Annotated in this window: 48 protein-coding genes, 1 tRNA gene and 2 riboswitches (1 of these 51 running past the window's edge); of the genes, 37 read left to right on the top strand and 12 right to left on the bottom strand. The window is 63.7% G+C overall.

Annotated elements, in window-relative coordinates; genetic code table 11:
• The 10 genes from atpB to NCT32_RS13560 form a co-directional block, all read left to right on the top strand.
• A protein-coding gene (gene atpB / locus NCT32_RS13605; protein ID WP_061116590.1) for a F0F1 ATP synthase subunit A crosses the window boundary here: on the top strand, positions 1-358 show its 3' portion. The gene continues 494 nt to the left of window position 1, outside the view; 358 of the gene's 852 nt are visible here — the last part of the coding sequence; its start codon lies beyond the left edge, outside the window; it ends in the stop codon at positions 356-358.
• A gap of 89 nt (positions 359-447) precedes the next feature.
• Positions 448-717 carry a F0F1 ATP synthase subunit C gene (atpE, locus tag NCT32_RS13600; protein WP_007180033.1) on the top strand — a complete coding sequence of 90 codons (270 nt, stop codon included), beginning with the start codon at positions 448-450 and terminating at the stop codon, positions 715-717.
• 133 nt (positions 718-850) lie between these two features.
• Positions 851-1321 (top strand): F0F1 ATP synthase subunit B, encoded by a 471-nt coding sequence (locus NCT32_RS13595; RefSeq protein ID WP_061116589.1) that lies wholly within the window; start codon positions 851-853, stop codon positions 1319-1321.
• 2 nt (positions 1322-1323) lie between these two features.
• Positions 1324-1866 carry a F0F1 ATP synthase subunit delta gene (locus tag NCT32_RS13590; RefSeq protein WP_061116588.1) on the top strand — a complete coding sequence of 181 codons (543 nt, stop codon included), beginning with the start codon at positions 1324-1326 and terminating at the stop codon, positions 1864-1866.
• A gap of 58 nt (positions 1867-1924) precedes the next feature.
• Positions 1925-3466, top strand: coding sequence for a F0F1 ATP synthase subunit alpha (atpA, locus tag NCT32_RS13585; RefSeq protein WP_250490404.1), 1542 nt, complete (start codon positions 1925-1927; stop codon positions 3464-3466).
• Between the two features lie 64 nt (positions 3467-3530).
• On the top strand, positions 3531-4415 hold the full coding sequence (gene atpG / locus NCT32_RS13580; RefSeq protein WP_061116586.1) for a F0F1 ATP synthase subunit gamma: 885 nt from the start codon (positions 3531-3533) through the stop codon (positions 4413-4415).
• A 44-nt stretch (positions 4416-4459) separates the two neighbouring features.
• Positions 4460-5854 carry a F0F1 ATP synthase subunit beta gene (atpD, locus tag NCT32_RS13575; RefSeq protein WP_061116585.1) on the top strand — a complete coding sequence of 465 codons (1395 nt, stop codon included), beginning with the start codon at positions 4460-4462 and terminating at the stop codon, positions 5852-5854.
• Between the two features lie 75 nt (positions 5855-5929).
• On the top strand, positions 5930-6355 hold the full coding sequence (locus NCT32_RS13570; protein WP_061116584.1) for a F0F1 ATP synthase subunit epsilon: 426 nt from the start codon (positions 5930-5932) through the stop codon (positions 6353-6355).
• A 276-nt stretch (positions 6356-6631) separates the two neighbouring features.
• Positions 6632-8362 (top strand): AMP-binding protein, encoded by a 1731-nt coding sequence (locus tag NCT32_RS13565; protein ID WP_250477227.1) that lies wholly within the window; start codon positions 6632-6634, stop codon positions 8360-8362.
• Positions 8363-8980: 618 nt separating this feature from the next.
• The gene (locus NCT32_RS13560) at positions 8981-9928 is read left to right on the top strand and encodes an alpha/beta hydrolase (protein WP_250477226.1); all 948 of its coding nucleotides are present in this window, start codon (positions 8981-8983) and stop codon (positions 9926-9928) included.
• A 3-nt stretch (positions 9929-9931) separates the two neighbouring features.
• Here the strand turns inward: NCT32_RS13560 and NCT32_RS13555 are convergent, their stop codons facing one another.
• Positions 9932-10771 (bottom strand): transporter substrate-binding domain-containing protein, encoded by an 840-nt coding sequence (locus tag NCT32_RS13555; protein ID WP_061116582.1) that lies wholly within the window; start codon positions 10769-10771, stop codon positions 9932-9934.
• Between the two features lie 179 nt (positions 10772-10950).
• Between NCT32_RS13555 and hemE the strand changes: the two genes are divergently transcribed.
• The 4 genes from hemE to NCT32_RS13535 all read left to right on the top strand — a co-directional run bounded on the left by hemE (position 10951) and on the right by NCT32_RS13535 (position 20436).
• On the top strand, positions 10951-12045 hold the full coding sequence (gene hemE, locus NCT32_RS13550) for a uroporphyrinogen decarboxylase (RefSeq protein ID WP_250477225.1): 1095 nt from the start codon (positions 10951-10953) through the stop codon (positions 12043-12045).
• A gap of 463 nt (positions 12046-12508) precedes the next feature.
• Positions 12509-14755, top strand: coding sequence for a primosomal protein N' (locus NCT32_RS13545; protein WP_250490403.1), 2247 nt, complete (start codon positions 12509-12511; stop codon positions 14753-14755).
• Between the two features lie 490 nt (positions 14756-15245).
• On the top strand, positions 15246-19187 hold the full coding sequence (gene putA, locus NCT32_RS13540; RefSeq protein WP_061116579.1) for a trifunctional transcriptional regulator/proline dehydrogenase/L-glutamate gamma-semialdehyde dehydrogenase: 3942 nt from the start codon (positions 15246-15248) through the stop codon (positions 19185-19187).
• Between the two features lie 100 nt (positions 19188-19287).
• Entirely contained in the window at positions 19288-20436 is a 1149-nt protein-coding gene (locus NCT32_RS13535; protein ID WP_061116578.1) for a branched-chain amino acid ABC transporter substrate-binding protein, read from the top strand.
• Between the two features lie 40 nt (positions 20437-20476).
• Here NCT32_RS13535 and NCT32_RS13530 read toward each other — a convergent pair whose 3' ends face one another.
• From NCT32_RS13530 to NCT32_RS13520, 3 genes are all read right to left on the bottom strand, one after another.
• The gene (locus tag NCT32_RS13530; RefSeq protein WP_061116577.1) at positions 20477-21013 is read right to left on the bottom strand and encodes a cytochrome b/b6 domain-containing protein; all 537 of its coding nucleotides are present in this window, start codon (positions 21011-21013) and stop codon (positions 20477-20479) included.
• Between the two features lie 5 nt (positions 21014-21018).
• Positions 21019-21282: a PepSY domain-containing protein gene (locus tag NCT32_RS13525; RefSeq protein ID WP_044041758.1), complete on the bottom strand. Its 264-nt coding sequence runs from the start codon at positions 21280-21282 to the stop codon at positions 21019-21021.
• Between the two features lie 78 nt (positions 21283-21360).
• Positions 21361-23067 carry a thiamine pyrophosphate-binding protein gene (locus NCT32_RS13520; RefSeq protein ID WP_250490402.1) on the bottom strand — a complete coding sequence of 569 codons (1707 nt, stop codon included), beginning with the start codon at positions 23065-23067 and terminating at the stop codon, positions 21361-21363.
• Positions 23068-23378: 311 nt separating this feature from the next.
• Between NCT32_RS13520 and flhF the strand changes: the two genes are divergently transcribed.
• The 3 genes from flhF to NCT32_RS13505 are packed head-to-tail and all read left to right on the top strand — an operon-like array spanning position 23379 to position 26847.
• Positions 23379-25187 (top strand): flagellar biosynthesis protein FlhF, encoded by a 1809-nt coding sequence (gene flhF, locus NCT32_RS13515; protein WP_250490401.1) that lies wholly within the window; start codon positions 23379-23381, stop codon positions 25185-25187.
• Positions 25180-26097, top strand: coding sequence for a hypothetical protein (locus tag NCT32_RS13510; protein WP_061116574.1), 918 nt, complete (start codon positions 25180-25182; stop codon positions 26095-26097). The genes flhF and NCT32_RS13510 overlap by 8 nt, the downstream gene beginning before the upstream one ends.
• Positions 26098-26115: 18 nt before the next feature.
• On the top strand, positions 26116-26847 hold the full coding sequence (locus NCT32_RS13505) for an RNA polymerase sigma factor FliA (protein ID WP_061116573.1): 732 nt from the start codon (positions 26116-26118) through the stop codon (positions 26845-26847).
• A 45-nt stretch (positions 26848-26892) separates the two neighbouring features.
• Here the strand turns inward: NCT32_RS13505 and NCT32_RS13500 are convergent, their stop codons facing one another.
• Positions 26893-27987, bottom strand: coding sequence for a GGDEF domain-containing protein (locus tag NCT32_RS13500; protein ID WP_250477222.1), 1095 nt, complete (start codon positions 27985-27987; stop codon positions 26893-26895).
• Positions 27988-28178: 191 nt separating this feature from the next.
• Here NCT32_RS13500 and NCT32_RS13495 point away from each other — a divergent pair, with 191 nt between their 5' ends.
• On the top strand, positions 28179-29198 hold the full coding sequence (locus tag NCT32_RS13495) for an aromatic ring-hydroxylating dioxygenase subunit alpha (protein ID WP_250477221.1): 1020 nt from the start codon (positions 28179-28181) through the stop codon (positions 29196-29198).
• Positions 29199-29268: 70 nt separating this feature from the next.
• Here the strand turns inward: NCT32_RS13495 and NCT32_RS13490 are convergent.
• Positions 29269-29344: transfer RNA gene (locus tag NCT32_RS13490), tRNA-Arg, on the bottom strand.
• 304 nt (positions 29345-29648) lie between these two features.
• Between NCT32_RS13490 and NCT32_RS13485 the strand changes: the two genes are divergently transcribed.
• On the top strand, positions 29649-30563 hold the full coding sequence (locus tag NCT32_RS13485; protein WP_250477220.1) for a cytochrome c5 family protein: 915 nt from the start codon (positions 29649-29651) through the stop codon (positions 30561-30563).
• A gap of 73 nt (positions 30564-30636) precedes the next feature.
• Here the strand turns inward: NCT32_RS13485 and NCT32_RS13480 are convergent, their stop codons facing one another.
• Positions 30637-32724, bottom strand: coding sequence for a UvrD-helicase domain-containing protein (locus tag NCT32_RS13480; RefSeq protein ID WP_250477219.1), 2088 nt, complete (start codon positions 32722-32724; stop codon positions 30637-30639).
• 145 nt (positions 32725-32869) lie between these two features.
• Between NCT32_RS13480 and NCT32_RS13475 the strand changes: the two genes are divergently transcribed.
• From NCT32_RS13475 to NCT32_RS13440, 8 genes are all read left to right on the top strand, one after another.
• Positions 32870-33916, top strand: a complete 1047-nt coding sequence (locus tag NCT32_RS13475) for an oxidoreductase (RefSeq protein WP_250477218.1) — start codon at positions 32870-32872, stop codon at positions 33914-33916.
• A gap of 82 nt (positions 33917-33998) precedes the next feature.
• Positions 33999-34101, top strand: a riboswitch (glycine riboswitch).
• Positions 34102-34111: 10 nt separating this feature from the next.
• Positions 34112-34243: riboswitch (glycine riboswitch) on the top strand.
• A 116-nt stretch (positions 34244-34359) separates the two neighbouring features.
• Positions 34360-35484, top strand: a complete 1125-nt coding sequence (gcvT, locus tag NCT32_RS13470; protein WP_250477217.1) for a glycine cleavage system aminomethyltransferase GcvT — start codon at positions 34360-34362, stop codon at positions 35482-35484.
• Positions 35485-35545: 61 nt separating this feature from the next.
• The gene (gene gcvH, locus NCT32_RS13465; RefSeq protein WP_061116567.1) at positions 35546-35926 is read left to right on the top strand and encodes a glycine cleavage system protein GcvH; all 381 of its coding nucleotides are present in this window, start codon (positions 35546-35548) and stop codon (positions 35924-35926) included.
• Positions 35927-35979: 53 nt separating this feature from the next.
• Positions 35980-38910 carry an aminomethyl-transferring glycine dehydrogenase gene (gcvP, locus tag NCT32_RS13460; protein WP_250477216.1) on the top strand — a complete coding sequence of 977 codons (2931 nt, stop codon included), beginning with the start codon at positions 35980-35982 and terminating at the stop codon, positions 38908-38910.
• A 124-nt stretch (positions 38911-39034) separates the two neighbouring features.
• On the top strand, positions 39035-40138 hold the full coding sequence (locus tag NCT32_RS13455) for an alginate lyase family protein (protein WP_061116565.1): 1104 nt from the start codon (positions 39035-39037) through the stop codon (positions 40136-40138).
• Between the two features lie 21 nt (positions 40139-40159).
• A complete protein-coding gene (locus tag NCT32_RS13450) occupies positions 40160-41548 on the top strand; it encodes an L-serine ammonia-lyase (protein ID WP_061116564.1) in 1389 nt (462 codons plus the stop codon).
• Positions 41549-41733: 185 nt separating this feature from the next.
• A complete protein-coding gene (locus tag NCT32_RS13445) occupies positions 41734-42231 on the top strand; it encodes a hypothetical protein (RefSeq protein WP_250477215.1) in 498 nt (165 codons plus the stop codon).
• The gene (locus NCT32_RS13440) at positions 42222-42977 is read left to right on the top strand and encodes a hypothetical protein (protein ID WP_250490400.1); all 756 of its coding nucleotides are present in this window, start codon (positions 42222-42224) and stop codon (positions 42975-42977) included. The genes NCT32_RS13445 and NCT32_RS13440 overlap by 10 nt, the downstream gene beginning before the upstream one ends.
• Before the next feature lie 9 nt (positions 42978-42986).
• Here NCT32_RS13440 and flhA read toward each other — a convergent pair whose 3' ends face one another.
• From flhA to flgA, 5 genes are all read right to left on the bottom strand, one after another.
• Positions 42987-45095, bottom strand: coding sequence for a flagellar biosynthesis protein FlhA (gene flhA / locus NCT32_RS13435; RefSeq protein ID WP_061116563.1), 2109 nt, complete (start codon positions 45093-45095; stop codon positions 42987-42989).
• Positions 45092-46300, bottom strand: a complete 1209-nt coding sequence (flhB, locus tag NCT32_RS13430) for a flagellar biosynthesis protein FlhB (protein WP_061116562.1) — start codon at positions 46298-46300, stop codon at positions 45092-45094. The genes flhA and flhB overlap by 4 nt, the downstream gene beginning before the upstream one ends.
• A gap of 213 nt (positions 46301-46513) precedes the next feature.
• Entirely contained in the window at positions 46514-46948 is a 435-nt protein-coding gene (locus NCT32_RS13425) for a flagella synthesis protein FlgN (protein WP_061116561.1), read from the bottom strand.
• Between the two features lie 98 nt (positions 46949-47046).
• On the bottom strand, positions 47047-47373 hold the full coding sequence (flgM, locus tag NCT32_RS13420) for a flagellar biosynthesis anti-sigma factor FlgM (RefSeq protein ID WP_061116909.1): 327 nt from the start codon (positions 47371-47373) through the stop codon (positions 47047-47049).
• 179 nt (positions 47374-47552) lie between these two features.
• Positions 47553-48842 (bottom strand): flagellar basal body P-ring formation chaperone FlgA, encoded by a 1290-nt coding sequence (gene flgA / locus NCT32_RS13415; protein ID WP_250477213.1) that lies wholly within the window; start codon positions 48840-48842, stop codon positions 47553-47555.
• 202 nt (positions 48843-49044) lie between these two features.
• On the opposite strand from flgA, the gene flgB reads away from it, so the two are divergent.
• The 10 genes from flgB (at position 49045) to NCT32_RS13365 (ending at position 57597) form a co-directional block, all read left to right on the top strand.
• Positions 49045-49524, top strand: coding sequence for a flagellar basal body rod protein FlgB (gene flgB, locus NCT32_RS13410; RefSeq protein ID WP_061116559.1), 480 nt, complete (start codon positions 49045-49047; stop codon positions 49522-49524).
• Between the two features lie 75 nt (positions 49525-49599).
• Entirely contained in the window at positions 49600-50025 is a 426-nt protein-coding gene (gene flgC / locus NCT32_RS13405) for a flagellar basal body rod protein FlgC (protein ID WP_035499295.1), read from the top strand.
• Between the two features lie 88 nt (positions 50026-50113).
• Complete coding sequence (locus tag NCT32_RS13400) at positions 50114-50776, top strand: flagellar hook assembly protein FlgD (protein ID WP_284508527.1); 663 nt, start codon at positions 50114-50116, stop codon at positions 50774-50776.
• Positions 50777-50825: 49 nt separating this feature from the next.
• A complete protein-coding gene (gene flgE, locus NCT32_RS13395) occupies positions 50826-52043 on the top strand; it encodes a flagellar hook protein FlgE (RefSeq protein ID WP_061116557.1) in 1218 nt (405 codons plus the stop codon).
• Between the two features lie 47 nt (positions 52044-52090).
• Entirely contained in the window at positions 52091-52843 is a 753-nt protein-coding gene (gene flgF, locus NCT32_RS13390) for a flagellar basal-body rod protein FlgF (RefSeq protein WP_061116556.1), read from the top strand.
• A 34-nt stretch (positions 52844-52877) separates the two neighbouring features.
• Positions 52878-53666 (top strand): flagellar basal-body rod protein FlgG, encoded by a 789-nt coding sequence (flgG, locus tag NCT32_RS13385; protein ID WP_250477211.1) that lies wholly within the window; start codon positions 52878-52880, stop codon positions 53664-53666.
• A 21-nt stretch (positions 53667-53687) separates the two neighbouring features.
• Entirely contained in the window at positions 53688-54371 is a 684-nt protein-coding gene (locus tag NCT32_RS13380; RefSeq protein ID WP_096031949.1) for a flagellar basal body L-ring protein FlgH, read from the top strand.
• A gap of 2 nt (positions 54372-54373) precedes the next feature.
• Positions 54374-55501 (top strand): flagellar basal body P-ring protein FlgI, encoded by a 1128-nt coding sequence (locus NCT32_RS13375; protein ID WP_061116553.1) that lies wholly within the window; start codon positions 54374-54376, stop codon positions 55499-55501.
• Positions 55502-55514: 13 nt separating this feature from the next.
• Positions 55515-56561 carry a flagellar assembly peptidoglycan hydrolase FlgJ gene (flgJ, locus tag NCT32_RS13370; RefSeq protein ID WP_250477210.1) on the top strand — a complete coding sequence of 349 codons (1047 nt, stop codon included), beginning with the start codon at positions 55515-55517 and terminating at the stop codon, positions 56559-56561.
• 283 nt (positions 56562-56844) lie between these two features.
• Positions 56845-57597: a flagellar brake protein gene (locus NCT32_RS13365; RefSeq protein ID WP_061116907.1), complete on the top strand. Its 753-nt coding sequence runs from the start codon at positions 56845-56847 to the stop codon at positions 57595-57597.
• The last annotated feature ends 74 nt before the right edge of the window (positions 57598-57671 follow it).

The raw sequence follows: 57671 nt of genomic DNA, 5'->3' as shown, positions 1-57671 counted from the left end.
CAAGATCAAGGGCGCCGGCGGCTTCGTGCATGAACTGCTGTCCGCTCCGTTCGGCGCGCATCCGCTCTTGTGGATTCCGAACCTCGCGCTGAACATCATCGAGTTCGTCGCCAAGACGGTTTCGCTCGGCATGCGGCTTTTCGGCAACATGTACGCCGGCGAACTGCTGTTCCTGCTGATCGCCCTTCTGGGCAGCATGTGGACGTTCGGTGCGGACGCTTCTGTGCTCGGCTTTATCGGCCACGTGGTCGCGGGCACGGTTTGGGCGATCTTCCACATTCTGATCGTGCTGTTGCAGGCGTTCATTTTCATGATGCTGACGCTGGTGTACATCGGCCAGGCGCATGACTCACACTGACGCGTTGCGGCACGTTCCGGAATCGTTCAGGTTTTAGGTTTTCGTTTTTTATAAATCCAGTTCCAAAGTCTTTAATCAAAGGAGTGATCATGCAAGCTTTCATCGCCAACATCCAGGGTCTGACCGCCATCGGTATCGGCATCATCATCGGCCTGGGTGCAATCGGCGCCTGTATCGGTATCGGTCTGATGGGCGGCAAGTACATTGAAGCGTGCGCCCGCCAGCCGGAACTGATGAACCCGCTGCAGACCAAGATGTTCCTGCTGGCTGGTCTGATCGACGCGGCGTTCCTGATCGGCGTTGGTGTGGCAATGCTGTTTGCGTTCGCGAACCCGCTGCTCTCGAAGCTCGCAGGCTGAGGTTCCTCGGAACTGTGCGTCTGACTTTTAAAGACGCCTGAACGGAACGGGTGAGGCGCTGATCGAGCTCAACAAGCCGATGAGCGCCTTTTAACCGTTTCACCTCCGATCAAGCAACGTTTAAGGAAACACCGTGAATCTCAACGCAACCCTGTTTGCGCAAATGGTCGTGTTTCTGATCCTCGCGTGGTTCACGATGAAGTTCGTGTGGCCGCCGTTGATCAACGCCCTCGACGAGCGCTCGAAGAAGATTGCCGACGGCCTCGCCGCCGCCGACAAGGGCAAAGCGGAACTCGAAGCAGCGCACAAGCGCGTCGACCAGGAACTCGCGCAAGCGCGCACCGATGGCCAGCAACGCATTGCCGACGCCGAAAAGCGCGCAGCCGCAGTCGCAGAAGAAATCAAGGCCAACGCTCAAGCCGAAGCCGCGCGCATCGTCGCGCAGGCCAAGGCGGACGCGGACCAGCAAGTCGTGAAGGCGCGTGAAACGCTGCGTGCCGAAGTCGCGGCGCTGGCCGTCAAGGGCGCCGAGCAAATTCTGAAACGCGAAGTCGATCAGAAAGCTCACGCCGATCTGCTGAATCAACTCAAAACCGAGCTCTGATCATGGCCGAACTTGCAACCATCGCTCGTCCTTACGCAGAAGCGCTGTTCCGCGTGGCCGAAACCGGCGATCTCGCGGGCTGGTCCACCTTCGTCGAGGAGCTGGCACAGGTTGCGCGTCTGCCCGAAGTGGAATCGGTCGCTTCGAGCCCGAAGGTGAGCCGACAGCAGATCGTCGATCTCCTGCTCGCCGCAGTGAACTCGCCGCTGGCTCTCGGCAACGCTCAGGCGAAGAATTTCGTCGGCATGCTGGTCGAGAACCATCGTCTGTCGCTGCTGCCGGAAATCGCCGTCCAGTTCGACGAACTGAAGAACGCCCGTGAAGGTGCTGCCGATGCTCACATCGTGAGCGCGTTCCCCCTCGAAGGCGAACAGTTGAACGACCTCGTTGCAAGCCTCGAACGCAAGTTCCAGCGCAAGCTGAAGCCGATCGTCGAAATCGACCAGTCGCTGATCGGCGGCGTTCGCGTGACGGTTGGCGACGAAGTGCTCGATACCTCGGTCCGCGCGCGCCTCGCCAGCATGCAGACGGCTCTGACCGCTTAAGCGATCAACCCGTGTCTCATGGCTGGCACGCAACAGAATTGACTATCAGGAGCGAATAATGCAACTCAATCCCTCTGAGATCAGCGAGCTGATCAAGAGCCGGATCCAGGGCCTTGAAGCGAGCGCGGATGTTCGCAACCAGGGCACCGTGATCTCCGTGACCGACGGTATCGTACGCATCCACGGCCTGTCGGACGTGATGCAGGGCGAAATGCTCGAATTTCCGGGCAACACCTTCGGCCTCGCGCTGAACCTCGAACGTGACTCGGTCGGCGCCGTTATTCTCGGTGAATACGAGCACATCTCGGAAGGCGATATCGTCAAGACGACGGGCCGCATTCTCGAAGTGCCGGTGGGTCCGGAACTCATCGGCCGCGTGGTCGACGCGCTCGGCAACCCGATCGACGGCAAGGGCTCGATCAACGCGAAGGCAACGGACGCAATCGAAAAGATCGCTCCGGGCGTAATCTGGCGTAAGTCGGTGTCGCAGCCGGTGCAAACGGGTCTGAAGTCGATCGACTCGATGGTGCCGATCGGCCGTGGCCAGCGCGAGCTGATCATCGGCGACCGTCAGTGCGGCAAGACCGCGGTGGCTGTCGACGCGATCATCAACCAGAAGGGCAAGGACCTCATCTGTATCTACGTCGCGATCGGCCAGAAGGCTTCGTCGATCATGAACGTGGTGCGCAAGCTCGAAGAAACCGGCGCGATGGCGTACACCATCGTCGTTGCGGCTTCGGCTTCGGAATCGGCCGCGATGCAATACCTCGCGCCGTACGCCGGCTGCACGATGGGCGAATACTTCCGCGATCGCGGCCAGGACGCGCTGATCGTTTACGACGACTTGACCAAGCAAGCGTGGGCATATCGCCAGATCTCGCTGCTGCTGCGTCGTCCGCCGGGCCGCGAAGCCTATCCGGGTGATGTGTTCTATCTGCACTCGCGTCTGCTCGAGCGCGCTGCGCGCGTCTCGGAAGAGTACGTCGAGAAGTTCACCAACGGCGAAGTCAAGGGCAAGAGCGGCTCGCTGACGGCATTGCCCGTCATCGAAACGCAAGCCGGCGACGTGACCGCGTTCGTTCCGACGAACGTGATCTCGATTACCGACGGTCAGATCTTCCTCGAAACCGACCTGTTCAACGCCGGTATCCGCCCCGCAATCAACGCGGGCGTGTCGGTGTCGCGCGTCGGTGGTGCGGCTCAGACCAAGGTCATCAAGAAGCTGTCGGGCGGTATCCGTACCGACCTCGCGCAGTATCGTGAACTGGCTGCGTTCGCGCAGTTCGCATCGGATCTCGACGAAGCCACCCGCAAGCAGCTCGAGCGCGGCCGCCGCGTGACGGAACTGTTGAAGCAGCCGCAGTATCAGCCGCTGCAGGTGTGGGAACTGGCTGTCGCGCTGTTCGCAGCCAACAACGGCTATCTGGACGATCTCGAAGTCTCGCAAGTTCTGCCGTTCGAAAAGGGCATGCGCGAATTCCTGAAGACCAGCCACGGCGATCTGATTAAGCGCATCGAAGACAATAAAGACTTGTCGAAGGACGACGAAGGCGCACTGCATGCCGCGCTGAAGGACTTCAAGAAGTCGGGCGCTTATTGATCGGGACTGAGGAGCAACGCGCGATGTCTTCGAACATCGCGCGGCTTCGATCAAGGAGTAAGCAATGGCTGGAATGAAGGAAATTCGCGGCAAGATCAAGAGCGTGCAAAACACGCGCAAGATCACGAAAGCGATGGAAATGGTCGCCGCATCCAAGATGCGCCGCGCCCAGGAGCGTATGCGTTCCGCCCGTCCGTATGCCGACAAGGTCCGCGCGATCGCATCGCACATGAGCAAGGCGAACCCGGAGTATCGCCATCCGTTCATGGTCGAGAACAAGGGCGCGAAGACGGCCGGCCTGATCCTCGTCACGACTGACAAGGGTCTGTGCGGCGGCATGAACACGAACATCCTGCGTGCGTCGCTGAACAAGATCAAGGAACTCGATCAGGGCGGTGTCAAGATCGAAGCTTCGGCGATCGGCGGCAAGGGTCTCGGGTTCCTGAATCGCCTGAAGGCCAATGTCGTGTCGCAAGTCACGCAACTGGGCGATACGCCGCATCTGGAAAAGCTGATCGGCGCGGTCAAGGTGCAGCTCGACCTGTATTCGGAAGGCAAGATCAACGCCGTGTACCTGGCGTACACGCGCTTCATCAACACGATGAAGCAGGAAGCGGTGATCGAGCAACTGCTGCCGTTGTCCGTGGATGATCTCGACGCGAAGGGCGAAGACGGCGACACGCCGAAGACCTCGTGGGACTACATCTACGAGCCGGACGCGCAAACCGTGGTGGACGAGTTGCTCGTGCGCTACGTCGAGGCGCTCGTGTATCAGGCGGTCGCGGAAAACATGGCGTCGGAGCAGTCGGCACGCATGGTCGCGATGAAAGCCGCGTCGGACAACGCGAAGACCGTGATCAACGAACTGCAGCTCGTCTACAACAAGAGCCGCCAGGCCGCGATTACGAAAGAATTGTCGGAAATCGTCGGCGGCGCCGCAGCGGTCTGATTTTGCTGACCGCTTGAAAGAACACAGTATCTAAAGGAAATGCGATGAGTACTACTGCTTTGGTAGAAGGCAAGATCGTACAGTGCATCGGCGCCGTTATCGACGTGGAATTCCCGCGTGCGCAAATGCCGAAGATCTACGACGCGCTCATTCTGGAAGGCACCGAACTGACGCTCGAAGTCCAGCAGCAACTGGGCGACGGCGTGGTGCGCACCATCTGTCTGGGTGCATCCGACGGTCTGCGCCGCGGCACGACGGTCAAGAACACGGGCAAGCCCATCAGCGTGCCGGTCGGCAAGCCGACTCTCGGCCGCATCATGGACGTGCTCGGCCGTCCGATCGACGAAGCGGGTCCGATCGACTCGACCACGCTGCGCTCGATTCACCAGCATGCACCGGCGTTCGACGAGCTGTCGCCGTCGACCGAACTGCTCGAAACCGGCATCAAGGTTATCGACCTGATCTGCCCGTTCGCAAAGGGCGGCAAGGTCGGTCTGTTCGGCGGTGCAGGCGTGGGCAAGACCGTGAACATGATGGAACTCATCAACAACATCGCGAAGGAGCACGGCGGTTACTCCGTGTTCGCGGGTGTGGGTGAGCGTACCCGTGAAGGGAACGACTTCTATCACGAAATGAAGGACTCGAACGTTCTCGACAAGGTCGCGCTGGTGTACGGCCAGATGAACGAGCCGCCGGGCAACCGTCTGCGCGTTGCGCTGACCGGTCTGACGATGGCCGAGCACTTCCGTGACGAAGGCCTCGACGTTCTCTTCTTCGTCGACAACATCTATCGTTTCACGCTGGCGGGTACGGAAGTGTCCGCTCTGCTCGGCCGTATGCCTTCGGCAGTGGGCTATCAGCCGACGCTCGCTGAAGAAATGGGCAAGCTGCAAGAGCGCATCACGTCCACCAAGACCGGCTCGATCACGTCGGTTCAGGCCGTGTACGTTCCTGCCGATGACTTGACCGACCCGTCGCCGGCTACGACCTTCGGCCACCTGGACGCAACGGTCGTGTTGTCGCGTGACATCGCATCGCTCGGTATTTATCCGGCAGTTGACCCGCTCGATTCGACCTCGCGTCAGATCGACCCGAACGTGATCGGCGAAGAGCACTATTCGATCACGCGCGGTGTGCAGCAAACGCTGCAGCGCTACAAGGAACTGCGCGACATCATCGCGATTCTGGGCATGGACGAACTGTCGCCGGAAGACAAGCTGTCGGTCGCGCGCGCGCGTAAGATTCAGCGCTTCCTGTCGCAGCCGTTCCACGTTGCAGAAGTGTTCACGGGCTCGCCGGGCAAGTACGTGCCGCTGAAGGAAACCATCCGCGGCTTCAAGATGATCGTCGAAGGTGAATGCGATCATCTGCCGGAGCAGGCGTTCTACATGGTCGGCACGATCGACGAAGCCTTCGAAAAGGCCAAGAAGATCCAGTAAAGGTCGGGTGTATCGATGCGGACGTCGGCCGGCAAGCCGACGTTCACCCATACACTGCCTCAGGAGTCGACATAAATGGCAACCATCAAGGTAGACGTCGTCAGCGCGGAAGAGCAGATCTTCTCGGGCCAGGCGAAGTTCGTCGCGCTGCCGGGCGAAGCGGGTGAGTTGGGCATTCTGCCCGGCCACACGCCGCTCATCACGCGCATTCGTCCGGGCGCGGTGCGCATCGAGGCGGAAGACGGCTCGGAAGAGTTCGTGTTCGTTGCAGGCGGGATTCTCGAAATCCAGCCGGGCCTCGTGACCGTACTCGCCGATACGGCGATCCGCGGCGCCGATCTCGACGAAGCGAAGGCCGAGCAGGCGAGGAAGCGTGCCGAGGAAGCGATTCAGAACAACACCTCGGAACTTGAATATGCGACCGCGCAAGCGGAACTCGCATATGCGACGGCTCAGCTCGCGGCGATCCAGCGTCTGCGCAAGGCGCACGCGAAGCATTAAGCGTGACGCGCCAAGCGGCGTTCAGCAGTTCAAGGAAAGCAGCCTTCGGGCTGCTTTTTTTATGCTCCAAATCGGCAAATCGCGCAGGCATAAGTGCATATCGGTTATGTGTCCTGCCGCAGGTTCTTCATAACTCGTTGATTCGGCTGAGCTTTGATTGACCTTCTCAGTGCGGCGTTGCGGGGAAACACTCAATGCCCGCGCGCGTCTTTGCGATGCACAATAGCCTCCAATTAGCCTTCATCGGGCGGCGACTCAAATTGGCGGAGACCATCGATGGCAACTGAACCGACGCAGGCCGGCGCGCAGATCGAACCGCGCGACGGCATTTCTTATGTTCACGGCGCGACCGACATTCCCCTGAGCGACGCGACCGTCGCGCGCTTTCTCCTCGAAACCGCGGGCCGCTTTCCTGATCGGCTTGCGGTGGTCTTTCGCGAGCAAAACATCCGCTGGACGTGGCGCGAGTTCGCAAACGAGGTCGATGTCCTTGCGAGCGGGCTGCTCGCGCTGGGCATTCAGGCGGGCGATCGCGTTGGCATCTGGTCGCCGAATCGCGTCGAATGGCTGCTCACGCAATTCGCCACCGCGCGCATGGGCGCGGTGCTGGTCAACATCAATCCGGCGTACCGACTGGCCGAGCTCGAATACGCGCTGCACAAGGTCGGCTGCAAGGCGATCATCGCGGCGGAACAGTTCAAGTCATCGAAATATCTGGAGATGCTGCAGGCGCTCGCGCCCGAACTCGCGGACGCTGCGCCGAATGCGCTCGACGCCGCAAAGCTGCCGGCACTGCGTGCTGTTATCCGCATGGGCGACAACAAAACGCCCGGCATGCTCAACTTCGACGATGTGATGCGTACGGGCCGCGACCAACTCGACACGTCGAAGCTCGACGCGCTCGAAGCGAAGCTGGGTCCGGACGACGCGATCAACATCCAGTTCACGAGCGGCACGACCGGCAACCCGAAGGGCGCGACGCTCACGCATCGGAACATCGTCAACAACGCGCGCTATATCGCGATGGCGATGCGGCTTACCGAGCAGGATTCGCTGTGTATCCCGGTGCCGCTCTATCACTGCTTCGGCATGGTACTGGCGGTGCTCGCGTGCGTGTCGACCGGCTGCACGATGGTCTTCCCAGGCGAGGCGTTCGATCCCGGCGCCACCCTCACCGCCGTCCACGAGGAAAAATGCACCGCGCTGCACGGTGTACCGACGATGTTCATCGCCGAACTCGATCACCCTGACTTCACGAAGTACGACCTGAGCCGCCTGCGCACCGGCATCATGGCAGGCTCGCCGTGCCCGATCGAAACGATGAAGCGGGTCGTTTCGAAGATGCATTTGAGCGAGATCACGATCGCCTATGGCATGACCGAGACGAGCCCGGTGTCGTTCCAGAGCTCCACGACTGATCCGCTCGACAAACGCACGACGACCGTCGGACGCATCCAGCCGCATCTCGAGGTGAAGATCGTCGATGCGCTGGGCAACATCGTGCCCGTGGGCGAGACTGGCGAGCTCTGCACGCGCGGTTACTCGGTGATGAAAGGCTACTGGGACGACGATGCCAAGACGCGCGAGGCAATCGTCGACGGCTGGATGCATACTGGCGACCTCGCGACGCTCGACGAAGAAGGCTACTGCAACATCGTCGGCCGTCTCAAGGACATGCTGATTCGCGGCGGCGAGAATATCTATCCGCGCGAGATCGAGGAATTCCTGTTCCGCCATCCGAAGGTCCAATCGGTGCAGGTGTTCGGCGTGCCGGATCAGAAGTACGGCGAGGAAGTGTGCGCGTGGATCGTGGTGCGCCCCGGCGAGCAGGCAAGCGAGGAGGAGATCCGCGACTTCTGCAAGGGGCAGATTGCGCATTACAAGATTCCGCGCTATATCCGCTTCGTCGACGAATTGCCGATGACTGTCACGGGCAAAGCGCAGAAGTTCGTGATGCGCGCACGGATGATCGACGAACTGAAGCTCGCTGAGGCCAAAACGGCCTGAAGCGCGCCGCAATCGAAATCACCACAACGACGAAGGGAGCGCCGCAGCGCTCCCTTCTGTCATTGGATCAAACGTTCGAGCTCTGAGGTTCTCGAAGAACGCAAACGTTTGTCCGGGCGAAAAAAAAGCGGGCCTGGAGCCCGCTAAAAACCACACGCTACGGGGTTAGCGCGAGGAGACCACACTTGGGATTATTTCGAATGGATTACATTCGAATAACGATCCCAACACCGATGCCCCAATTTGAGAGCTGGCCCACAGCCACCTATCAGACCGCCCGGCTTTCGCACAGCGCAGCCCAATACATCCGTGTTGAAACCGTTTGAACAGATTGTGGGCGAATTGATTAGGCGTCGCCGTAACAAAGTGTTTCAGGTTGTAACCCCCGTCGGATAAGGCGCGCAGGAAATTTTCGCGCGCGATTCTCCTGATTTTCAAGGATATATTGTCTGTTATTCGGATCGTTTATCCGATCGGCCCGATCTTGCCGATAAATGCCGATTTTAGGACCAGCGCAATATTTTGCGTTTTCCGCGAAAATCGAACGTGCGGCCGCATGAAATCGATGCGCATGCGCCCGTAAACCATCATCGAACAAGAGATCCCATGGAGACGCGCATGACGATCGACGCAGCCTTGCTCCGCTACTACCGCGCTGTGGACGAGGCATTTCCGCCTTTGACGCCCGGTGCGGACGCGCAGGCGGTACGAGACCGCTTCAGCAATATTGCCAAAGCTTACGCCCGAGAACGCGACAACGACGTGACTGCGGAAGATATCGAAATCGCTCTCGAAGGGCGCCTGCTCGTCGCGCGGGTCTACAAGCCGAAGGCCGTGCGCGGTCCGCTGCCGCTCATCGTGTACTTTCACGGCGGCGGCTGGGTGGTCGGCGACCTCGACACCCACGATGGGCTCGTCGCACGGCTCGCGCTGGATTCGCAATGCGCAGTGGCGAGCGTCGACTACCGGCTCGCGCCGGAGCACCCGTTTCCCGCGCCGTGCGAGGACGCGCTCGACGCGCTGATCTGGCTGGCGGAGCATCGCTCTCGGCTCGGTTTCGCGACCGACCGGCTGGCCGTCGGCGGTGACAGTGCAGGTGCGCATCTGGCGGTCGTCGCGGCGCGCGGCGCGAACGAACGCGTGGCCGGCCTCGTCGGCCTGCAGTTGCTGCTCTATCCAGTGATGCGGCGTCAGTTCGAAAGTCCCAGTTGCATTGCCAATGCGAACGGTCCCGGCCTCACGAACGATGAAATGAAGTGGTACTGGACTCAATTTCTCTCGGGCGAGGCGCCAGAAGAGCACGACGTGCGCGCGTTCCCGCTCTCCGAGCCGTTCGAGCGCACGCCAGCGCCCGCGCTGATTGTCGCGGCGGCCTACGATCCGCTCTACGACGACGCCTTTGAACTCAAGCGCTTCCTGGAAGCCAACGGAGGCCGCGTCGAGATGATCGACGCGCGCGACATGACGCACGGATTCGCGCGCATGCATGCCCAGTCGGAAGCGGCGCTCGGCTGGCTGGGCAAGATCGGCGCGCGCACGGGCGAACTCGTGCGCGCCGAGCGTTGAGCGTTACTTCAACCATTTGTCATACACGGCCTGAAACTCGCCCGACGAACGGGCGAGATGCAGCCACTGATCGACATATTGCTGAAATGGCACGTCGCCGCGCGGCAGCAGATACGCCTTTTCGCCGAACTGGAACGGCTTGTCCGGATGCACCGAGCACAGACCGGGATTGAGCTTCTGCTGGAGCAGCGTTTCAGATGCGTCCGTGACCATCACGTCGGCTTTGCCTTCGAGGATCTGCTTGAAGATCGTCACGTTGTCCGGGTACTCGATCAACTGCGAGTGGGGAAAGAACTGCTTCGCGAAGCGCTCGTTCGTGCCGCCCGGATTGACGATCGTGCGCACGTTCGGCTGATCGATCTGCGCGACGGTCTGGTACTTGTCGACATCGTCGCAACGGACAATCGGCGTTTTTCCGTCTTCCATGTACGGCGCCGTGAAGAACGCGCGCTTCTGCCGCTCGAGCGTGGTCGAGACGCCCCCTACGGCGATATCGCACTTGGCGACGAAATCGTTCATCAGATTCGACCAGGACGTTTTCACGTACTCGGCCTTCGCGCCGAGCGACTTCGAGAGGCTCTCCGCCAGATCGATGTCGATCCCCTCGAATTGCCCGTCCGGGCGCAGGAAAGAGTACGGCTTGTAGTCGCCCGTCGTGCAGACGCGCAGCGTGTGACGCGCCAGGATTTCGTCGAGCCGGGAGGCCGCCGTGACGGGGGCGGGCGCGGCGGGCTTCGCGCCCGCCACGGTGCCGGCCTGAATGGTTTGAGCGTGCGCGACGCTCGTGAGCGCGACCGACAGTGCGAGTGCAGAGGCGGCAAGACTGACAGACGTGCGTTGCATCGATTCTCCTGGTTCTAGTTGTATGGTCCGTCGATGATACCGATGCCTTCGGTCTCCGGACACTCGTCCGAAAGGCATAGGCCGCGCTGCATGAGACATTCCGAATTGCCGGTCTCAGTCGGAGAACGCCTGGCCGGTCCGGTAGAATGAACGATTCTTTGCCTTCAGCATCGAGCGACGTGGCACACACTCTTCTGAACGACACCTTCCTGCGCGCGCTCCTGCGCCAGCCGACCGACTACACGCCGATCTGGCTGATGCGCCAGGCGGGGCGTTATCTGCCGGAGTACAACGCGACGCGCGCCCGCGCGGGCAGTTTTCTCGGCCTCGCGAAGAATCCCGATTACGCGACCGAAGTGACGCTTCAGCCGCTCGAACGCTTTCCGCTCGACGCCGCAATTCTCTTCTCCGACATTCTCACCGTCCCCGACGCGATGGGCCTCGGCCTGGACTTCGTGCAGGGCGAAGGTCCGCGTTTCGAGCGCACGGTGCGCACCGAGGACGACGTGAAGCGCCTCGCCGTGCCGGACATCGGCGGGACGCTGTCCTACGTCACCGATGCCGTGAGCCAGATCCGCCGCGCGCTCACCGATGCGCAAGGCCGCCAAAAGGTGCCGCTGATCGGCTTCTCCGGCAGCCCGTGGACGCTCGCTTGCTACATGGTCGAAGGTGGCGGATCGGACGATCATCGCACGGTCAAATCGATGGCTTATGCGCGTCCAGACTTGATGCACCGCATCCTCGATGTGAACGCACAAGCCGTGACGGCGTACCTGAACGCGCAGATCGAAGCGGGCGCGCAGGCCGTGATGATCTTCGACACCTGGGGCGGTGCGCTCGCGGATGGCGCGTATCAGCGCTTCTCGCTCGACTACATCGCGAAGGTGGTCGCCGGTCTGAAGCGCGAGCAAGAAGGCGTGCGCGTGCCCGTCATCACGTTCACGAAGGGCGGTGGATTGTGGATCGAAGAAATCGCCGCGACGGGTGTCGATGCCGTCGGGCTCGACTGGACCATGAATCTCGGCAAGGCGCGGGAAAAAGTCGGAACGCGCGTGGCGCTGCAAGGGAACATCGATCCGAACGTGCTCTTCGCGCCGCCTGCGGCCATCCGCACCGAAGCGCGTGCCGTGCTCGAGAGCTTCGGAAACTTTCCGGGCCACGTTTTCAATTTGGGCCACGGAATCTCGCAATTCACGCCGCCGGAGAACGTCGCGGAGCTCGTCGACGAGGTGCATCGTCACAGCCGCGCGATGCGCACGCGACAGACACCGTAATAAAAGGGCGTAGCAAAACCGGCGCCGCGACTTATGCTGCGGCGCAGCGTCCATGTGTCGGGGTAAGTAATCAGGGGCTGGAGCATCTCGCTCGGATCGCCCACCTCGGGCGGCGTTCCCCGATGTCAAGACTGACTTATGCACATTTTGTTCGCTGCGGCGCGCCATCAGACGTATGGCCCCCGGCAGCCAATAACATGTCTCTATGTATGCTTTAAGCTCATGATTTTTAAGGAATTCGGAGAGCTTTGCCCGAAATGTGGGCTAACGCACATAAGGCTTTCGTGACATTGTTTGCGGCGCCATCGAATGCACTTCTCAACAAAGTTATCCACAGGCCTGTGGAAAGCATCGGAAATCCAAAAATAATCGACGGTTTACAGGCGATTCTGATGTTTCACTTTAACTTCTCCCCGCTGGCGCACGTTGCAGTGTCAAACCGCCGTAGGCGGGGTCGCGCACGGTGACTGGCCTGTTCGTGCGCGTCGCGGTCGATCAGCCTATGCCCGGGCTGTTCGACTACCGCTATGCGCTGCCGGATGCGCCTGTCGTCGGCATGCTGGTGCAGGTGCCATTCGGGCGACGCGAGGTCGTCGGGCTGATCTGCGAAATCGCCGATTCGAGTGACGTGCCTGTCGTGAAACTGCGCGCCGTTACCGCAATCTGTGACGGTTGCGCGCCGCTTTCCGACGCGTGGATCGCGCTCGCCAGCTTCGCCGCCGATTACTATCAGCGCGGTCTGGGCGAAGTCGCGCTGCCGGCGCTGCCTCAGGCGTTGCGGGATGCCTCGCGCTGGAACCGACTTTTCGCCGCGGAGCCGCGCTATCGGCTTTTGCCGGAGGGGTGCGCGCAACTTCCCGACGCGCTGCCCGCGCGCGCCAGCGCCCTGCGCCGTCTGGCCGATGCGCTCGCCGAACAGCCATCGCTGGGCCTGTCCGACGCCCGCGCGCTGCATCCGAAAGCAAGCGTGACTTTCGACGATTGGCTCGCGCGCGGCTGGATCGAGACGGCGACGGCGCAGACCGATGACACCGTCGACGATGCGCAAGCGCTCCCGACCGGCGCCGCGCCGCTGCCGGTTCTGACCGACGAGCAACGCGATGCCGTCGATGCGATCTCCGGCGCACGAAGCTTCGCGCCCTTCTTGCTCCACGGCGTGACGGGCAGCGGCAAGACCGAGGTCTACCTGCACGCGCTCGCCGTATTACTCGCGGCGCGGCCGGACGCGCAAGCGCTCGTCCTCGTCCCGGAAATCAACCTGACGCCGCAGTTCGAAGCCGCGTTCCGCGCGCGGTTCGCGGCGCTCGCGGACGGTTCGATCGTCACGATGCACAGCGGCCTTGCAGAAGGCGAGCGTGCGCGCAACTGGCTGGCGGCGCACACGGGCAGCGCGCGCATCGTGCTCGGCACGCGCCTCGCGATTCTCGCGTCGATGCCGAAGCTCGCGTTCATCGTCGTCGACGAAGAGCACGATCCCGCTTACAAGCAGCAGGAAGGCTTGCGCTACTCGGCGCGCGATCTGGCGATCTATCGCGCGAAGCAGCTCGACATCCCCGTCGTGCTCGGCTCGGCGACGCCGTCGCTCGAAACCTGGTGGCAGGCCGAGCAGGGCCGCTACACACGGCTCACGCTCACGCGCCGGGCCGTCGCCGAAGCGGCATTACCGGCCGTGAAGCTCATCGACCTCGAAGAGGAAAGACGGCGCGGCCGCGCATCGGTCGACGGACTGGCGGGCCCGCTCATTGCCGCCCTGAAAACGCGCGTCGAGCGCGGCGAACAGAGTCTCGTGTTTCTGAATCGACGCGGCTATGCGCCGATTCTGTCGTGCGACGCCTGCGGATGGGTTGCGGGCTGTCCGCGCTGCAGCGCCTACGCTGTGCTGCACAAGCCGGAGCGCGCGCTGCGCTGCCATCACTGCGGTTGGGAATCGCGCATTCCGAAGTCGTGTCCGGACTGCGGCAACATCGACATCGCGCCGATGGGCCGCGGCACGCAGCGCGTCGAGGAAACGCTCGCGAGCGTGGTGCCGGGCGCGCGCGTGCTTCGCATCGACGCCGACAGCACGCGCCGCAAAGGCAGTGCGCAAGCGCTTTTCTCCGACGTTCATGCAGGCGAGGTCGATATTCTCGTCGGCACGCAGATGATCGCGAAGGGCCACGACTTCCGGCGCGTGACGCTCGTCGGCGTGCTCAACGCCGACACCGCGCTCTTCTCGCACGACTTTCGCGCGAGCGAGCGGCTCTTCGCTCAACTGACGCAGGTGAGCGGCCGGGCGGGTCGGGCGGGCTTGCCGGGCGAAGTGATGATTCAGACGCGCTATCCGCGTCACGCGCTCTATCAGGCGCTATCGCGGCAGGATTACGTGGGTTTCGCCAACTCGACGCTGGCCGAGCGGCGCGACGCGCGACTGCCGCCGTTCGTCTATCAGGCGATGTTGCGTGCCGAAGGCCGCACGCTCGAAGCGGCGCTCAAGTTTCTGGAGGACGCGGCGGCGGCGTTCGCGCCTTTGCCCGGCGCCGATCGCGTGACCGTCTACGATGCGGTGCCGCTCACCATCGTGAAAGTGTTCAATGTCCACCGCGCGCAACTGCTGCTGGAAAGTGCGTCACGGGCCGCCCTGCAAACGTCGTTGCGCGCGTGGCAACCGGCGCTGCGCTCGCTCAAGGGCGTACTGCGCTGGAACGTCGAGGTCGACCCGCTGGACGTTTGATCCGCGGCTCGACCGGCTTTTCAGACTTCGGCGCGGGAAACGTCGCCGGCTGCTCGGCCGCCCTGATCGGAAGCATCACCGGATCGATGCACATGCGGCGACGCGCCCCGCACGAACAGTACGACGCAGACTGCGAACATCGCCCAAACGCTGGCTACCACCACCCAAGTGCTCATGCTCGTTGCTCCCCGAGACCGCGGTGCCTTGATCGACCGCGAATGCCGCGCCGTGCTCGGCGCATTGCGTTTATATCGGCGGCGCTGGGGGATTTACTTAGGGGTTGTCCCAAAAATATCGGATTAGGGAAACTACTAGGCAACAACCGCCAGACACCGGCCGGCGGTGCATCGTCCAGAGCCTTGTGCCATAAGGGTTTCATTGTGGTGCAACCCTAGCGAAAATCTCGGTTGCACCTTTTAAATCAGCGGAGTACGATTCGCCAACTTTTTAGTCATGGCCGGGTTCTGCACGACCGGCAAACGAAGGAAATATGGCGAGCACAACCCTAGGCGTCAAAGTCGACGATCTGCTGCGTTCCCGGCTCAAAGACGCCGCGACGCGCCTCGAGCGCACTCCTCACTGGCTGATCAAGCAGGCGATCTTCGCGTATCTGGAGCGTATCGAGCACGGCCAGCTCCCGCCGGAGCTGTCGGGTGCGAACGGTGCGTCCGAAATGGCCGATGCCGCACCCGTCGACGGCGACGAAGAAGGCGCGCCGCATCCCTTCCTCGACTTTGCGCAGAACGTGCAGCCGCAATCCGTGCTGCGCGCGGCGATCACGGCCGCGTATCGCAGGCCGGAGCCGGAGTGCGTGCCGTTTCTGATCGGCCAGGCGCGCCTGCCCGCGAACGTCGCTGCCGAAACGGAAAAGCTCGCGACGAAGCTCGTCGAAGCGCTGAGGGCGAAAAGCTCGGGCGGCGGCGTGGAAGGGCTGATCCACGAGTTCTCGCTGTCGAGCCAGGAAGGCGTCGCGCTGATGTGTCTCGCCGAAGCGCTCCTGCGTATTCCCGACCGCGCCACGCGCGACGCGCTGATTCGCGACAAGATCAGCAAGGGCGACTGGAGATCGCACATGGGCCAGGCGCCGTCGCTGTTCGTGAACGCGGCGACGTGGGGCTTGATGATCACCGGCAAGCTCGTGACGACGAACAGCGAAGCAGGCCTGTCCTCCGCGCTGACGCGTCTCATCGGCAAGGGCGGCGAGCCGCTGATCCGCAAGGGCGTCGACATGGCGATGCGCCTGATGGGCGAACAGTTCGTCACCGGCGAGACCATTTCCGAAGCGCTCGCGAACAGCCGCAAGTACGAGGCGCGCGGTTTCCGCTATTCCTACGACATGCTCGGCGAAGCCGCGACGACCGAGGAAGACGCGCAACGCTACTACGCGTCCTACGAGCAGGCGATTCACGCGATCGGCAAGGCTGCGGGCGGGCGCGGCATCTACGAAGGCCCGGGAATTTCGATCAAGCTGTCCGCGCTGCATCCGCGCTACTCGCGCGCGCAGCAGGAACGCACGATGAACGAGCTGCTTCCGCGCGTGCGGTCGCTCGCGCAACTGGCGCGGCGTTACGACATTGGTTTGAACATCGACGCCGAAGAAGCCGATCGCCTCGAAATCTCGCTCGATCTGCTCGAAGCGCTGTGCTTCGATCCTGAACTGGCCGGCTGGAACGGTATCGGTTTCGTGGTGCAGGGGTATCAGAAGCGCTGCCCGTTCGTGATCGACTATCTGATCGATCTCGCGCGCCGCAGCCGTCATCGCTTGATGATTCGCCTCGTCAAAGGCGCGTACTGGGATACGGAAATCAAGCGCGCGCAAGTCGATGGCCTCGAAGGCTATCCGGTCTACACGCGCAAGATCTACACGGACATCTCGTATCTCGCGTGCGCGAAGAAGCTGCTCGGTGCGCCGGATGCCGTTTATCCGCAATTCGCGACGCACAACGCGTTCACGCTGTCGGCGATCTATCACCTCGCGGGACAGAACTACTATCCCGGCCAGTACGAGTTCCAGTGCCTGCACGGCATGGGCGAGCCGCTCTACGAAGAAGTCACCGGCCGCGACAAGCTCAACCGCCCGTGCCGCGTGTATGCGCCGGTCGGCACGCACGAGACGCTGCTCGCGTATCTCGTGCGGCGTTTGCTGGAAAACGGCGCGAACACGTCGTTCGTGAACCGCATCGCCGATGAATCCATTCCGGTGAAGGAACTCGTGCGCGATCCGATCGACGAAGCGCAGCAGATCACGCCGCTCGGCGCGCCGCACGCGAAGATTCCGCTGCCGCGTCAGTTGTACGGCAACGAGCGCTTCAACTCGATGGGCCTCGATCTCTCGAACGAGCATCGTCTGGCGTCGCTGTCGTCGGCGTTGCTGGCGAGCGCGCATCATCCGTGGCGCGCGGAACCGATGCTCGAAGGCGGCACCATCATCGAGAACGGCATGCCGGCGCGCGACGTGCGCAATCCGTCGGATCTGCGCGATCTCGTCGGCACGGTCGTGGAGGCATCGCCGGAACAGGTGAGCGCCGCGATCGCCAACGCGGTGGCCGCCGCGCCGATCTGGCAGGCCACCCCCGTCGAAGATCGCGCCGATTGCCTCGCGCGCGCCGCGGACCTGCTCGAAGCGCAGATGCACACGCTGATGGGCCTCGTCGTGCGCGAAGCGGGCAAGTCCTTGCCGAACGCCATCGCCGAGATTCGCGAGGCCATCGATTTCCTGCGTTACTACGCGTCGCAAATTCGCGCCGAGTTCTCGAACGATACGCATCGTCCGCTCGGTCCGGTTGTGTGTATCAGCCCGTGGAACTTCCCGCTCGCGATCTTCATGGGCCAGGTCGCCGCCGCGCTCGCGGCCGGCAATCCGGTGCTCGCGAAGCCCGCCGAGCAAACGCCGCTGATCGCCGCGCAAGCCGTGCGCATCCTGCGCGAAGCGGGCGTGCCCGCCGGCGCGGTGCAACTGCTGCCGGGCAATGGCGAAACGGTCGGCGCGGCGCTGGTAGCCGACCCGCGCACGCGCGCCGTCATGTTCACCGGCTCGACGGAAGTCGCGCGCCTCATCAACAAGACGCTGTCCGAGCGCCTCGACCCGGACGGCCGTCCGATTCCGCTGATCGCCGAAACCGGCGGCCAGAATGCGATGATCGTCGATTCGTCGGCGCTCGCGGAGCAGGTGGTCGCGGACGTGCTGCAGTCGTCGTTCGACTCGGCCGGGCAGCGCTGCTCCGCACTGCGCGTGCTGTGCCTGCAGGACGATGTCGCCGATCGCACGCTCGAAATGCTGACGGGCGCGATGAATCAGCTTGCGGTCGGCAATCCGGATCGCCTGTCGACGGACGTCGGTCCCGTGATCGACGCCGACGCGAAGAGCGGCATCGACGCGCACATCGCCGGCATGCGCGACAAGGGCCGCAACGTCACGCAGCTGCCACTGCCCGACAACTGCGCGCAGGGCACGTTCGTGCCGCCGACGCTCATCGAACTGGACAGCATCGACGAACTGAAACGCGAAGTGTTCGGCCCGGTGCTGCATGTGGTGCGTTACCGCCGTTCGAACCTTGATAAACTCCTCGACCAAATTCGCTCGACGGGTTATGGCCTCACGCTCGGCATCCATACGCGTATCGACGAAACCATCGCGCATGTGATCGCGCGGGCGCATGTGGGCAACATCTATGTGAACCGGAACGTGATCGGCGCGGTGGTCGGCGTTCAGCCGTTCGGCGGCGAAGGTCTGTCGGGCACGGGCCCGAAGGCGGGCGGCGCGCTGTACTTGCAGCGCCTGCTGGCGAAGCGTCCGACCGGTCTGCCGAAGTCGCTCGCGAGCACGCTCGTCGTCGATCAGGCTGCATCGAAGGACACGCCCGCCGCGGCGCTCACCGCGTTGCGCGACTGGGCGATCGGCGAACGCGATCCGCAGACGGCCGCACGCTGCGACGGCTATCTGCAACACGTGATGGCTGGCGCGACGGCGGTTCTGAACGGCCCGACGGGCGAGCGCAACACCTACACGCTCGGCGCGCGCGGCACGGTGCTGTGCGTGGCCGCGACGGCGAGTGGCGCGCGCGCGCAACTGGCCGCCGCGCTCGCGACGGGCAACAAGGCGTTGTTCTCGGGCTCGGCGGGTGAGCAACTGGTGGCGTCGCTGCCGGCATCGCTCAAGCCGTTCGCTTTCGTGAAGAAGGCGGGCGATGCCGCCGCCGACTTCGACGCCGTTTTGTTCGAAGGCGACAGCGATGAATTGCTGGCGCTCGTGAAAGAAGTCGCGAAGCGCCCGGGACCGATCGTATCGGTGCAGGGCGTGGCTGCGGGAGCGTTCGCCGACGCTGGCCACGACGGCGAGGACTACGCGCTCGAACGTCTGCTGACGGAACGCTCGGTGAGCGTGAACACGGCGGCGGCGGGCGGTAATGCGAATTTGATGACGATCGGTTGAGACACCCCTCGAGCGCTCGATTCAAACGAATTCAAACAAGCGGCAGCAGGCACGGCGATCCCGGCACAGGCTGCCATCCACACTGGAACCAGGAGAAGCTATGAAGCACACGATGACCAAGCTGGCAGCAGCCATGACGCTCGCCGGCCTGTCGTTCGCGGGGACCGCATTTGCGCAGCAAGCCGAGGACGTGAAGGTCGGTTACGCCGGACCGCTGACCGGCGCGCAGGCGCACTACGGCAAGGACATGCAGAACGGCATCACGCTCGCTGTCGAAGATTTCAACGCCACGAAGCCGGTGATCGGCGGCAAGCCGGTTCGCATCGTGCTGAACTCGGCCGACGATCAGGCCGACCCGCGCACCGGTACGACCGTCGCACAGCGCCTCGTCGACGACGGCATCAAGGGCATGCTCGGCCACTTCAATTCGGGCACGACGATCCCGGCGTCGCGCATCTACGCGAACGCGGGCATCCCCGAAATCGCGATGGCGACGGCGCCCGAGTACACGACGCAAGGCTTCAAGACGGCCTTCCGCATGATGACCTCCGACACGCAGCAAGGCTCGGTCGCGGGCGAGTTCGCGGTGAAGAACCTGAAGGTCAAGAAGATCGCGATCGTCGATGACCGCACGGCTTATGGCCAGGGTCTCGCCGACCAGTTCGAGAAGGCGGCGAAGGCGGCCGGTGGCACGATCGTCGACCGTGAATTCACGAACGACAAGGCTGTCGACTTCAAGGCGATTCTGACCAAGATCAAGTCGATGAACCCGGACCTCGTGTACTACGGCGGCGCGGATTCGCAAGCCGGCCCGATGGTCAAGCAGATGAAGACGCTCGGCTTCCGCGCACCGCTGATGGCGGGCGAAATGGTGAAGACCGACACGTTCGTCAAGATCGCGGGTGACGCGGCCGAGGGCACGGTGGCATCGCTCGCCGGCCTGCCGATGAACGAAATGCCGGGCGGCGCCGAATACGAAGCGAAGTACAAGAAGCGCTTCAACGAAGACGTGCAGACCTACTCGCCGTACGCCTACGACGGCGCGATGGCGATGTTCAACGCGATGAAGGCGGCCAACTCGACGGACCCGGCGAAGTACCTGCCGTTCCTCGCGAAGACCGACATGCAGGGCGTGACGGCGAAGCACCTCTCGTACGACTCGAAGGGCGACCTGAAGAACGGCGGTATTACGCTGTACAAGGTCGTTGGCGGGAAGTGGACGACGTTGCAGAGCGTGGGCGGGAAGTAAGCGCTCGCGGTCGAGCCAGAAGAAAGCCTCGTGATTCAGGTCACGAGGCTTTTTTGTTTTCCGCGCCGCGCTTGTCCCCCGTCACCATCGCTCGGACAAGATTCTCCCGCGTCCACACGCTCATCAGCACCGCGGCCGCGACATGCACGCAAACGCAGACCTCGATCGCAACGGACAGCCACGCATGAACCTCCTGCGGCCAGTCCTCGCCCCAGAACGCATCGAGCCTCATGATCCAGCCGGACACCGCGAGCGCCAGGATGAGCAACCAGAGAAAGAGCGCCATCAACCCGCCGAGCGGATTGTGTGAAACATGGCGCACCGGCTGGCCCTTCGCAAGCGATTGCAGATAGTCGAAGAGATGCGAACGCGTCGGCCACCACGCTGAAAATCGCGCGTGACGCGATCCGATGAAACCCCACACGATGCGCGCGACAACGAGCCCGGCCGCGACATATCCGAGCATGCGATGCGTGGAATCCGTCGGCCCGAACAGATTCCACAAGACGATGCCCGCGACGGCCCAATGCGTGAGCCGCACCCACGCGTCCCAGACTCGCACGCGTGCCACGGACATGACGCTTACTCGACTTCCGACTTCACGACAGCCAGCGTCTTCGTGTCGTAATAAATCTCGACTTTCTTGCCGTTCTTGTCGTGGCCGTAAATCTCGTAGCAGTTGCCATCGACCTTGAATTTGCGAATCTTGTAGCCTTGCGCTTCGAGTTGCGCCTTGGCATCCGATTCCTTCATCCATTCGCTTTTCGGATGCGCGGTGCAATCAGCCTTCGCGAAGGCCGCGCCCGAAAAGCCCAATGCCAATGACAACGCCAGAATCTTAAGCATCGCTAACTCCCAGTGTTTTTGAACTGGCTACTCTACTGCCACCGGGAGTGCGCTGCAAGAAGATTGAAAGTTTGTCTCTTACCGCTGTCCTTGCTGGCGAATTTGTTCGAGTGTCGCGCCCGGCGTGCTCTGTTCTTGCGGAATGCGGATCTCGATCACCGCGGGCAAGCCGGAATTTCGCGCGCGTTCGAATGCCGGCATGAACTGGTCCGTCGTTTCGACGAGTTCCCCATGCGCGCCGAACGCGCGCGCATACGCGGCGAAGTCCGGATTCGTGAGCCCCGTCCCATGCACGCGATTCGGATAATGCCGCTCCTGATGCATGCGGATCGTTCCGTACTGCGCGTTGTTCACGACGATGAAAATCACCGGCAATTCATATTGCATGGCTGTGGCGATTTCATGACTCGACATCATGAAGCAGCCGTCGCCTGCGAACGCGATCACCGTGCGTTCCGGATACAGCGACTTCGCGGCGATCGCGGCGGGCACACCGTAACCCATCGCCCCGCTCGTCGGCGCGCACTGCGACCGGAAATGCCGATATGAATAGTGCCGATGCAGCCACGTCGCGTAATTTCCCGCGCCGTTCGTGAGGATCGAATCGGCGGGAATCGTTTCGGCGAGCTGGCGCATGATTTCGCCGAGCTGGACATCGCCAAGCATCGGGCGCGGCTTGCGCCATTCGAGATACGCGGCGTGCGCGGCTTCGGCCTCGCCATGCCACGCGATGTTCGCGGGCGGCGTCAGCGCCGCGAGCATCGACGCGATTTCCGGCATGCCCGAGACGATCGGAAGATCGGCGCTGTAGACGCGCCCGAGTTCCTCCGCGCCCTGATGCACGTGAATGAGCGTCTGCTTCGTCTTCGGGATGTCGAGCAGTGTGTAGCCGCCCGTCGTCGATTCGCCCATGCGCGGGCCGAGCACGAAGAGCACGTCGGCATCGCGCACGCGCGCGGCGAGTGCCGGATTGATGCCGAGGCCGACATCGCCGGCATAGTTCGGATGCTCGTTCGAGAGCGTGTCCTGATAGCGGAATGCGCAGCCCACCGGCAACTGCCATTGCTCGACGAAGCGTGCGAAGTCCTGCGTCGCCTCGAGCGTCCAGCCGCTGCCGCCCGCGATCACGAACGGCTTCTTCGCGTGGGCAAGCAACTCGCGCAACCGCTCGATTTGCGCCGCCGACGGCGATGCCGCCACGCGCTGATAACGCGGCGCCGGCGGCGCGGCTGCGACCGTTTCCGTCAGCATGTCTTCCGGCAGCGCGAGCACGACCGGCCCCGGACGGCCCGACGTCGCGGTGTGGAACGCGTGGCTCATGTATTCCGGCACGCGGCGCGGATCGTCGATCTGCGCGACCCATTTCGCCATCTGCCCGAACATCCGGCGATAGTCGATTTCCTGAAACGCCTCGCGGTCCATGTGTTCCCGCGCGCATTGGCCAATGAGCAGGATCATCGGCGTCGAATCCTGAAACGCGGTGTGCACGCCGATCGACGCGTGCGTCGCGCCCGGCCCGCGCGTGACGATCGCGACGCCCGGCTTGCCCGTCAGCTTGCCGACCGCCTCGGCCATGTTCGCCGCGCCCGCCTCGTGGCGGCAGACGATCGTCTGAATGTGCGAGGTCTCGTCGTGCAGGGAATCGAGCACGGCGAGAAAGCTCTCGCCGGGCACGCAGAACACGCGCTCGACGCCGTGATGCACGAGCGCATCGACGACGAGACGCGCGCCGGTGGTTTGACTTTCGGGAAAAACGGACTGCGCGGAGGGGACAGCGGACGCCATGCGAAGAAGTCTCCTGTGAGTGTCCGGACGCTCGTACAGGCGAGCCGGACGGTGAGCGAACTGCCCTAAAGCTTACGCCGTCGGGCGAGCGTTCGGACAGAAGCAAAGCGGAATCTTTTTCCGGCGCGCGCAACCTTCGCGCGCCCGGCGCCGCATTTCCATCAGCCGAAATACCCCTTTTTCTCACCCTTTATCCAGCGATGGACGAAGGGTGAAGTTCGCAATAATGGCCTCACTGAAAAGCGGACACGGCAATGAGCCAAGTGGGTCCGCTTGCTAAAGATCGCAGTTACACCTCATCGGGGGCAAGTTTGAATATTCGTAAATTCATTGGCGCGAACAGCCGCGACGCATTGCGCCAGGTTCGTGAAGCGCTCGGCCCCGATGCCGTGGTGTTGTCGAATCGAACGCTGGATGACGGCTCCGTCGAGATCGTCGGCGTCGCGGACAGCGATATCGCGTCGATCTCGCCGGCCGCGAAGGAACAGGCAGTGCGTTCGACGAGCACGCCGCGCGCCGCTCTGGCGGCTGCGGCGGCCGCGATGCCGGCAAAACAATCCGCCGCGAATCCCTACGCGAGCGGCGACGTGTTCTCGTCGGTCTTCGGCGCGAACACCGACGCCGACGATGAAGACGAGTTCGCGCACGAACACGACGCGACGTCCGGCGAAGAAGCGCCGCGCACGATGGCCGAATCGAACCCGTGGCTGATCGAGCACGCGAAGCGCATCGCGCAGCAGGCGACGATGCCGTCGAACCGTCCGCTCACGGCGTCCGCCGCGATCGCACGCGGCATGGGCGTGCCGGTGCCGGTCGCCGCGCATGAGACGCGCGCCGACAAGATGCCGGAAGCCGGCAAGTACGCGATTCGCCAGCAAGCGCAGGCGCAGGCTCAAACGAGCCGCGTCGAGGCCGCCGGTCAGACGCGCGCTCAATCGAAGGTCGAAACGCCTGACTGGGCACGCGAGGCCGCGCAGGTCGCCGCACGCCGTGCCGCGCAGAAGATCAACGCGAGCGCGCCGCACGCCGACGCACCGGCGGCAAGCACCGCGACGGCCGCGCCCAAAGGCGCCTTCGAAGGTCTGCCGGCGAACGCGGCGGCCGTCGTGACCGAAGCGATCCGCGCGCGCATGGAGCAAGTCGTCAACGAAACGGTGATGAACGAGCTTTCGTCGATGCGCACGATGATGGAAGAGCAGTTCTCCGGTCTGTTGTGGGGCGAGCGCCAGCGCCGCAACCCGACCGGGGGCCTGCTGACCAAGCGTCTTTTCGCCGCCGGTTTTTCCGCGCAGCTCGTCCGCATGATGGTGGAGAACATGCCGGAAATGGAAAACGTGGAAGGCGCGCTCGAATGGGTGCAGCAGGTGCTCGAATCGAATATCCCGGTGATGGATAGCGAAGACGCGCTGATGGAGCGCGGCGGCGTGTTCGCGCTGATGGGCCCGACGGGCGTCGGCAAGACGACGACCACGGCGAAGCTCGCGGCGCGCTGCGTGATGCGCTTCGGCGCGAGCAAGGTCGCGCTGCTCACGACCGACAGCTACCGGATCGGCGCGCACGAGCAGTTGCGCATCTTCGGCAAGATCCTCGGCGTGTCGGTGCACGCGGTGAAGGACGCCGCCGACCTGCAGCTCGCGCTTTCCGAGCTGCGCAACAAACATATCGTGCTGATCGACACGATCGGCATGAGCCAGCGCGACCGCATGGTCTCGGACCAGATCGCGATGCTGTGCGGCGCGGGCCATCCGGTGCAGCGCATCCTGCTGCTCAACGCGACGAGCCACGGCGACACGCTCAACGAAGTCGTGCAGGCATACAAGAGCGCGGCGGATCAGCCGCCGCTCGCGGGCTGCATCCTGACCAAGCTCGACGAAGCGACGAATCTCGGCGGCGTGCTCGATACCGTCATCCGCTACAAGCTGCCGGTGCATTACGTGTCGACCGGCCAGAAGGTACCGGAGAACCTGTACGTCGCGACCAAGCGTTTCCTCATCAAGAGCGCGTTCTGCATTCCGCGCGACGGCTCGCCGTTCGTGCCGCAGGACGAAGAAGTGCCGGCGCTGCTCTCCGCACTGTCCGCGCGCGCCACGACCGAACTGCATGAGGTGCACTTTGGATAAGTTCGTGCTCGACCAGGCGGAAGGTCTGCGACGGCTGCTCACGCGCGCCGGTTCGCGCGTGGTGGCGGTGGCGGGCGGGCCGGCGGGCATCGGATGCACGTCGGCGGTGGTGAATCTCGGCGCGGCGCTGTCCGTGCACGGCAAGGATGTGCTCGTCATCGACGAGCATCGGGGCGCGGGCTCGGCGAGCCGCATGCTGGGCCTCTCCGATGCAGGCGCGCTCGCCGCTGTGATGTCGGGCCGCCGCGCGCTCGCCGATGTCGTCGAGCGCACGCCGTTCGGCTTCTCGCAGATCGCCGCGCCGCGCGACGAGCGCATCAGTCACGACGCCGCGCAGTGCCGCGCATTGCTCGATGGTCCGGCGGACATCGTTCTCATCGACGCGCAACTGGACCGTCACGGCGCACTGTCGACGCTCGCGGCGCAGGCGCATGACTTTCTCATCGTGACGCGGGTGGCTGCGTCGGCGATCACCGAGGCGTATGCGTGCATGAAGCGCCTGCACTACGCCCATGCGATCGGCCAGTTCCGCGTGCTCATCAATCACGTGCAGAACCCGGCCGACGCGGCGGTCGCGTTCGACAACCTGTCGGGCGTCGCGAGCCGGTATCTGGCCGTGTCGCTCGTGCAGGCAGGGTATGTGTCCGAGGATGCGCGCGTCGCTCGGGCGAAGGAGCTTTCACGCTGCGCAGTCGAAGCGTTCCCGGCTACGGCCGCGGCGCGCGACTACCGCGCGATTGCGGCGGAGCTCCTGCACTGGCCGATGCGCCCCGCGCCGTACATGCGCGCGGCGAACGGTCAGCCAGACGCGCGAATTCCGGTTGGCGACTCTGAACAGGGCGGGCGGGAGGCGGCGCATCGTGTGGCCGCGCTTCACGACTTTGCAATGACCAGCACGGCGTCGATGTGATCAAGATAGGTGACCAAGATGTATAACGCCCAAGGCAAACTCTCACAGTCGGACGTCCTGACGAAATATGCGCCGCTCGTTCGCCGACTGGGGCTTCAGCTCGTCGCCAAGATGCCGGCGAGCGTCGATCTCGACGATCTCATCCAGGCCGGCATGATCGGACTCATGGACGCGGCGAGCCGCTACAAGGAAGATCAGGGCGCGCAATTCGAAACCTACGCGAGCCAGCGCATTCGCGGCGCGATGCTCGACGAGCTGCGCGCGAACGACTGGCTGCCGCGCAGCATGCGCAAGACGTCGCGCGAAGTGGAATCGGCGGTGCACAAGGTCGAGCAGAACCTCGGCCGCTCCGCAAGCGAGACGGAGATCGCCGAGCACATGAACATGCCGCTCGACGAATATCAGTCGATGCTCCAGGATCTGCACGGCAGCCAGCTGATCTACTACGAAGACTTCGACCGCTCCGCCGACGACGAGCCGTTCCTCGACCGCTATTGCGTCGATCGCTCGGACCCGCTTTCGGCGCTGCTCGACGACAGCCTGCGCGGTGCGTTGATCGAAGCGATCGACAAGCTGCCCGAGCGCGAGAAGCTGCTGATGAGCCTCTACTACGAACGCGGTCTGAACCTGCGCGAAATCGGCGCGGTGATGGAAGTCAGCGAATCGCGTGTGTGCCAGTTGCACAGCCAGGCGGTCGCGCGTCTGCGCACGAAGCTGCGCGAGCAGGCGTGGACGAGCGTCGAGGCGTGATCCGGCCTTGAGCCGGGGTGCCCGCCTGCATGCGGGCACGTCGATTCAATTCGCTTCGAAGTCGCGCGTTTCGGCGAAGACGGTTTTCCCTTCGCCGAGACTTTTTGCGCGATACATCGCACGGTCGGCGGCGCGCAGCACGGCGGTGATGCCGGATTGTTGCGCGGCCGTCGCGCTGGAAAGCAGACACGCGCCGATGCTCGCCGATACCGACACCGGCCGCTCCTGCACCGAGGTCATCGCGCCGAGCACCGAGTGAATGCTGTCGGCCACCGACAGCACCGCCGCGCGATCGCGTACCTGATGCGCGAGCACGACGAACTCGTCGCCGCCCAGACGCGCGATCGTGTCCGTCTTGCGCATGCGCTTCGCGAGCGATTGCGCGAAGGCTTGCAGCAGCATGTCGCCGACGGCGTGACCGTAGGTATCGTTCACTTCCTTGAAGCCGTCGAGGTCGATGAGGAGGAGCGCGGCGGCGTGGTCGCCATCGGCATCGCGCGTGCTCATCGCGCGATCGACGACCCGCTCGAGCGCGTATCGGTTGGACAGACCGGTGAGCGGATCGGTCGATGCCTGACGTGCGAGATCGCGATTCGCGTTGCCGAGCCGATCGACGAGCACGCTCAAATACACCGATGCGCCCAGCACGCTCAAGCCCAGCCCGATCGCGGCGGGAAGATTGGCGCGCCACCACGGCTGCCAGATACCGAGCGCGATCACGATGATGAGCGCCGTCGCGCACGACACGGCGAGCGTGCGCTTGCCGTATCGGCATCCCGAGCCGATCAGAAACCAGAACATCACCCAGATGAGCGGTAGCGCGATCGCACCGCCCGCCGCGAGCGCGAGCCCGAGCAGGGTTTGATCGGCGATGGTCGTGACGGTGAGACGCTTCTCCGAAGGCGAACTCATGCGGCTCACGATCAGGAGCGTCACCGCGCCGTAAGACACATAGAGCGCGACGAGGCGTGCAACCAGCAGTGCATCGTATGAAGGGCGTAGCCAGGCGAAGACGCCGTAGGCCAGAAGAACCGCCGCTCCCATCCAGACCCGCAGCGTGGCCTGCTCGCGTTCGGGATTCCGGTGTTCGGACCATGCGAAGGCATAAGTCCGGCGTGCCGGTTGATGCGCCTGCTCCATACTGAACCCCTGGATGGTGATTTCTTTCTTTTATCTTGCTGTCATGTACTGCGGCCCCGTCGCGTGGCATCGGCTGGATGGAGTGGCATCGAATTGCGCCGAGCGAGCGATCCGCTATTTTGCAACGTTTTGTGAAGACGCTGTGTTTCGTGTAATAACGGCTTTCGGACTTCTATTTCTGATTCACTGTGATGCGCGACGAATCTCTTTCTCTGGCTGGCGAATGGCTGCCGGTTTGCAATAGCGAAGACGTTCCCGAAGGCGCTGCGCGCGGGTTCGTCGTCGCCGATGAGCGGATCGTCGTGTGGCGTGACAGTGTCGGCGCGGCGCATGTGTGGCGCGATTACTGTCCGCATCGGGGCGCGCAGTTGTCGCTCGGACATGTGATGCGCGATCAGATCGTGTGCCCTTATCACGGCTGGCGTTACGACATCGAAGGGCAGTGTCTGCACATTCCGTCGAATCCGTCGCTGCGTCCTTCGAAGCGTGCCTGCGCGACGACCTTCGTCAGCGAGGAGAAGTACGGCGTCGTGTGGATGTGCTTGAGCGAACCGGCTTACGCGCTCGATTTCTTTCCCGAAGCCGCGATTCCCGGGGGGCGGCGCATCAATCTCGCGCCGCAGACTGTGAGGTCGTCGGCGCCGCGCGTCGTCGAGAATTTTCTCGATATGGCGCACTTTTCGTTCGTGCATGTGGGGATTCTGGGCGAAGAGACGCATACGGAAGTGCCGGACTATGAAGTCGTGCAGACTTCCGATGGCGGACTCGAAGCGCGGCAGTGTCGATACTGGCAGCCCGCGGGGATTCCGGGGCAGGGCGGCGGCGCGATGATCGACTATGTGTATCGCGTCAAGCGGCCGTTGATCGCGAGTCTCACGAAGATGGCATCGGGCGGGCAGGGCGCGCTGCATATCATGCTGGCGGCGTCGCCGGTGACGCAGACGGAGACGCGCGCGTGGCTCGTGTCGATTCATGAGGACGACACGACGCATTCCGATCAGGCGCTCTACGACTTCAATATGGAGATCCTGATGCAGGACACGCCGATCGTCGAGTCGCAATGGCCTCGGCGTCTGCCGCTCGATCTCGATGCGGAGCTGCATCAGCGGTGTGATCGGATGGCGGTGGCGTATCGGAGGTGGTTGGCGGGGATGGGGTTTGGGTGGGGGACGATGGTGGGCGAATCGGGAGCGTTTTCCGGCGAGCGCTAGTTCAGCCGGGCCGGCGGAATCGCGGACAGAAACAACCAACGAACGACAACCGGATCGAGGGGGAATTCATTGGCGCGCCCGGCTGGGATCGAACCAGCAACCCCTGCCTTCGGAGGGCAGTACTCTATCCATTGAGCTACGGGCGCATCGGAGAAAGGCCTTGCGTGAGGGAGCGCCCGAAAACAAAAGGCGCCTACAAGGCCCATGCGAATCCGAGAGAATACCTGTTTTCCATGACTTCGTCCATCGCACGGGCCTGGACGCATCGCGCGAAGCATCACACGATTCGGGTAAACGCCCGCACCGCCGCCCCGGCCACCTCGCGCCGACAGTTAAGCGTTCCGTCTATAATCGACCGTGCCTTTCCCCAAGGCCCGCGCAAGCGCAATGCGGTAGCTGTCACGCTGTCACTGAACCGACTCACACCAAAAAACGGGAGACGAGACAAGCATGAGCGAAGCACCCCACGGAGCCCCGATCAAGACACCCGGCCAACTCATCGCCGCGGTCATCGCGGGATTCGGCATCCCGGTCGCCATCATCATTCTGCTCGCGGTGTATGTGAACAACTCGACGCGTACCGGCGCGGGCACGGACATCGAGCAGTCGGTGAAGGAGCGCATCGCGCCCGCCGCGCAGGTCGATATCCGCGATGCCAACGCACCGCGCGTCTACAAGACCGGCGAAGAAGTTTTCAAGGCCGTCTGCTCGGCCTGTCACGCAGCGGGCACCGCTGGCGCACCGAAGTTCGGCGATGCCGGCGCGTGGGCCCCGCGCATCGGCGAAGGCTACGACACGCTCCTGCACAACGCGCTCAACGGCAAGGGCGCGATGCCCGCACGCGGCGGCGCCAGCCCCGACGATTACAGCGACTTCGAAATTGCGCGCGCGGTTGTCTATATGGCGAACGGCAGCGGCGGCAAACTGGCCGAACCGGCGCAACCCGCGTCGGGCCCAGCGGCGAGCGCGGGCGCATCAGGTGCGGCAGCGGCTTCGGGCGCGGCGGCTCCGGCGGGAGCGAGCGCGAATGAGAACGCGCAGGCGGCGGCAGCCGTCGCGGCGCTGGCATCGGTGCCGCAGGCTGCATCGGCTGCGCCGGCGGCCGGCGGTCAAAGCGCGGATGCCGCGCAGGCCGGCAAGGCACTCTACGAGCAAGTCTGCCAGGCGTGTCACGCGGCCGGCGTGCTCAACGCGCCGAAGTTCGGCGACAAGGCCGCATGGGCGCCGCGCCTGAAGGAGCCGATGGACACCGTCTATAACTACGCGCTGCACGGCAAAGGCGCGATGCCGCCGAAGGGCGGATCGAACGCGCCGGATGCGGACGTGAAGGCGGCCGTCGATTACATGGTGAACGCGGCGAAGTAACCTTCTCGAGTGCAATGAGAAAAACCCTGCGTCTTGCGGCGCAGGGTTTTTTGTTTGGAGCACGAAGAAGGCATCAAGGTTTCTGCAGCATCGCCTTGAGCATCGCCATACGATCCTTCGGCGACAGCGGCTTTTCCTCGGCGGTCGGTGGCGGCGCATCGTCGAGCAGCATCTCGGGGATGAAGCGCGAGGGCTCGCACACCACCGTCTCCCGCGCGCGCTTTCTCTTCTTGCACCAGTTCAGATGCAGACTGCGCTGCGCGCGCGTGATCGCGACATACATCAGCCGGCGCTCTTCCTCGATGCGCGAATCGTCGACGGGCGCGTCGTCGTCCGAGCTGCCGCGATGCGGCATGATCCCTTCTTCGACGCCCACCAGAAACACGTGCGGATACTCCAGTCCCTTCGACGCATGCACCGTCGACAACCGCACCGCATCCGGATCTTCCTCCTTGCCTTCGAGCATCGACATCAGCGCGACGGTCTGGATCAGGCCGAGCAGGTTCTTGCCTTCATCGGCGAACCCGTCGGCGGTGTCGTAGCCTGTCTGCTCCGTTCCCGGCGCGGCTTCGGGCTTCGTGCCCTTGCGCTTGAGCCATTCGAGAAACTCGAGCACGTTCTGCCATTTCGACTGCGCCTGGCGCTCGTCGTACGCATCGTAGAGATACGACTCGTAGTGGATGGCTTCCATCATGTCGTCGAGCACTTCGGTCGCGGGATCGCGTGCCGCGCGGTCCGACAGCCGGCGAATCCATTCGCAGAAGGTGCGTAGCGGCTCGACCTGCCGCGCAGACAGACGCGCCTCGATGCCGCCCATGAACACCGCCTCGAAGAGCGACACCTTCGCCGCGCCCGCGAACGCGCCGAGCGCTTCGAGCGTGGTATTGCCGACGCCTCGCCGCGGAGTCGTGATCGCGCGAATGAACGCGGGATCGTCGTCGGGATTGGCGATCAGGCGCAGATACGCGATGAGATCCTTGATCTCCGCCTTGTCGAAAAACGACTGCCCGCCCGACAGCACATAAGGAATGCGCTCGCGCCGCAGCACTTGCTCGAAGATGCGCGCCTGAAAATTGCCGCGATAAAGAATCGCGTAGTCGCGGAACTGCGTGCGCCGCTCGAACTTGTGCGCCGATAGCCGGAACACGACGGATTCCGCCTCGTGCTCCTCGTCGTTGCAGCCGGTGACGGTGATCGTGTCGCCCATGCCGTGCTCGGACCACAGTTTCTTTTCGAACAGCTTCGGATTGTTCGCGATGACATTGTTCGCCGCCGTCAGGATGCGCACCGTCGAGCGATAGTTCTGCTCCAGCTTGACGACGTGCAGCTTCGCAAAATCCTTGCCGAGCTGCGCGAGGTTTTCGAGCGTTGCGCCGCGCCAGCCGTAGATGGCCTGATCGTCGTCGCCGACCGCCGTGAACGCCGCGCGCGGGCCGGCGAGCTGCTTCAGCAATTCGTACTGACAGGCGTTGGTGTCCTGATACTCGTCGATCAGCAGATAACGCAGGCGGTTCTGCCACTTGTCGCGCACCTGCTCGTTCTCGGCGAAAAGCTGCGCGGGACGCAGGATCAGATCGTCGAAATCGAGCGCCTGATACGCGTGCAGCGTCGCCGCATAGCTGCGATACACGATCGCTGCCTGGTGCTCGTCGTCGTTGCTCGCGAGCACGGACGCCTGATCCGGCGACACCATCGCGTTCTTCCACAGCGAGATGATCGACTGGATCTTGCGGATCAGCCCCTTGTCGGTCGTGCCGAGTTGTTCCTGGACCATGCCGAAACAGTCGTCCGAATCCATGATCGAGAACTGCGGCTTCAGCCCGACGTGCTCCGCTTCCTGCCGCATGATCTGCACGCCGAGCGAGTGGAAGGTGCAGATCGTCAATTGATTGACGGGAATCTTGCGGCCTTCCTTGCCGGGCGTCGTGAGCGTCTTGCCTTCGAGCAGCTTCGCGGTGCGCTCGCGCATTTCGAGCGCGGCCTTGTTCGTGAACGTGAGCGCGGCGATGTGCTTCGGCTCGAAGCCGCGTCCTTCGATCAGATGCGCGATCTTCTGTGTGATCACGCGCGTCTTGCCGCTGCCCGCGCCGGCGAGCACGAGACAGGGACCATCGAGATAGCGCACGGCTTCGCTTTGCGCGGCGTTGAGACCAGCGGACATCGTATTGGGCTTCTGGAGTTCGGGGCGCGCTTGCTGAAACCCGCGCGCGGAGGAGAGCGCGATGTTAACACGATAGCGGCGGCGCGGTTCCGGCCCTCGTTCGTGCCACAATATCCGATCGAATTTACGACAGGACGATGCCCGCATGAGCACAGCACTGAAAGTCGGCGTGATGGGCTACGGCCTCGCCGGCGCGACATTTCACGCACCCGTCATCGAGCACTGCGGCCGGGCGGAAGTGACGGCCATCGCGACGAGCCAGGCCGAACGCGCGACGGCGGATTATCCGAACGCGCGGATCGTCGCGGACTTCGAGGCGCTGCTCGCCGTCGACGGGCTCGAATGTGTCGTCGTGGCGACGCCGAACGACACGCACTTCGATCTCGCGCATCGCGCGTTGTCGGCGGGCAAGCATGTGGTCGTCGACAAGCCGGTCACGCTTTCCGCGCGCGACGCACGCACGCTCGCCGATCTCGCCGCGCAAGGCGGTCTCGTGTTCGCGCCGTTTCACAACCGCCGCTGGGACGGCGACTTCATGACGGTGCGCGCGCTCGTCGAAAGCGGGCGGCTCGGGCGCATCACGCATTACGAATCGCATTTCGACCGTTTTCGCCCGAAAGTGCCGCAGCGCTGGCGCGAGGAAGCCGAGCGCGGCGGCGGCCTGCTGTTCGATCTGGGGCCGCATCTGATCGATCAGGCGCTGACGCTCTTCGGCGCGCCGCAGACGGTGACGGCGTTCGTGAAGGCGCATCGCGATCACGCGCACGCGCCGGATTACGTGCATCTCGTGCTCGGTTACGACGACAAGGAAGTGATCCTGCACGCCAGCGCGCTCGCGGCGCTGGAACCGCCACGTTTCGCGATCCACGGCACGCGGGGCAGCTATGTGAAAAACGGGCTCGATACGCAGGAAGACCAGTTGCGTTCCGGCATGCGGCCCGGCAATCCGGAGTTTGCGAAGAATCCGCCGGGCGTGCTGCGCGAAGTCGATGGCGATCTCGACCTGCGCCATGAATTCGCCACGAAGGACGGCGCGTATATCGAGTTTTATCGCGCGCTGGCGGCGTCGATTCAGGACGGCAAGCCGTTTCCCATTTCGCCGCAGGACGCGGTCGATACGATGACGATCATCGAACTGGCGATTCAGAGTGACCGGGAAGGGCGGCGCGTGCCGTTTCGGCAACTCGACTGAACATCGTTCAGCGGACGTGTTCGGTGTCCATCGAACGCGCCCGAATCCGTTTGACAAGCCCTATTCGGTCGCGTAAATTCTGCCGCACGCGTCGGGAGAGCGCGTGGTTTCGTTCATGCAGCGAAGACCGCGCCGCCGAAGGGGCATACCCGCAAACTCTCAGGCAAAAGGACCGACGGCGTCGAGGAATTCGTTTCCTCGCACTCTGGAGAGCGGCAGCGGCTTCCTCATGAAGCCAGTTGCCCACCGAAGGGGCGCGCGATGAACCGCAGCACGACCGTGCACGGTTCGCGCAATCTCTCAGGTACCGAGGACAGAGGGGTCACGCATCGCATCCGCTACGGGGCATGAGCCTTGCGCGCTGCTTTCGGCAGCACGAAAAGGCATCGGCCGGGCGAAATGTGCGCGGCGTGGCCTTTTTTGTTTCGCGAACCGAGGCCCCGATGACCGAACTTCAACACACGCCCCTGCACGCCGCCCACCTCGCGCTGAACGCGCGCATGGTCGATTTCGGCGGCTGGGACATGCCCGTCAACTACGGTTCGCAGATCGACGAGCATCGCGCCGTGCGCACCGACGCCGGCATGTTCGACGTGTCGCATATGCGCGTCGTCGATTTCGAGGGCGACGCCGTCCGCGAATTCTTCAGGTACGCCATCGCCAATAACGTCGACAAGCTCACGACGCCCGGCCGTGCGCTCTACTCGTGCCTGCTCAACGGCAACGGCGGCGTGATCGACGATCTGATCGTCTACTACTTTTCCGAAACGAGTTTCCGCGTGGTCGTGAACGCGGGGACGGCGGAAAAGGACATCGCCTGGTTCGGCCAGTTGAATGCCGAAGGCGAATTCAATCTTTCCATCACGCCGCGCCGCGATCTCGCGATCATCGCCGTTCAGGGCCCGACCGCGCGCGAAAAGACCTGGCAAGTGCTGCCGGACACGCGCGCGCAAACTCAGGACATCAAGCCATTCAACGCGGCCGTTTTCCCGTCGACGCAATATGGCGAGCTGATGCTCGCGCGCACCGGCTATACCGGCGAGGACGGCTTCGAGATCGTCGTTCCGGCGACACAAGTCGAAGCGTTGTGGAACGCGCTCGCCGCCGTGGGCGTGAAGCCCGCCGGCCTCGGTGCGCGCGACACGCTGCGTCTCGAAGCCGGCATGAACCTGTACGGTCAGGACATGGACGAGACGGTTTCGCCGCTCGACGCCGGCCTCGCATGGACCGTCGATCTGAAAACGCAGCGCGATTTCGTTGGCCGCAGCGCGCTCGAGGCGCACGGCTCCAAGGCCAATTTCGTCGGGCTCGTGCTGATCAAGGAAAACGGCAAGGCGGGCGGCGTGCTGCGCGCCCATCAGAAAGTCGTCACGCCGCACGGCGACGGCGAGATCACGAGCGGCACCTTTTCGCCGTCGATGCAGGAATCCATCGCCTTCGCGCGCGTGCCGGCGGCTGTCGCCGTCGGAGACACGGTGCAGGTCGTCATCCGCGACAAGCAACTTCCGGCGCGCGTGGTAAAACTTCCGTTCGTGCGCAACGGCAAGGTTCTCGTCGAGCTGTCGTAACGCCGTCGCGCCCGTTTCCTCGAATCAAGAACCTCACGAAAGCACACGCAAGGAGCATCCAATGAGCATCCCGGCCGATCTGAAATACACCGAATCGCACGAATGGGTCCGCACCGAATCCGATGGCACGCTGACCGTCGGCATCACCGATCACGCGCAGGAAGCGCTCGGTGACATCGTCTTCGTCGAGTTGCCCGCGGCGGGCAAGACCGTGACCGCGGGCGATGCGATCGCCGTCATCGAATCGGTGAAAGCGGCATCGGACATCTACGCGCCGGTCTCGGGCGAAATCGTCGCATCGAACGACGCGCTCACGTCGGCGCCCGATCAGGTGAACGGCGCGCCGTACGAAAGCTGGCTCTTCAAGATCAAGCCGGCGGGCGACGCCGGCCTGGACAAGCTGCTCGACGCCGAAGGCTACGGCAAGTCGATCGGCGAATAACTCATCTCAATGACGATTGCGGCTCAACGGTGAGCCGCATCGCAGGAACTCACATGAAGCTCGAACACCCGGATCGCCTGATGAACCGCACTTCCCTGTCACTCGCCGCGCTCGAATGCCACGACGCATTCGTCGAGCGGCACATCGGCCCCGATGAAGCGGACCAGCGCGCGATGCTCGAAGCGCTCGGTTTCGCGTCGCGCGCGGCCTTCATCGACGCGGTGATTCCTGAATCGATCCGCCGCAACGAAACGCTGCCGCTCGGTGCGTTCACGCAGCCGAAGAGCGAAGCGGAAGCGCTCGCGTCGCTGCGCCGGCTGGCGGACGAGAATCTGGTGTTTCGAACCTACATCGGCCAGGGTTACTACGGCACGCACACGCCGGCGGTGATCCTGCGCAACGTGCTCGAAAATCCGGCGTGGTACACGGCTTACACGCCGTATCAGCCGGAGATTTCGCAAGGCCGTCTGGAGGCGCTGCTCAATTTCCAGCAGATGGTGATGGACCTGACCGGCCTCGCGATGGCGAACGCCTCGCTGCTCGACGAAGCCACGGCCGCAGCCGAAGCGATGACGCTCCTGCAGCGCGTCGGCAAGCCGAAATCGAACGTGTTCTACGTCGCCGATGACGTGCTGCCGCAGACCATCGAAGTGGTGAAGACGCGCGCGAAGCCCGCGGGCATCGAAGTGAAGGTCGGCCCGGCCGCGGATGCTGCGAGCGCGAACGCGTTCGGCGTGCTGCTGCAATACCCCGGCGCGAATGGCGATGTGCGCGACTATCGCGCGCTCGCGGAAGCAATCCACGCGGCGGGCGGCCATGTCGTCGCGGCGGCGGATCTGCTCGCGCTGACGCTCATCACGCCGCCGGGCGAATGGGGCGCGGATGTCGCAATCGGCAATACGCAGCGTTTCGGCGTGCCGGTCGGCTTCGGCGGGCCGCATGCGGCGTACATGGCCGTGCGCGACGAATTCAAGCGCCAGATGCCGGGGCGTCTCGTCGGCGTGACCGTCGATGCGCAAGGCAATTCCGCGCTGCGCCTCGCGCTGCAAACGCGTGAACAGCACATTCGCCGCGAAAAGGCGACGTCGAACGTCTGCACGGCGCAAGCGCTGCTCGCGATCATGGCCAGCATGTATGCCGTCTATCATGGCCCGCGCGGCCTGAAGACGATCGCGTTGCGCGTGAACCGCGTGGCGTCCATTTTTGCGGCCGGCGTGAAGAAGCTCGGCTATGCAATCGCCAACGACACGTTCTTCGACACGATCACGATCGACAGCGGCGCGAGCACGACCGCGCTGCATCAGGCTGCGTACGCCGCGCATATCAACCTGCGCCACGTGAGCGCGACGCAAGTCGGCGTATCGCTCGATGAAACCACCACGCGCGACGACCTGCTCAAGCTCTTCGCGCTGTTCGCCGAAGTCGCGGGCAAGACCGAAACGTTCGATATCGACGCGCTCGATCAGGCCGCAGCCGATCCGCTGCCGGCGCAACTGCATCGCACGAGCGCGTACCTCACGCATCCGGTCTTCAATCGCCACCACTCCGAACACGAAATGCTGCGCTATCTGCGCAGCCTCGCCGACAAGGATCTCGCGCTCGACCGCACGATGATCCCGCTCGGCTCCTGCACGATGAAGCTCAACGCGACATCCGAAATGCTGCCCGTCACGTGGCCCGAGTTCGCGCAGATTCACCCGTTTGCGCCCGCCGAGCAAACGGTCGGCTATCGCACGATGATCGATCAGCTCGAACAGATGCTCGTCGCGTGCACGGGTTACGCGGCTGTTTCGCTGCAGCCGAACGCCGGCTCACAAGGCGAATACGCGGGGCTGCTCATCATCCACGCGTATCACGAATCGCGCGGCGAAGGGCATCGCAATGTGTGCCTGATTCCGGCGTCCGCGCACGGCACGAATCCGGCGTCGGCGCAGATGGCGGGCATGCAGGTCGTCGTCGTTGCGTGCGATTCGAACGGCAACGTCGATATCGAAGATCTGAAGGCGAAGGCCGAAAAGCATTCCGCGAATCTCGCGGCGATCATGATCACGTATCCGTCGACGCACGGCGTATTCGAGCGCAACGTCCGCGAGATTTGCGACATCGTGCATTCGCACGGCGGCCAGGTGTATGTCGACGGCGCGAACATGAACGCCATGGTCGGCCTGTGCGCGCCTGGCCAGTTCGGCGGCGACGTGTCGCACCTGAACCTGCACAAGACGTTCTGCATTCCGCACGGCGGCGGCGGGCCGGGTGTCGGTCCGGTTGCAGTCGGCGCGCATCTGGCGAAGTTCCTGCCGAATCAGGCATCCACGGGTTACAAGCGCGACGACGCGGGCATCGGCGCGGTGTCGTCGGCGCCTTACGGCTCGGCCGCGATCCTGCCGATCTCGTGGATGTACATCGCGATGATGGGCGCGCAAGGTCTCACTGCCGCCACCGAAAGCGCGATCCTCGCGGCGAACTATGTCGCCAAGCGTCTCGCGCCGCACTATCCGGTGCTGTACAGCGGCGCGGGCGGACTCGTTGCGCACGAGTGCATTCTCGACGTTCGGCCGATCAAGGAATCGAGCGGCATCTCGGTGGAAGACGTGGCGAAGCGCCTGATCGACTACGGCTTCCACGCGCCGACGATGAGCTTCCCCGTGCCCGGCACGCTCATGGTCGAGCCGACGGAATCGGAATCGAAGGAAGAGCTCGACCGCTTCATCGACGCGATGATCGCGATCCGCGAGGAAATCCGTGCGGTGGAAGAAGGCCGCGCCGATCGCGAGGACAACGTGCTGAAGAACGCGCCGCACACGGCGACGGTCGTCGCGGCGGATGACTGGACGCACACGTACACGCGCGAGGCGGCGGCGTATCCGGTGAAGTCGCTGGTGGCGCGCAAGTACTGGTCGCCGGTCGGACGCGCGGATAACGCGTATGGCGACCGCAATCTGATGTGCTCGTGCGTGCCCGTATCGGAGTACGCGGACGACTAAGGCATCGCGAAGGACCTGAGAGGGCGCCGCCCGGAAGCGTAAAGCATTGTCGGGCGGTTTTGCGGCGCGTTCCAGAACAGCTAACATCTCACCCCGGACCAAAAAGCCAAACCAGGGAGTTCACATGGCGTTCAAGGTGCGAGAGGTGAAAGGGACGATCCGCGCGCGCGCGGCGCGAGCGATGCTCGGCGCGCTGCTCGTCGCCGCGTCGTCCGCGCAGGCCGCGATGAATTTCTGCGCCGCGCCCGCGATGCAGACGAGCGAACGCACCAATGCCGATCCCGGTGTGAAGGCGCTGGTGAAGATGGTGCAATCGCACGTGAACGATCAGCCGAAGGCGCGCGCGAAGCTGCACACCGAAGGCACGCTGCCGCACGAGGGCATCTACGACGAAAGCGTCGAAGCGGAGAAAGACCTCGGCCTCATGCGCGATGCCGCACTCGCGTGGCGCGCGACCGGCGACGAGCGCTATCTGCGGCTCGTCGACCGCTTCCTGTTCGCGTGGACGACGACCTATCAGCCGAGCTTCAATCCAATCGACGAGACGAACTTCGAATCGTTGATCCTGGCGTACGACCTCACGGCGAGCGCCCTGCCGGTCAAGACGCGCAACGCGGCGAACGCGTTCATCACGAAAATGGTGAACGGCTACATCGCCGACATGGACAAGCAGCCCCGGCCGCTCACCGGCAATTACCGGAACAACTGGCAGAGCCATCGCGTGAAGCTGGTGGCGATGGGCGCGTTCACCATCGACGACCGCAAGCTCATCAATGCGGCGCAGCGGCTTTTCGTCGAGCATATCGGCGACAACATCGCGCCGGACGGATCGACGGTCGATTTCGCCGAACGCGATGCGCTTCGCTACGTGACGTACGATCTTCAGCCGCTCGTGACGGCGGCGCTCGCCGCGCGGCGGCACAACCGCAACTGGCTGCCGGAGCGCGCGCAGTCGGGCGCGACGCTCGCCGAGGCGCTCAACTGGCTCACGCCCTACGCGCTCGGCACGAAGACGCACGATGAATTCGTGAAGTCGTCCGTGCCGTTCGACGCCAAGCGTCGCGAGGCGGGCTTGCCGGGTTTCTCGGGTCAGTGGGATCCGAAGAACGCGGCGGAACTCTTTCATCTGGCGGCGCGGCTTGACGGCCGCTACGCGCCGGTCGCGCTGCGGCTTGCACCGACCCCGCCCGCCTGGCTCGCGGTGTGTCTGCCGCTGCCGGCGCGCTAACTCTTACACGCAGGAGCAGTCATGGCAGTCAGCGTATTCGACCTCTTCAAAGTCGGCATCGGACCTTCGAGCTCGCACACTGTCGGACCGATGCGCGCAGCATTAATGTTCGCGCAGGGGCTCGAGCGCGACGGGCTGCTGGAACCGACCGCATCGGTGAAATGCGAGTTGTACGGCTCGCTCGGCGCGACGGGCAAGGGCCACGGCACGGACCGCGGCGTGATGCTCGGCCTGATGGGGGATGCGCCCGATACCGTCGATGCTTCGAGCATCGTTCCGCGACTCGAAGCGGTGCGTGCGTCGAAGACGCTCGCGTTGCTCAACAAGCGCAAGATTCCGTTCACGATCAAGGAAAACATCGCGTTCTATCGGCAGGCGCTGCCGGAGCATCCGAACGGCATGAAGCTCTACGCGTTCGATGCGGACGGCGCGTTGCTGCGCGAAGCGACGTACCTGTCGGTGGGCGGCGGATTCGTCGTGACGGCAGGCGCGGCGAACACGGCGGTGCTGACGGCGCACGAGCAGTTGCCGTATCCGTTCCATACCGGCGACGAGCTGATGAAGATGTGCGCTGAATCGGGCAAGTCGATCGCGCAGTTGATGTGGGAAAACGAGCGCGTCTGGCGAAGCGAGGACGAGATTCGCACGGGCCTTTTGCGCATCTGGGACGTGATGCAGGATTGCGTCGCGCGCGGCTGCGGTATCGGCAATCCGGATGCGGAAGGGCACTTGCCGGGACCGTTTCAGGTGAAGCGGCGCGCGCCGCAGTTGTACAAGGCGCTGGCGGGCAAACCGGAGCAGGCCTTGCGCGATCCGCTTTCAATGATCGACTGGATCAATCTCTACGCGATCGCGGTGAATGAAGAGAACGCGATCGGCGGACGCGTCGTCACGGCGCCGACCAACGGCGCGGCGGGGATCATTCCGGCGGTGCTGCATTACTACGACCGGTTCGTGCCGGGGTCGAACACGCAGGGCGTCATCGATTTTCTGCTGACGGCGGCCGCGATCGGCATTCTGTACAAGATGAATGCTTCCATCTCCGGCGCGGAAGTGGGATGTCAGGGGGAAGTCGGCGTCGCCTGTTCGATGGCGGCGGGGGCGTTGGCCGCGGTGCAAGGTGGAACACCGGCGCAGGTGGAGAACGCAGCCGAAATCGGCATGGAGCATAACCTCGGGCTGACTTGCGATCCGGTCGGCGGGATGGTGCAGATTCCGTGCATCGAGCGCAATGCGATGGGTTCCGTGAAAGCCGTCAACGCCGCGCGCATGGCGATGCGCGGGGACGGGTCGCATTACGTTTCGCTCGATTCGGTCATCAAGACGATGCGGGAAACCGGCGCGGATATGAAGACCAAATACAAGGAAACTTCGCGCGGTGGGTTGGCGGTGAATATTGTGGAGTGTTGAGTTAGCTCGCTGCCTCGACTCAGCTTTCTCTGACGCAGTTTGAAATATTCGTTAAACGAAGGATTGCGTGCCGGCGGTTGCGGTTAGCATCGGTTCCGAAGGGGGAATTGATCGGCCGCTCACGTCCTGAATCGCGCACAGCGTTGCCCGATGCGGTCGCTCGAAACAACTGAGAGAGCCGCATCGTGAATCCGAAAGACCTTGCCAGACACAAAAGCGCGATCAAGTACCTTACGGGAACGCCCCAATTCACTAAGCTGGTCAGGAACAAACTTCCTAAGCCCTTCAACAAGATAGGGCGGCAGGGCAGTCAGGCTACCGACCTTATCCCGGTATCGGACGAGCATCGTGTGATCTTCATTTGGCACGACGGCCCCGAGCGCACCGACCGCTCGTTTTACGCTTACTTGCTCTGCGTCGTTCGCAGCGGCGATTTATACCCACTCTTCGAGTTCCACTATCATCCCAGTCACAAGGACTTGCATTGCAAGCTGCCTTGCAGCACAACGGTCGATTACCGGAATCGCTTGCTGCCACGCGCGCCCGAGCTTAACCTTAAGCCTCATCGTGACTTCGATCCAAGGCTGGAACCGGACCGAGCCGAACTGATCAAGATCTTTTGCAAAGCCGTCGGCATCGAGACGCCGATCAGAATAAATCGCCAAGGTGACCTATGGAGTTGACCGAATCGCTGAAGCGGACCATCTGTTCTCTATTCGAAGTGCACTCCGACACCAATGGCACGCATCGAATCGTCACGCCACTTGAATATCCTGGGACCGGAGACCGCGTCGTGGTGCGCGTGCGTCCAAAGAACGGCTCGTACGTGATCGACGAAAATGGAGAAGCATGCTTGTACGCGAGCATGGCAGGCGGTGACGTGGAGTCGGCAGCGCTTGGGCGATGGTCGCGCGAATTCGCCGAGCTGAGCCCGGCCCGCCTTTGCGACGACGAAGTGATACGCGCCATGACACACGACGAGGGAAGTATCGCGTCCTACGTTTTCCGCGTCGCCGAGGCTGCCCAGCAACTCTACGGAATTGCGACGTCGCAGGCAGAACGGCAGTCGAACAGCGACTTCAAAGAACGGCTATCGAGCGTCCTCGGGGAAATAGCAAATGAAATCGGCATTCCGCTTCGCTCGGACGTCCAGCTTCCGATTCCCGGCGGTTTGGTAGCTGATCACGTTCTCGAGGCGCGCAAGCCCTTGATCATCATCGGTGCCTCGAATTCCACCCATCTGCTTGAAGCAGAGGTGATCTATATGCAGTACAAGGTGCAGAAGATCAGCGGCTACATTCTGGCGATTGCGGAGAGCCAGAAGGCAGTGACGAAGAAGCAATTCGAGCGGGCGAACTATTACACGGATAAGACCGTGGCCTTCGACGCGAAAAACCTCAAAGGGATGATTGCTGCATCGCTTCATTAGGCAGACGCCTCACGCCCCGATCAAATTCACCACCTTCACATTCCTGGTATCCGGCACTTCCGCATAAGACAGCACCTTCAACTGCGGCAGGCTCCTGCGCAGAAACCTCGCCAGCATCGCGCGCAGCGAGTGCTGCACGAGCAACACCGGCGGCAATCCCAGATTCTGCTGACGCATGATCGCGTTCTGCGTCGAGTTCATCAGCGTCTGTGCGAGGCCCGGCTCGAGCCCGGGATTGGTCCCCGTCGACAAAGCCTGCGACAACACCCGTTCCAGCGTCGGATCGAGGCCCATCACCTGTAGATCGTCGGTGCCCGGATACCACTGCTGCGTGATCGCGCGGCCGAGCGCGAGACGCACCGCCGCCGTGAGATCGTATGGATCGGACATGCGCGGCGCATGCTCCTGCAACGCGTCCAGGATCGTGCGCATGTCGCGGATCGGCACACTTTCGTCGAGCAGATTCTGCAACACCTTCTGCAGCGTCGTGAGCGACAGCACCTTCGGCACCAGATCGTCCGTGAGCGACGGCGTGTCCTTGCCGATTCGCTCCAGCAGCGCCTGCACTTCCTGTCGCCCGAGCAACTCGGCCGCATGCGTTACCACGAGATGATTCAAATGCGTCGCGACGACCGTGCTCGCATCGACGACCGTGTAGCCGTACACCTGCGCCTGCTCGCGCAGATTCGTGTCGATCCACACCGCCGGCAGGCCGAATGCCGGATCCTGCGTCTGCGCGCCCGGCAGGGCAGCCGATACCTGACCCGGATTGATCGCGAGCCACTGGCCCGGGAAGGCTTCGCCAACACCGACCTCGACGCCCTTCAGCGCAATGCGATAGCCATTCGGCCGAAGTTCGAGATTGTCGCGAATGTGAATGACCGGCGGCAGAAAGCCGATTTCCTGCGCGAACTTCTTGCGAATTCCCTTGATACGCTTGAGCAACTCGCCGTCGCTGTTGCGATCGACGAGCGGAATCAGCCGATACCCCACTTCCAGCCCGAGCGGATCGATGAGCGATACATCCTCCCAGCTCGCCTCCGCATTCTCCGCCGACGCGGCTGCGGCGCTTGCCGCGAGCGGCGTGACATCGGTGACGGCGCTCGCTTTCTTCTTCGCCTCGGCGCGCTTGTTCATCGAGCGCGCGGCGTAGATGAGACCGCCGCCGAGCAGCATGAACGCGAAGTGCGGCATGCCCGGAATCAATCCCATGACGCCGATGATCACGCCCGTGATCATCAGCACGCGCGGATTCTGGAACAACTGGCCGGTAAGCTGCGTGCCGATGTCCTCTTCCGTCGCGACACGCGACACGATCACGCCCGCCGCCGTCGAGATGATGAGCGACGGAATCTGCGCGACGAGGCCGTCGCCGATGGTCAGCAGCGTGTAGTTGGTCGCCGCGTGCGCGAAGTCCATGTCGTGCTGAAGCATGCCGACGATCAGCCCGCCCACCACGTTGATCACCATGATCAGAAGACCGGCGATCGCATCGCCGCGCACGAACTTGCTCGCACCATCCATCGAGCCGTAGAACTCGGCTTCCTGCGCCACGCCTTGCCGGCGCTTCTTCGCGGTTTCCTCGTTGATGAGGCCGGCGTTCAGGTCGGCGTCGATGGCCATCTGCTTGCCGGGCATCGCGTCGAGGGTGAAGCGCGCGCCCACTTCCGCGATACGCCCCGCGCCCTTCGTGATCACCATGAAGTTGATGATCATCAGGATCACGAACACGACGATACCGACCGCGAAGTTTCCGCCGACGAGAAAGTGCCCGAACGATTCGATCACCTGGCCCGCGGCGTCGGGACCGGTGTGGCCTTCGAGCAGCACGATACGCGTCGACGCGACGTTCAGCGACAGCCGCAGCAGCGTCGAGAACAGCAGCACGCTCGGGAATGCCGCGAAGTCGAGCGGCTTTTGCGTGTACATGCTGACGAGCAGCACCATCACCGCCAGCGCGATGTTGAAGGTGAACAGCAGGTCGAGCAGGAACGCCGGCAAGGGCAGAATCATCATGCCCAAAATCATGCAGATCAGGATCGGGCCGGCGAGCGCCCGAAGGTTCTGCGACCCCAGCGCGTCGGGCCGTTTGGCGAAAAATCCAGCGCGCGCGTTCATGCGGCGGCTCCCTTGTCAGTGTTGTCGCCGGCCAGGGCCTCTGCGGCTTCCTGTTCGGCCTCGGCGTCGGTTACGCCGCCTTTGTCGAGTTCCTTCGGCACGTCGAGATCGGACGGTTCGTCCGGCGCGATGCCGCCATCTTCCTTGTAGCGCTTGAGCTGATAGACCCACGCCAGCACCTGCGCGACCGCGCCATAGAGCGCGCCCGGAATCTCGCGATTGATCTCGACGTTGTGATACAGCGCACGCGCGAGCGGCGGCGCTTCGAGCAGCGGCACGTTGTGCTCGCGGCCCAGTTCGCGGATGCGCGCCGCGACCAGATTCACGCCCTTCGCGACGACTTTCGGCGCGCGCATCTGGCCGTCCGTGTACTTCAGCGCGACGGCGAAGTGCGTCGGGTTCGTGACGATCACATCGGCGGTCGGAATCGCCTGCATCATGCGGCGGCGGGCGGCCGCGCGCTGCTGTGCGCGAATCTTGCCCTTGATGTGCGGATCGCCTTCGTTTTCCTTGTGCTCGCGCTTCACTTCTTCCTTGCTCATGCGCAGCTTCTTCGCGTGCGAGTAGAGCTGGTACGGCACGTCGATGGCCGCGACGAGAAAGAGCCCGCCGATCGCCATGCCGCAGCACACGAAGATCAGGTGCATAGCGTCGGCGAGCGCGAGATCGAGCGGCTTCGTCAGCAGGCCGAGCACTTCGGCCTTGCGGCTCCATATCGCCGAGCCCGCCATGCCGCCGACGACGATCGTCTTCAATACCGACATGCCGAGCTGAACCGGCCCTTGCATCGAAAAGATCTTGCCGAGGCCGCTGACCGGATTCAGGCGCCCGAAGTTCGGCGCAAGCGGCTTCGTCGTGATGAGCCAGCCGCCGAGGGCCATCGGCGCGGCGAGCGCGGCGAAAGCCGTCAGCAGCAGAACCGGCAGCACCGCGAACAGACCTTCCTTGCTCGCGTTTGCCGCGCCGATCATCATCTGGCGCGAGTCGAGCACGGTCGCGTGATCGAAGGTGAACGCGCCGCGCAGGATCGACTGCAAATGCTGGCTCATTGCTCCCGACAAACCCCACACGCCGAAAAATCCCGCCGAAAGGAGAGCGAACGACGCGAGTTCCCGCGAACGCGCAACCTGGCCTTCCTCCCGCGCCTTTTCCAGGCGCTTGGGAGTGGCTGATTCGGTTTTTTCGAGATCGCTTTCTTCTGCCACCGGGCCTTACTCCGTTGCTTCCATCGTTTGCACGTGCGAGCGGCGCGAAGCCGCTTTTTGATGAAAGCGATTATTGCGGAAGGCGTCGAGCGACCATCGGCGGATAAAGCCGGGGAAAAGGGGGTTATTCGCTAGATGAAAGCGCGGGAAACGAAAGCGGCGCGTGCCTCGCGGGAAGCACGCGCCGTTCGGCAAAGCGAAAAAAAGCGGCGGTCAGGCGCCGGGCACGCGGCCATCCGGGCCGTAGAAACCGCTCTTCGACGGCGCGACCTGCAAGGCGGCGAGCGCCTTGCGGTTGTATTCCATGCGCGTGCGGATCAGCACGCCGTTGTTGTTGTTGCCCTGTTTCGCGCGTCGAGCGGCGGCGGTGAGCAGCGCCCATTGCGCGGCGATCGCGCTGTCGTCCGCGGCGGCGGCTTCCATGCCGACGAAGCCGCCGGGAAAACCGAGCGCCTTCAACTGCTCGTCGCGCGCCTTTTCGAGTGCGGAGATGCGCTCGGTGAGCGCGGTCTTGTTCTCGATGATTTCAGGCAGCGCCGGAAGCGGCTGCGCGGCGATCAGCGCCTTTTCCTCATCGACGAGGAGGGATTCGAAAGCCTGAACAGCGGCGACTTCTTCGGTGACAGTGGCAAGCAGGGCGTCTCTCATTGCATCGCTCGAATAGCGGTTTCACAAAAGCCGCCGGCGCAAGAACGCCGCTCGCCGCCGCGCGCCTGTTTCGCACAGACGCGCAAGGGTCACTACGTTCAGCCGCCGGTCGGCGGGGTTCTCGTTTGCAGCAGGTCGCGGGCGGTGCTGAGAATGCCGTCGGCGATCTTGCTCGTGTCCATCTTCAGGCTGCCGTCGCGGATCGCGGCCTTGATCGACTCGACTTTCGCCGTGTCGATGTCCGAGCCGTTCGATGCGCGCAGGTCCGTCGACAGCGGCGACAAGCTCACCGTCGAATTCGTCGCCGTGCCCGTGCCCGATTGCTGCACGGTGCCAGCGGCGCCCTTCGCGTCGTTTTGCGACGCGCGCTGCAGGTTGTCTTGAAGGCCTGCCAGAGTGGTGTTGCTATTCGATTCGATTTTCACGATGTCCATTCCCGAACGTGTTGAGTCCTTTATCGGCGAGGGTGCTTGAAAACTTTACCCTGCCGGGGGACTGCCAACTGCCGTTCGGCGCGCTCATCGCCCTGAAAGCCTTGTCTGGCGGGCATTCAGCGCATTTGCAACAAAATGAAACAAACGTGGGGAACCGAACATAGCCCGCTTCAGAGGGCGATTTCCACCGTCTGACTGTCCTTCACGATGCCGGTGATGATCTGACCGCCGGCCGTTTTTACGCGCACTTGCTGGCCGGGCGCCGCGTTGTTCATCGCGGTGCCTTCGGCCGAAATCGAAAAGCCGGAGCCGCCGGCGACGACGTGCACGTTCTGGCCGATGGCGACCGAGCTTGCCGCGCGCAGCATGTCCGTGCGCAGCGGCAGGCCTGCGGGCACGCGCGACAGCGCGACCGCGCCGACAGCCTGCGCCGGATCGGTGACGATGGCCTGCGGCATCGCGGTGATGTCGCCTTCGCGGGCGACGAGATCGGCGTTGCCCAGCACCTCGCCTGGCGCGATTGCGCGCGCCGCTGTATAGAACGTGGCGTTGATCGACACGCGCGCCTGCACATAGAGTGTCCACGGGCGCTCGCCGACGCAGCGCACGCCGACGGTCATGCGGCCCCAGAGGCGCGCGCCGGTCGGCATGAACGGATCGAGCGCGGAGCAGGCGGCGAGGCCGCGCGGGAAAACGGGCGTGACGGTGATCTCGACCTTGCCCGGCAAGCCGGCCGCCTGCTGCTGCAGAAAGTTGAACGCGGCGACGCGGATCGATTCGCCGTCCTGCATCGCGGCGGGCGCTTGCGGCGATGCGGCGGCGGGCGCGGCTGCTGCCGCGGTCGACGGATTGAAGCTCACGCGTCGCATCGGCGAAGCGGCGCCGACGGGCGTCGCGGGACTCGCCGCGACAGGCTTTGAATTCGCGCCGCGGGCGACGCCATCGTCGCGTGTCACGACAACGGGCATCACATCGCGCGAAACCGAAACCGATGCGGCGGGCGCTCTCGCGAGCGCGGGAGCCGCGACCGGCGCGCGCGCGGGCTTCGCTTCGCCCGGTCCGGGAATGACGATCATGCCGCTCGCGTCGTTCATCGAGTCGTCGGCGGCGTCGGCGCGGGCGTCCAGTTCGAGCGCGGCGTTGCGCATCGCGGCGTCGGCGGCTTTCGTCGCGGCGCGATAGCCGCTCGAACGCGCGATTTCGGGTGCGGCGGGCGCCGCGACGGGAACCGCGGCACGCGAAACGGGCGCATTCAGGTTCTTCGCCATGTCGGCCGCCGCGGCCGGATTGGTCTCGGCGTTGCCGGGAATGACGATCGGGCCGTCGCTCTGCTGCGCAAACGCGCCCGCCGCGACGCTCATGAACAGCGACACGCCGGCCAGAGCGCGCAGCGTGCGGCGCGCGAGCGTCATAGCGACGCGAGCCGTAGGGTTCGATGCACGCTTTGCCGACCTGCTCATCAACTTTCTCCGTACCTGATCCGAATCGAGCCGCAAACACGCGGCGGCTCCTAACGAAACGAATTCTAGATATCGGCCGCCGCGGGCAAGCGTCGAATAGAGGCCCCGTTTCCCGGTTATTCGTCGGATTAGTTATTGCGCGCCGCTCCTAAGATGCGTGTCATGCAAAAAGGCCTCGGCGCTGCCGACAGGAGAAACCGGAATGCTAGACAGACTCGACAAGGAATTCGCTTTTGGCCGTGAGGCGCTCGATGTGCGCGCGTATCGGCAGGAATTGCTGTCGTCGAATATCGCCAACGCCGACACGCCCGGCTACAAGGCGCGCGACGTCGATTTCTCGAGCGCGCTCGCGGGCGCGCTCAAGCAGGGCGGCGGCGCCACGAACAATTCGACGCTGAAGATGGCGCAGCCCGTGAGCGTGAGCGCGAGCGGCGGCCTGGCGACGACGGCCAAAGGCCACATGAGCGGCACGTCGACGCTGTCCGCATCAGGCGGTTCGAGCGACGACTACGGCAAGCTCGCGTACCGCGTGCCGAGCCAGCCGTCGCTCGACGGCAACACGGTCGACCTCGACGCCGAGCGCGTGCAGTTCGCGGACAACGCGCTGCACTTCGAGGCGGGCATGACGGTGCTGTCGTCGCAGATCAAGTCGATGCTCTCGGCGATCACATCGAACAGTTAACGCCGTGGCTCCAGCCCGGCATGGGGCCGGAGCCACGGCGCCGAAGCGCCGACTCCACCCGGAAAAGGATTAGCGATGCCCTCTTTGATGAACATTTTCAACGTCGCCGGCTCGGCGATGTCCGCCCAGGCGCAGCGCCTGAACGTCACCGCGTCGAACCTCGCGAACGCGGACAGCACGACCGGCCCGGACGGTCAGCCGTACAAGGCGAAACAGGTCGTCTTCGCGGTCGATCCGCTCGGCGGCGCGCGCACCGCGTCGGGCCAGCAGGTCGGCGGCGTGCAGGTGACCGGCGTGATCGACGATCCGAGCCCGATGAAAACCAGCTACGACCCGAGCAACCCGGCGGCAAACGCGGACGGCTACGTGACGCTGCCCAACGTGGATCCGGTGCAGGAGATGGTCAACATGATTTCCGCTTCGCGTTCCTATCAGGCGAACGTCGAAACGCTGAACACCGCCAAGCAATTGATGCTCAAGACCCTGACCATCGGAACCTGATCAAGACTTCAAGGAACACAACGTGAGCTCCTCCAGCACCACTATCGGCAGCAACGGCACGACCGTCTCGCAGACGCTGCTCGACACCATGAACGGCGCGTCGTTGAGTTCGTCGGCGTCTTCGTCGAGCTCGGCGACCGGCGCGCAGTCGGCGTCGGATCTGCAGAACACCTTTCTCACGCTGCTCGTGACGCAGCTCAAGAATCAGGATCCGACCAACCCCGCCGACAGCTCGCAGATGACCTCGCAGCTCGCGCAGATCAACACGGTGACGGGCATCGGCCAGTTGAACACGTCGCTGTCCTCGCTCGCGACGCAGCTTTCCGCCGGCCAGCAGACGCAGGCCGCGCTGCTCATCGGCTCGAACGTGCTCGCGGCGGGCAACAGCGTGACCGTGTCGAAGGGCGCGTCGTCGAGCTTCGGCGTGCAACTGGCAAACGACGTGAGCGACCTGCAGATCGTCGTGAAGAATTCGTCGGGCCAGATCGTCAACACGCTCGATCTAGGCGCGCAGGGCGCTGGCGTCGTGCCGGTAACAGGCTGGACGCCGGTCGATTCGAAGGGCGCCACGCTCGCCGACGGCAGCTACACGATCACCGCGCAAGGCACGATCAACGGCCAGCAGGCGACCGCGACGACGCTGTCGGCTTCGCAGGTGCAAAGCGTCGTGCAGATGTCGGGCGGTGCGCCGGGTCTGAAGCTCGCGAACGGTTCGACGGTTGCGTTGACGAGCGTCGCTTCGATTCTCTGATTCCCCATTCATTTAGGGCGAGCGTGGTCTCGTCACGGAGATACATCAAATGAGTTACCAACAAGCACTGAGCGGTCTGGGCGCCGCATCGAGCGACCTCGACGTGATCGGCAACAACATCGCGAACGCGAACACGGTCGGCTTCAAGCAAGGCGCGGCGCAGTTCGCCGACATGTATGCAAGCTCGATGGCCACGGCCGTCAGCAACCAGATCGGCATCGGCACGCGTCTCGCCGAAGTGCAGCAGCAGTTCTCGCAGGGCACGATCACCACGACCAACCAGGCGCTCGACGTCGCGATCAACGGCAACGGTTTCTATCAGTTGTCGAACAACGGCTCGATCGTGTACTCGCGCAACGGCGTGTTCCATCTCGACAACAACGGCAACATCGTCAATTCGTCGGGGCTGCAACTCATGGGCTACGCGGCGGATTCGGGCGGCGTCGTCAACAGCGCGAGCACGGTGCCGCTCACGGTGCCGACGGCGAACATCGCGCCGACCGCAACCAAGACGATCACCGCCGCGTTCAACCTGAATTCGCAGGACGACGTCAAGGCAGCCGCCGACTTCGATCCGACCAACGGCAACACCTACAACGCGTCGACGTCCGTCGATGCGTACGACTCGCTCGGCGGCACGCAGAAGGTGTCGGTGTATTTCACGAAGTCGAGCACCAACACGTGGGAAGCGTTCGCGGGCTATGGCGATCCGGTCACGCAGAAGACGGACCTCGGCCCCGTCACGTTCGACGCATCGGGCAACATGACCTCGGGCAAGACGTTCACGTTCACCATCCCGAACGGCGCCGATCCGACGCCCGGCGCGACGCAGACGCTGACGCTCGATCTCTCCGGCACGACGCAGTACGGCGCGAAGAGCGGTCTCACGAACCTGCATCAGGACGGCAACAGCACGGGCGAACTGACGGGCTTCACGGTCGGCACCGACGGCATGCTGACCGGCAACTACTCGAACGGCGAAACCAAGGCGCTCGGCCAGATCGCGATCGCGAACTTCAACAACCAGAACGGCCTGCAGAACCTCGGCGGCAACGTGTACGCGCAGACGGCGGCGTCGGGCGCGGCGCAAGTCTCGGTGCCGGGCTCGACCAACCACGGCACGCTGCAGGGCGGCGCGGTGGAGAACTCGAACGTCGACCTGACGAGCGAGCTCGTGAATCTGATCACCGCGCAGCGCAACTATCAGGCGAACGCGCAGACCATCAAGACACAGCAGACCGTCGATCAGACGCTGATCAATCTGTAAGCATCGTTCGCACGCACTAGACGCATCAGGAAAGAAGGAAGCGATTCATGGACCGTCTGATCTACACCGCGATGACTGGCGCAAGCCAGGCGCTCGAGCAGCAAGCCGTCGTGGCGAACAACCTCGCGAACGCGTCGACCACGGGTTTCAAGGCGCAGCTCGCGGCGTTCCGCCAGGTGCCGATGTCGTTCGAGAACCAGTCCGCCGATGGCACGACGCGCACTTTCGTGCTGTCGTCCACGCCGAACGCGGACTACTCGGCGGGGCCGGTGCAGCAGACCGGCAATCCGCTCGATGTCGCAATTCAAGGACCCGGCTGGCTGTCCGTGCAGGCGGCGGACGGCAGCGAGGCTTACACGCGCGCGGGCAACCTGCACGTCGATCAGAACGGCCAGCTCGTCACGGCGAACAACCTGCCGGTGCTCGGCGGCGGCGGCCCGCTGTCGATTCCGCCGGGCGCTGAAGTCACGATCGGCAAGGACGGCACGATCTCCGCGCTGATTCCGGGCGACCCGCCGACGGCAATCGCGGTCGTGGATCAGCTGAAGCTCGTCAATCCCGATCCGGCGACGCTCACGCGCGGCGACGATGGCCTCTTCCGGACCGCGACCGGCGACCCCGCCGATGCGGACCCGAGCGTGGTCGTCGCGGGCGGCGCGCTCGAAGGCAGCAACGTGAACCCGGTCTCCGCGATGGTCTCGATGATCACCAACGCGCGGCAGTTCCAGATGCAGACCAAGCTGATGGAATCGGCCGATCAGAACGAACAGTCGGCCAACAAGCTGCTCAACTTCTCTTGAGCGGCGAACGCAAGCTACACAGGACACGAAAGACATGAATCGCTCTCTCTACATCGCCGCGACCGGCATGAACGCGCAACAGGCGCAAATGGACGTGATCTCCAACAACCTCGCCAACGTGGGCACGAACGGCTTCAAGGGCTCGCGTGCGGTGTTCGAGGATCTGCTGTACCAGACCACGCGCCAGCCGGGTGCGAACTCTACGCAGCAAACCGAGTTGGCATCGGGCGTCCAGCTCGGCACCGGCGTGCAACAGGTCGCAACGGAGCGCCTCTACACGCAGGGCAACCTGCAGCAGACCGGCAACTCGAAGGACGTCGCGATCAACGGCCAGGGCTTCTTTCAGGTGACGATGCCCGACGGCACGACCGCCTACACGCGCGACGGCTCGTTCCAGACCAACGCGCAAGGCCAGCTCGTCACATCGAGCGGATATCAGCTGAACCCGGCCATCACGATTCCGCAAAACGCGACGGCGATCACCATCGGCTCGGACGGCACGGTGTCGATCACGCAGCCGAACAGCACGGCCAGCACGACGGTCGGCTCGATCCAGCTCGCGACCTTCATCAACCCGGCCGGTCTCGAAGCGCGCGGTGAAAACCTGTTCTCCGAAACGGGCAGCTCGGGCGCGCCGAACGTCTCCCAGCCGGGCCTGAACGGCGCGGGCTCGCTGCAGCAAGGTTACGTTGAAGCGTCGAACGTGAATGTCGTGCAGGAACTGGTGAACATGATCCAGACGCAGCGTGCCTACGAGATCAACAGCAAGGCCGTGACCACGTCCGACCAGATGCTGCAGACGCTCTCGCAGATGCAGGTTTAACGCTTCATACGAGTCACCAAGATGTCGCCTACTCAAATCCTCTCGCGTGCAACGATTGCCGCGCTCATTGCAGCGCTCGGCGCGTGCGGCCTCGTGCCGAAAGAGCCGATCGTCCAGCAGCCGATGACCGCGCGTCCGCCGCAACCGCCCGTCGGCACGCGTTCGCCGGGCGCGATCTACAACGCGGGCTACGCGGGCCGGCCGTTGTTCGAAGACCAGCGGCCGCGCAACGTGGGCGACATCCTGACCATCGTGATCTCGGAAAACGTCAACGCGACGAAGTCGTCGGCGGCGAACACCAACCGCGCCGGCAACGGCTCGTTCGCCGTGCCGACGACGCCGGGCATCTTCGGCGGCCTCTTCAACAACACGAACCTGTCGGCCACCGGCGCCAACAAGTTCACGGCGGCGGGCGGCGCGAGCGCGGCCAACACGTTCAGCGGCACGCTCACCGTGACGGTCACGGAAGTGATGTCGAACGGCAACCTCATGGTGAGCGGTGAAAAGCAGATGCTCATCAACCAGGGCAACGAATTCGTGCGCTTCTCCGGCGTCGTCAACCCGACGACGATCTCGGGCAGCAACACCGTCTTCTCCACGCAAGTCGCCGACGCGAAGATCGAATATTCGGCGAAGGGTTATATCGACGAAGCTCAAAACATGGGCTGGCTCCAACGCTTCTTCCTCAACGTCGCGCCGTTCTGATCATGAATCCGTTTCTCCGTTTCGTTTCGTTCTCGCTCGCGGCCGCGCTCGTCGCCATCGGCTCTGCGCAGCACGCCCACGCCGAGCGTCTGAAAGACCTCGTCTCGTTCCAGGGCGTGCGTGACAATCCGCTGATCGGCTACGGTCTCGTCGTCGGCCTCGACGGCACCGGCGACCAGACCATGCAGACGCCGTTCACGACGCAGTCGCTCACCAACATGCTCGGCAACCTCGGCATCACGGTGAACCCGGCGACGACGCAGAACATGCAGTTGAAGAACGTCGCCGCCGTGATGGTGACGGCGACGCTGCCGCCGTTCGCGCGCCCCGGCGAAGCGATCGACGTGACCGTGTCCTCGCTCGGCAACGCGAAAAGCCTGCGCGGCGGCACGCTGCTGATGTCGCCGCTGAAGGGTGCGGACGGCCAGGTCTATGCAATGGCGCAGGGCAACCTCGTCGTCGGCGGCGCGGGCGCGAGCGCGAACGGCAGCAAGGTGCAGGTGAACCAGCTCGCGGTCGGGCGCATCTCGGCCGGCGCGATCGTCGAGCGCGCGGTGCCGTCGGCGTTGCAGCAGCAGGGCGGCGTCATGCAGATGGAACTGCGCGAGATGGATTTCGACACGACGCAGCGCATCGTCGCGGCGGTGAACAACCAGTTCGGCATGGGCACGGCGCTCGCGCTCGACGGCCGCACGATTCAACTGCGCGCGCCGCAGGATGCGAGCGAGCAGGTGTCGTTCATGGCGCAGTTGCAGAACATCGACGTGCGTCCGGCGCAGGCCGCCGCGAAGGTGATCCTGAACGCGCGCACCGGCTCGATCGTGATGAACCAGATGGTCACGCTGCAGAACTGCGCGGTCGCACACGGCAACCTGTCGGTGGTCATCAACACGAAGACGGCGGTGAGCCAGCCGGGCGCGTTCTCGAACGGGCAGACGGTCGCGGCGAAGGAATCCTCGATTCAACTGAAGCAGGACAGCGGCGCGCTCAAGATGCTGAGCGCGGGCGCGAACCTCGCGGATGTCGTGAAGGCGCTCAACGCGCTCGGCGCGACGCCGGCGGATCTCATCTCGATCCTTCAGTCGATGAAGGCCGCGGGCGCACTGCGCGCAGACCTCGAAATCATCTAAGGAACGAAGCCTCATGAACTCGAACACGACCGGCATCGCCAGCACCGCGCTGGCATCGACCGATACGACGAGCGGCTTTTCGAGCCTGTCGAACCGTTTCGCGCTCGACACGCAGGGCTTCGACGCGCTGCGCGCGCAGGCCGGCGCGAATCCGCAGCAGGGACTCAAGGAAGCGGCCAGGCAATTCGACGCGGTTTTCACGCAGATGATGCTCAAGAGCATGCGCGACGCGACGCCTTCGGACAGCCCGTTCGAATCGAACGATACGAAGTCGTTCACGTCGATGCTCGATCAGCAGCTTTCGCAGCAGATGTCGTCGAAGGGCATTGGCGTCGCGGACATGATGCTGAAGCAGCTCATGCGCAACGCGGGCGGCCAGGCCGGCGCGGACGCCAGGAACGGCGCAGGCGCGATGAACGCGATGCAGACGCTCGGCGGCATGTCGGGCGGCGGCGACCTCGACGCGAACGCGGGCAACCTCGCCGCGATGAACGCGATGGCGAAGGCGTACGCGGCGGCGCAGGCCAACAAGAGCAGCGCGTCGCTCGCGGGCAAGGGCTACACGGCGGCGGATTCGCTCGAAGCACCGGCGCGCGGCAACGGATCGGACAAGGTCAACGCGTTCGTCGACCGCCTCGCGGTGCCGGCGCAGGCCGCGAGCGCGGCGACCGGCATTCCGGCGCGTTTCATCATCGGGCAGGCGGCGCTCGAATCGGGCTGGGGCAAGCGCGAGATCAAGCATGCGAACGGTTCGACGAGCCACAACATTTTCGGGATCAAGGCGTCGAGCAACTGGACCGGCAAGACCGTCAATTCGGTCACGACCGAGTACGTCAACGGCCGGCCGCAGAAGGTCGTCGAAAAGTTCCGCGCCTACGATTCGTACGAGGAAGCGCTGACCGATTACGCGAGCGTCATCAAGAACAATCCGCGCTATGCGCCGGTGATTCAGGCTTCGCGCGATGTCGCGGGCTTCGCGCACGGCATGCAGAAGGCGGGCTACGCGACCGATCCGCAATACGCGAAGAAGCTCATCTCGATCATGCGCCAGATCGTCTGACGCAATCAGCCGATGTATGCGGCCGTCTTCTTGCTAGGAAGACGTCGTACGCGCGAATTACCGAGCGCGAAAAGCGCGATTGTTCGGATCTTTTTCGGCAGCAAACGTTTTACGTTCGTAGGGACGGCGCACCACATACATTTTTCGCCGGGCACCCCTAAACTTTTGAAGACGTGTGCCGCTAACCTGAATAACCGAAGTGCCGGACCGATTCGGGTTCGGATCGACGCGCGACGTTCGGATGTCCGACCGGCGCGCGAGCACAATGAACACGGCTAGCCCCATGAACACCAATTACATGCATGACGTTGCCGACGAGGACATCGCGCCCAACGTGGATTTCGGCCGGCGCAATCCGCTCGAAATCGGCGTGGCGCTGCGCAATCTCGCCAATCGCGGCGACTTTCTGACGGCGCAATACGGCGACGGGCAAATCGTCACACGGTTGCTCGATGTTGATGTAACCGCGCATCGCTTCACGTTCGACTGGGGCGGCGTGGCGGAGCAGAACCGCGGCGTGCTCGCGTCGCAGAGGCTCGTTTTCAACGCGGCGCCGGAAGGCGTGCGCGTCGAGTTCACGACGCCGCCGGCGCGCGAGACGGTGTTCGACGGCCGACCGGCGTTCGAGGCCGAGTTTCCGATGGTCTTGTATTACATGCAGCGGCGCGAATATTTCCGCGTCGAGGCGCCGGTGCTCGATCCTTATATCTGCACGGGTTCGCTGCCAGAGGGAGAGCGGTTCCGCTTCGAGGTGCATGACCTGTCGCTGGGGGGGGTCGCGTTGCGCACGACAGATGAGCGCGTTGCCAATCTCGAGATGGGCATCGTGATTCAGGATGCCGAGCTGCATTTCAGCGCCAATGGCAAGGTTACGGTGGATATGAAGCTGGTTTCGAAGCGGGAATCGACAACGGCGAAGGGGGATTGCCGATATACCATCGGGTTCAAGTTTGTTTCGATGCCGGGGTCGGCGGAGAATACGCTGCAGCGGCTCATTACTCAGTTGGAGATGAAGCGGCGTTCTTTGGTGAAGTGAATTTTTTTCGCTGGATCCCGTTTTCTTGTTGGTTTATTAGCGTTGCCCCTGTGCGGGACGGCAGTCACTTTCTT

The organism is Caballeronia sp. INML2, from assembly GCF_023631365.1.
Classification (GTDB): domain Bacteria; phylum Pseudomonadota; class Gammaproteobacteria; order Burkholderiales; family Burkholderiaceae; genus Caballeronia; species Caballeronia turbans.
The sequence above is the reverse complement of the archived record's forward strand: the minus strand, read 5'-3'. Positions and strand labels throughout refer to the sequence as shown.

Bases quoted from the DNA above. Each gene is read 5' to 3' on its own strand.
- atpE (WP_007180033.1), top strand. From the start codon at position 448: ATGCAAGCTTTCATCGCCAACATCCAGGGTCTGACCGCCATCGGTATC.
- NCT32_RS13590 (WP_061116588.1), top strand. From the start codon at position 1,324: ATGGCCGAACTTGCAACCATCGCTCGTCCTTACGCAGAAGCGCTGTTC.
- atpA (WP_250490404.1), top strand. From the start codon at position 1,925: ATGCAACTCAATCCCTCTGAGATCAGCGAGCTGATCAAGAGCCGGATC.
- atpG (WP_061116586.1), top strand. From the start codon at position 3,531: ATGGCTGGAATGAAGGAAATTCGCGGCAAGATCAAGAGCGTGCAAAAC.
- atpD (WP_061116585.1), top strand. From the start codon at position 4,460: ATGAGTACTACTGCTTTGGTAGAAGGCAAGATCGTACAGTGCATCGGC.
- NCT32_RS13570 (WP_061116584.1), top strand. From the start codon at position 5,930: ATGGCAACCATCAAGGTAGACGTCGTCAGCGCGGAAGAGCAGATCTTC.
- NCT32_RS13565 (WP_250477227.1), top strand. From the start codon at position 6,632: ATGGCAACTGAACCGACGCAGGCCGGCGCGCAGATCGAACCGCGCGAC.
- NCT32_RS13560 (WP_250477226.1), top strand. From the start codon at position 8,981: ATGACGATCGACGCAGCCTTGCTCCGCTACTACCGCGCTGTGGACGAG.
- NCT32_RS13555 (WP_061116582.1), bottom strand. From the start codon at position 10,771: ATGCAACGCACGTCTGTCAGTCTTGCCGCCTCTGCACTCGCACTGTCG.
- putA (WP_061116579.1), top strand. From the start codon at position 15,246: ATGGCGAGCACAACCCTAGGCGTCAAAGTCGACGATCTGCTGCGTTCC.
- NCT32_RS13535 (WP_061116578.1), top strand. From the start codon at position 19,288: ATGAAGCACACGATGACCAAGCTGGCAGCAGCCATGACGCTCGCCGGC.
- NCT32_RS13530 (WP_061116577.1), bottom strand. From the start codon at position 21,013: ATGTCCGTGGCACGCGTGCGAGTCTGGGACGCGTGGGTGCGGCTCACG.
- NCT32_RS13525 (WP_044041758.1), bottom strand. From the start codon at position 21,282: ATGCTTAAGATTCTGGCGTTGTCATTGGCATTGGGCTTTTCGGGCGCG.
- NCT32_RS13520 (WP_250490402.1), bottom strand. From the start codon at position 23,067: ATGGCGTCCGCTGTCCCCTCCGCGCAGTCCGTTTTTCCCGAAAGTCAA.
- NCT32_RS13505 (WP_061116573.1), top strand. From the start codon at position 26,116: ATGTATAACGCCCAAGGCAAACTCTCACAGTCGGACGTCCTGACGAAA.
- NCT32_RS13500 (WP_250477222.1), bottom strand. From the start codon at position 27,987: ATGGAGCAGGCGCATCAACCGGCACGCCGGACTTATGCCTTCGCATGG.
- NCT32_RS13495 (WP_250477221.1), top strand. From the start codon at position 28,179: ATGCGCGACGAATCTCTTTCTCTGGCTGGCGAATGGCTGCCGGTTTGC.
- NCT32_RS13485 (WP_250477220.1), top strand. From the start codon at position 29,649: ATGAGCGAAGCACCCCACGGAGCCCCGATCAAGACACCCGGCCAACTC.
- NCT32_RS13480 (WP_250477219.1), bottom strand. From the start codon at position 32,724: ATGTCCGCTGGTCTCAACGCCGCGCAAAGCGAAGCCGTGCGCTATCTC.
- NCT32_RS13475 (WP_250477218.1), top strand. From the start codon at position 32,870: ATGAGCACAGCACTGAAAGTCGGCGTGATGGGCTACGGCCTCGCCGGC.
- gcvT (WP_250477217.1), top strand. From the start codon at position 34,360: ATGACCGAACTTCAACACACGCCCCTGCACGCCGCCCACCTCGCGCTG.
- gcvH (WP_061116567.1), top strand. From the start codon at position 35,546: ATGAGCATCCCGGCCGATCTGAAATACACCGAATCGCACGAATGGGTC.
- gcvP (WP_250477216.1), top strand. From the start codon at position 35,980: ATGAAGCTCGAACACCCGGATCGCCTGATGAACCGCACTTCCCTGTCA.
- NCT32_RS13455 (WP_061116565.1), top strand. From the start codon at position 39,035: ATGGCGTTCAAGGTGCGAGAGGTGAAAGGGACGATCCGCGCGCGCGCG.
- NCT32_RS13450 (WP_061116564.1), top strand. From the start codon at position 40,160: ATGGCAGTCAGCGTATTCGACCTCTTCAAAGTCGGCATCGGACCTTCG.
- NCT32_RS13440 (WP_250490400.1), top strand. From the start codon at position 42,222: ATGGAGTTGACCGAATCGCTGAAGCGGACCATCTGTTCTCTATTCGAA.
- flhA (WP_061116563.1), bottom strand. From the start codon at position 45,095: ATGAACGCGCGCGCTGGATTTTTCGCCAAACGGCCCGACGCGCTGGGG.
- NCT32_RS13425 (WP_061116561.1), bottom strand. From the start codon at position 46,948: ATGAGAGACGCCCTGCTTGCCACTGTCACCGAAGAAGTCGCCGCTGTT.
- flgA (WP_250477213.1), bottom strand. From the start codon at position 48,842: ATGAGCAGGTCGGCAAAGCGTGCATCGAACCCTACGGCTCGCGTCGCT.
- flgB (WP_061116559.1), top strand. From the start codon at position 49,045: ATGCTAGACAGACTCGACAAGGAATTCGCTTTTGGCCGTGAGGCGCTC.
- flgC (WP_035499295.1), top strand. From the start codon at position 49,600: ATGCCCTCTTTGATGAACATTTTCAACGTCGCCGGCTCGGCGATGTCC.
- NCT32_RS13400 (WP_284508527.1), top strand. From the start codon at position 50,114: ATGAACGGCGCGTCGTTGAGTTCGTCGGCGTCTTCGTCGAGCTCGGCG.
- flgE (WP_061116557.1), top strand. From the start codon at position 50,826: ATGAGTTACCAACAAGCACTGAGCGGTCTGGGCGCCGCATCGAGCGAC.
- flgF (WP_061116556.1), top strand. From the start codon at position 52,091: ATGGACCGTCTGATCTACACCGCGATGACTGGCGCAAGCCAGGCGCTC.
- flgG (WP_250477211.1), top strand. From the start codon at position 52,878: ATGAATCGCTCTCTCTACATCGCCGCGACCGGCATGAACGCGCAACAG.
- NCT32_RS13380 (WP_096031949.1), top strand. From the start codon at position 53,688: ATGTCGCCTACTCAAATCCTCTCGCGTGCAACGATTGCCGCGCTCATT.
- NCT32_RS13375 (WP_061116553.1), top strand. From the start codon at position 54,374: ATGAATCCGTTTCTCCGTTTCGTTTCGTTCTCGCTCGCGGCCGCGCTC.
- flgJ (WP_250477210.1), top strand. From the start codon at position 55,515: ATGAACTCGAACACGACCGGCATCGCCAGCACCGCGCTGGCATCGACC.
- NCT32_RS13365 (WP_061116907.1), top strand. From the start codon at position 56,845: ATGAACACCAATTACATGCATGACGTTGCCGACGAGGACATCGCGCCC.